The organism is Rhodospirillales bacterium (assembly GCA_028824295.1).
GTDB lineage: Bacteria > Pseudomonadota > Alphaproteobacteria > TMED109 > TMED109 > VXPW01.
In genome coordinates this window covers 1-56,284 of sequence record JAPPED010000019.1, presented here as the reverse complement: position 1 = coordinate 56,284, position 56,284 = coordinate 1, and the positions used below count along the sequence as shown (strand labels likewise).

At 67.2% G+C, this 56,284-nt stretch carries 57 protein-coding genes and 3 tRNA genes (1 of these 60 cut by a window edge); 38 read left to right on the top strand and 22 right to left on the bottom strand.

Going from position 1 to position 56,284, the window contains the following annotated elements; all coding sequences use genetic code 11:
* The 16 genes from OXH60_08690 to OXH60_08615 form a co-directional block, all read left to right on the top strand.
* On the top strand, positions 1-539 hold the 3' portion of the coding sequence (locus OXH60_08690; GenBank protein ID MDE0712197.1) for an ABC transporter ATP-binding protein. Its footprint begins 235 nt before the window's first position; the window shows 539 of its 774 coding nt (coding positions 236-774); the start codon falls outside the window, past its left edge; it ends in the stop codon at positions 537-539.
* Positions 539-1,516: a PQQ-dependent catabolism-associated beta-propeller protein gene (locus OXH60_08685; GenBank protein MDE0712196.1), complete on the top strand. Its 978-nt coding sequence runs from the start codon at positions 539-541 to the stop codon at positions 1,514-1,516. The genes OXH60_08690 and OXH60_08685 overlap by 1 nt, the downstream gene beginning before the upstream one ends.
* A 7-nt stretch (positions 1,517-1,523) precedes the next feature.
* Complete coding sequence (locus tag OXH60_08680) at positions 1,524-2,747, top strand: hypothetical protein (protein ID MDE0712195.1); 1,224 nt, start codon at positions 1,524-1,526, stop codon at positions 2,745-2,747.
* Positions 2,744-3,595, top strand: a complete 852-nt coding sequence (locus tag OXH60_08675; GenBank protein ID MDE0712194.1) for an ABC transporter permease — start codon at positions 2,744-2,746, stop codon at positions 3,593-3,595. Before OXH60_08680 ends, OXH60_08675 begins: the two co-directional genes overlap by 4 nt.
* Positions 3,596-3,600: 5 nt before the next feature.
* Positions 3,601-4,620, top strand: a complete 1,020-nt coding sequence (locus OXH60_08670; protein ID MDE0712193.1) for a cysteine synthase A — start codon at positions 3,601-3,603, stop codon at positions 4,618-4,620.
* 1 nt (position 4,621) lies between these two features.
* Positions 4,622-5,470 (top strand): 3-mercaptopyruvate sulfurtransferase, encoded by an 849-nt coding sequence (sseA, locus tag OXH60_08665; GenBank protein MDE0712192.1) that lies wholly within the window; start codon positions 4,622-4,624, stop codon positions 5,468-5,470.
* Entirely contained in the window at positions 5,451-6,650 is a 1,200-nt protein-coding gene (metC, locus tag OXH60_08660; protein ID MDE0712191.1) for a cystathionine beta-lyase, read from the top strand. The genes sseA and metC overlap by 20 nt, the downstream gene beginning before the upstream one ends.
* On the top strand, positions 6,647-7,129 hold the full coding sequence (locus tag OXH60_08655; protein ID MDE0712190.1) for a DUF192 domain-containing protein: 483 nt from the start codon (positions 6,647-6,649) through the stop codon (positions 7,127-7,129). The genes metC and OXH60_08655 overlap by 4 nt, the downstream gene beginning before the upstream one ends.
* A complete protein-coding gene (locus OXH60_08650; protein ID MDE0712189.1) occupies positions 7,126-7,506 on the top strand; it encodes a LysR family transcriptional regulator in 381 nt (126 codons plus the stop codon). Before OXH60_08655 ends, OXH60_08650 begins: the two co-directional genes overlap by 4 nt.
* A 247-nt stretch (positions 7,507-7,753) precedes the next feature.
* On the top strand, positions 7,754-8,644 hold the full coding sequence (modA, locus tag OXH60_08645; protein ID MDE0712188.1) for a molybdate ABC transporter substrate-binding protein: 891 nt from the start codon (positions 7,754-7,756) through the stop codon (positions 8,642-8,644).
* Complete coding sequence (modB, locus tag OXH60_08640; protein MDE0712187.1) at positions 8,628-9,320, top strand: molybdate ABC transporter permease subunit; 693 nt, start codon at positions 8,628-8,630, stop codon at positions 9,318-9,320. Before modA ends, modB begins: the two co-directional genes overlap by 17 nt.
* Positions 9,317-10,420, top strand: a complete 1,104-nt coding sequence (modC, locus tag OXH60_08635; GenBank protein ID MDE0712186.1) for a molybdenum ABC transporter ATP-binding protein — start codon at positions 9,317-9,319, stop codon at positions 10,418-10,420. The genes modB and modC overlap by 4 nt, the downstream gene beginning before the upstream one ends.
* Positions 10,417-12,123 carry a thiamine pyrophosphate-binding protein gene (locus OXH60_08630; protein ID MDE0712185.1) on the top strand — a complete coding sequence of 569 codons (1,707 nt, stop codon included), beginning with the start codon at positions 10,417-10,419 and terminating at the stop codon, positions 12,121-12,123. Before modC ends, OXH60_08630 begins: the two co-directional genes overlap by 4 nt.
* A gap of 210 nt (positions 12,124-12,333) precedes the next feature.
* On the top strand, positions 12,334-13,086 hold the full coding sequence (locus OXH60_08625) for an SDR family oxidoreductase (protein MDE0712184.1): 753 nt from the start codon (positions 12,334-12,336) through the stop codon (positions 13,084-13,086).
* Positions 13,083-13,853, top strand: a complete 771-nt coding sequence (locus OXH60_08620) for an aldolase/citrate lyase family protein (protein ID MDE0712183.1) — start codon at positions 13,083-13,085, stop codon at positions 13,851-13,853. The genes OXH60_08625 and OXH60_08620 overlap by 4 nt, the downstream gene beginning before the upstream one ends.
* On the top strand, positions 13,850-14,944 hold the full coding sequence (locus OXH60_08615) for a mandelate racemase/muconate lactonizing enzyme family protein (GenBank protein ID MDE0712182.1): 1,095 nt from the start codon (positions 13,850-13,852) through the stop codon (positions 14,942-14,944). The genes OXH60_08620 and OXH60_08615 overlap by 4 nt, the downstream gene beginning before the upstream one ends.
* A 55-nt stretch (positions 14,945-14,999) precedes the next feature.
* On the opposite strand, the gene OXH60_08610 is transcribed toward OXH60_08615, so the two are convergent.
* Positions 15,000-17,150: a primosomal protein N' gene (locus OXH60_08610; protein ID MDE0712181.1), complete on the bottom strand. Its 2,151-nt coding sequence runs from the start codon at positions 17,148-17,150 to the stop codon at positions 15,000-15,002.
* Between the two features lie 137 nt (positions 17,151-17,287).
* On the opposite strand from OXH60_08610, the gene fsa reads away from it, so the two are divergent.
* Positions 17,288-17,962, top strand: coding sequence for a fructose-6-phosphate aldolase (gene fsa / locus OXH60_08605; GenBank protein MDE0712180.1), 675 nt, complete (start codon positions 17,288-17,290; stop codon positions 17,960-17,962).
* Between the two features lie 207 nt (positions 17,963-18,169).
* The gene (locus OXH60_08600; protein ID MDE0712179.1) at positions 18,170-19,099 is read left to right on the top strand and encodes a tyrosine recombinase XerC; all 930 of its coding nucleotides are present in this window, start codon (positions 18,170-18,172) and stop codon (positions 19,097-19,099) included.
* 209 nt (positions 19,100-19,308) lie between these two features.
* Here the strand turns inward: OXH60_08600 and OXH60_08595 are convergent, their stop codons facing one another.
* The 7 genes from OXH60_08595 to mdh all read right to left on the bottom strand — a co-directional run bounded on the left by OXH60_08595 (position 19,309) and on the right by mdh (position 29,215).
* Positions 19,309-20,067: an SDR family oxidoreductase gene (locus tag OXH60_08595; GenBank protein MDE0712178.1), complete on the bottom strand. Its 759-nt coding sequence runs from the start codon at positions 20,065-20,067 to the stop codon at positions 19,309-19,311.
* 310 nt (positions 20,068-20,377) lie between these two features.
* Entirely contained in the window at positions 20,378-21,775 is a 1,398-nt protein-coding gene (gene lpdA, locus OXH60_08590; protein MDE0712177.1) for a dihydrolipoyl dehydrogenase, read from the bottom strand.
* Between the two features lies 1 nt (position 21,776).
* Entirely contained in the window at positions 21,777-23,354 is a 1,578-nt protein-coding gene (gene odhB / locus OXH60_08585) for a 2-oxoglutarate dehydrogenase complex dihydrolipoyllysine-residue succinyltransferase (GenBank protein MDE0712176.1), read from the bottom strand.
* A gap of 11 nt (positions 23,355-23,365) precedes the next feature.
* Positions 23,366-26,173: a 2-oxoglutarate dehydrogenase E1 component gene (locus OXH60_08580; GenBank protein MDE0712175.1), complete on the bottom strand. Its 2,808-nt coding sequence runs from the start codon at positions 26,171-26,173 to the stop codon at positions 23,366-23,368.
* Between the two features lie 41 nt (positions 26,174-26,214).
* On the bottom strand, positions 26,215-27,090 hold the full coding sequence (gene sucD, locus OXH60_08575; GenBank protein MDE0712174.1) for a succinate--CoA ligase subunit alpha: 876 nt from the start codon (positions 27,088-27,090) through the stop codon (positions 26,215-26,217).
* On the bottom strand, positions 27,090-28,259 hold the full coding sequence (gene sucC / locus OXH60_08570) for an ADP-forming succinate--CoA ligase subunit beta (protein ID MDE0712173.1): 1,170 nt from the start codon (positions 28,257-28,259) through the stop codon (positions 27,090-27,092). The genes sucD and sucC overlap by 1 nt, the downstream gene beginning before the upstream one ends.
* Complete coding sequence (gene mdh, locus OXH60_08565; protein MDE0712172.1) at positions 28,256-29,215, bottom strand: malate dehydrogenase; 960 nt, start codon at positions 29,213-29,215, stop codon at positions 28,256-28,258. The genes sucC and mdh overlap by 4 nt, the downstream gene beginning before the upstream one ends.
* A gap of 451 nt (positions 29,216-29,666) precedes the next feature.
* On the opposite strand from mdh, the gene OXH60_08560 reads away from it, so the two are divergent.
* From OXH60_08560 to OXH60_08535, 6 genes are all read left to right on the top strand, one after another.
* The gene (locus tag OXH60_08560) at positions 29,667-30,446 is read left to right on the top strand and encodes a class II glutamine amidotransferase (GenBank protein ID MDE0712171.1); all 780 of its coding nucleotides are present in this window, start codon (positions 29,667-29,669) and stop codon (positions 30,444-30,446) included.
* Positions 30,443-31,573: an SUMF1/EgtB/PvdO family nonheme iron enzyme gene (locus OXH60_08555; GenBank protein MDE0712170.1), complete on the top strand. Its 1,131-nt coding sequence runs from the start codon at positions 30,443-30,445 to the stop codon at positions 31,571-31,573. The genes OXH60_08560 and OXH60_08555 overlap by 4 nt, the downstream gene beginning before the upstream one ends.
* A 27-nt stretch (positions 31,574-31,600) precedes the next feature.
* Positions 31,601-31,677, top strand: a tRNA-Pro gene (locus OXH60_08550).
* A gap of 13 nt (positions 31,678-31,690) precedes the next feature.
* Positions 31,691-31,987 carry an ETC complex I subunit gene (locus OXH60_08545; GenBank protein MDE0712169.1) on the top strand — a complete coding sequence of 99 codons (297 nt, stop codon included), beginning with the start codon at positions 31,691-31,693 and terminating at the stop codon, positions 31,985-31,987.
* Positions 31,988-32,128: 141 nt separating this feature from the next.
* Positions 32,129-32,719, top strand: a complete 591-nt coding sequence (locus OXH60_08540) for a carboxymuconolactone decarboxylase family protein (GenBank protein ID MDE0712168.1) — start codon at positions 32,129-32,131, stop codon at positions 32,717-32,719.
* 172 nt (positions 32,720-32,891) lie between these two features.
* A tRNA-Arg gene (locus OXH60_08535) sits at positions 32,892-32,968 on the top strand.
* A gap of 5 nt (positions 32,969-32,973) precedes the next feature.
* On the opposite strand, the gene OXH60_08530 is transcribed toward OXH60_08535, so the two are convergent.
* Positions 32,974-33,618 carry a 3-oxoacid CoA-transferase subunit B gene (locus OXH60_08530; GenBank protein MDE0712167.1) on the bottom strand — a complete coding sequence of 215 codons (645 nt, stop codon included), beginning with the start codon at positions 33,616-33,618 and terminating at the stop codon, positions 32,974-32,976.
* Positions 33,619-33,638: 20 nt separating this feature from the next.
* Positions 33,639-34,340 (bottom strand): CoA transferase subunit A, encoded by a 702-nt coding sequence (locus OXH60_08525; GenBank protein MDE0712166.1) that lies wholly within the window; start codon positions 34,338-34,340, stop codon positions 33,639-33,641.
* A gap of 215 nt (positions 34,341-34,555) precedes the next feature.
* Between OXH60_08525 and OXH60_08520 the strand changes: the two genes are divergently transcribed.
* The 4 genes from OXH60_08520 to OXH60_08505 are packed head-to-tail and all read left to right on the top strand — an operon-like array spanning position 34,556 to position 38,737.
* Positions 34,556-36,355 (top strand): lytic transglycosylase domain-containing protein, encoded by a 1,800-nt coding sequence (locus tag OXH60_08520; GenBank protein ID MDE0712165.1) that lies wholly within the window; start codon positions 34,556-34,558, stop codon positions 36,353-36,355.
* Positions 36,342-36,878, top strand: a complete 537-nt coding sequence (gene moaB / locus OXH60_08515; GenBank protein MDE0712164.1) for a molybdenum cofactor biosynthesis protein B — start codon at positions 36,342-36,344, stop codon at positions 36,876-36,878. Before OXH60_08520 ends, moaB begins: the two co-directional genes overlap by 14 nt.
* Positions 36,879-36,935: 57 nt before the next feature.
* On the top strand, positions 36,936-37,835 hold the full coding sequence (locus OXH60_08510; protein MDE0712163.1) for a DMT family transporter: 900 nt from the start codon (positions 36,936-36,938) through the stop codon (positions 37,833-37,835).
* Positions 37,835-38,737: a DMT family transporter gene (locus OXH60_08505; protein MDE0712162.1), complete on the top strand. Its 903-nt coding sequence runs from the start codon at positions 37,835-37,837 to the stop codon at positions 38,735-38,737. The genes OXH60_08510 and OXH60_08505 overlap by 1 nt, the downstream gene beginning before the upstream one ends.
* Here the strand turns inward: OXH60_08505 and OXH60_08500 are convergent.
* On the bottom strand, positions 38,721-39,203 hold the full coding sequence (locus tag OXH60_08500) for a DUF3429 family protein (GenBank protein MDE0712161.1): 483 nt from the start codon (positions 39,201-39,203) through the stop codon (positions 38,721-38,723). The two genes, OXH60_08505 and OXH60_08500, sit on opposite strands and share 17 nt — an antisense overlap.
* Entirely contained in the window at positions 39,182-39,484 is a 303-nt protein-coding gene (locus OXH60_08495; GenBank protein MDE0712160.1) for a 4a-hydroxytetrahydrobiopterin dehydratase, read from the bottom strand. Before OXH60_08495 ends, OXH60_08500 begins: the two co-directional genes overlap by 22 nt.
* Positions 39,485-39,547: 63 nt before the next feature.
* Here OXH60_08495 and OXH60_08490 point away from each other — a divergent pair, with 63 nt between their 5' ends.
* Complete coding sequence (locus OXH60_08490; GenBank protein MDE0712159.1) at positions 39,548-39,973, top strand: metallopeptidase family protein; 426 nt, start codon at positions 39,548-39,550, stop codon at positions 39,971-39,973.
* An 8-nt stretch (positions 39,974-39,981) separates the two neighbouring features.
* Here OXH60_08490 and OXH60_08485 read toward each other — a convergent pair whose 3' ends face one another.
* From OXH60_08485 to OXH60_08475, 3 genes are all read right to left on the bottom strand, one after another.
* The gene (locus OXH60_08485) at positions 39,982-40,317 is read right to left on the bottom strand and encodes a hypothetical protein (protein ID MDE0712158.1); all 336 of its coding nucleotides are present in this window, start codon (positions 40,315-40,317) and stop codon (positions 39,982-39,984) included.
* A gap of 162 nt (positions 40,318-40,479) precedes the next feature.
* Complete coding sequence (locus OXH60_08480) at positions 40,480-41,166, bottom strand: aquaporin family protein (protein MDE0712157.1); 687 nt, start codon at positions 41,164-41,166, stop codon at positions 40,480-40,482.
* A gap of 8 nt (positions 41,167-41,174) precedes the next feature.
* Positions 41,175-41,507 (bottom strand): metalloregulator ArsR/SmtB family transcription factor, encoded by a 333-nt coding sequence (locus OXH60_08475; protein ID MDE0712156.1) that lies wholly within the window; start codon positions 41,505-41,507, stop codon positions 41,175-41,177.
* A 237-nt stretch (positions 41,508-41,744) separates the two neighbouring features.
* Between OXH60_08475 and OXH60_08470 the strand changes: the two genes are divergently transcribed.
* Positions 41,745-42,293, top strand: coding sequence for a mismatch-specific DNA-glycosylase (locus OXH60_08470; protein ID MDE0712155.1), 549 nt, complete (start codon positions 41,745-41,747; stop codon positions 42,291-42,293).
* Between the two features lie 124 nt (positions 42,294-42,417).
* A complete protein-coding gene (egtD, locus tag OXH60_08465; protein MDE0712154.1) occupies positions 42,418-43,425 on the top strand; it encodes an L-histidine N(alpha)-methyltransferase in 1,008 nt (335 codons plus the stop codon).
* 158 nt (positions 43,426-43,583) lie between these two features.
* Here the strand turns inward: egtD and OXH60_08460 are convergent.
* A tRNA-Gly gene (locus OXH60_08460) sits at positions 43,584-43,658 on the bottom strand.
* 83 nt (positions 43,659-43,741) lie between these two features.
* Here OXH60_08460 and OXH60_08455 point away from each other — a divergent pair.
* From OXH60_08455 to OXH60_08435, 5 genes are read left to right on the top strand one after another with little or no spacing between them, the layout of a single operon-like run.
* Positions 43,742-44,662 carry a co-chaperone YbbN gene (locus OXH60_08455; GenBank protein ID MDE0712153.1) on the top strand — a complete coding sequence of 307 codons (921 nt, stop codon included), beginning with the start codon at positions 43,742-43,744 and terminating at the stop codon, positions 44,660-44,662.
* 8 nt (positions 44,663-44,670) lie between these two features.
* A complete protein-coding gene (locus OXH60_08450) occupies positions 44,671-45,339 on the top strand; it encodes an LON peptidase substrate-binding domain-containing protein (protein MDE0712152.1) in 669 nt (222 codons plus the stop codon).
* Entirely contained in the window at positions 45,336-45,539 is a 204-nt protein-coding gene (locus OXH60_08445) for a Trm112 family protein (protein ID MDE0712151.1), read from the top strand. Before OXH60_08450 ends, OXH60_08445 begins: the two co-directional genes overlap by 4 nt.
* Positions 45,539-45,901, top strand: a complete 363-nt coding sequence (locus OXH60_08440) for a DUF971 domain-containing protein (protein ID MDE0712150.1) — start codon at positions 45,539-45,541, stop codon at positions 45,899-45,901. The genes OXH60_08445 and OXH60_08440 overlap by 1 nt, the downstream gene beginning before the upstream one ends.
* Positions 45,898-46,509 carry a hypothetical protein gene (locus tag OXH60_08435; GenBank protein ID MDE0712149.1) on the top strand — a complete coding sequence of 204 codons (612 nt, stop codon included), beginning with the start codon at positions 45,898-45,900 and terminating at the stop codon, positions 46,507-46,509. Before OXH60_08440 ends, OXH60_08435 begins: the two co-directional genes overlap by 4 nt.
* Positions 46,510-46,824: 315 nt before the next feature.
* Here the strand turns inward: OXH60_08435 and OXH60_08430 are convergent, their stop codons facing one another.
* Positions 46,825-48,039 carry a UbiH/UbiF/VisC/COQ6 family ubiquinone biosynthesis hydroxylase gene (locus OXH60_08430; GenBank protein MDE0712148.1) on the bottom strand — a complete coding sequence of 405 codons (1,215 nt, stop codon included), beginning with the start codon at positions 48,037-48,039 and terminating at the stop codon, positions 46,825-46,827.
* Between the two features lie 114 nt (positions 48,040-48,153).
* Here OXH60_08430 and OXH60_08425 point away from each other — a divergent pair, with 114 nt between their 5' ends.
* Positions 48,154-49,506, top strand: coding sequence for an amidase family protein (locus OXH60_08425; protein MDE0712147.1), 1,353 nt, complete (start codon positions 48,154-48,156; stop codon positions 49,504-49,506).
* 9 nt (positions 49,507-49,515) lie between these two features.
* On the opposite strand, the gene purH is transcribed toward OXH60_08425, so the two are convergent.
* Together purH and OXH60_08415 are read right to left on the bottom strand one after the other, a co-directional pair.
* Entirely contained in the window at positions 49,516-51,108 is a 1,593-nt protein-coding gene (gene purH / locus OXH60_08420; protein MDE0712146.1) for a bifunctional phosphoribosylaminoimidazolecarboxamide formyltransferase/IMP cyclohydrolase, read from the bottom strand.
* A 5-nt stretch (positions 51,109-51,113) separates the two neighbouring features.
* The gene (locus OXH60_08415; GenBank protein MDE0712145.1) at positions 51,114-51,932 is read right to left on the bottom strand and encodes a 3'(2'),5'-bisphosphate nucleotidase CysQ; all 819 of its coding nucleotides are present in this window, start codon (positions 51,930-51,932) and stop codon (positions 51,114-51,116) included.
* Between the two features lie 92 nt (positions 51,933-52,024).
* On the opposite strand from OXH60_08415, the gene OXH60_08410 reads away from it, so the two are divergent.
* The gene (locus OXH60_08410; protein MDE0712144.1) at positions 52,025-52,972 is read left to right on the top strand and encodes a ketoacyl-ACP synthase III; all 948 of its coding nucleotides are present in this window, start codon (positions 52,025-52,027) and stop codon (positions 52,970-52,972) included.
* 18 nt (positions 52,973-52,990) lie between these two features.
* Here OXH60_08410 and OXH60_08405 read toward each other — a convergent pair whose 3' ends face one another.
* From OXH60_08405 to OXH60_08395, 3 genes are all read right to left on the bottom strand, one after another.
* Positions 52,991-54,598, bottom strand: a complete 1,608-nt coding sequence (locus tag OXH60_08405; GenBank protein MDE0712143.1) for a heparinase II/III family protein — start codon at positions 54,596-54,598, stop codon at positions 52,991-52,993.
* On the bottom strand, positions 54,595-55,269 hold the full coding sequence (rpe, locus tag OXH60_08400; GenBank protein ID MDE0712142.1) for a ribulose-phosphate 3-epimerase: 675 nt from the start codon (positions 55,267-55,269) through the stop codon (positions 54,595-54,597). The genes OXH60_08405 and rpe overlap by 4 nt, the downstream gene beginning before the upstream one ends.
* Before the next feature lie 705 nt (positions 55,270-55,974).
* Positions 55,975-56,284: hypothetical protein (locus OXH60_08395; GenBank protein ID MDE0712141.1), on the bottom strand; the 310-nt coding region annotated here is incomplete at its 5' end.

The following is a 56,284-nucleotide window of genomic DNA, read 5'->3' as shown; positions in this document are numbered from 1 at the left end:
GAGAGGCCGTCAAGGCCCTCTCGTCGATCGGCTTCGTTTTCCAGCAGGCCACGCTCGACCTTGATCTGACGGTGCGCGAGAACCTCGCGTTCCACGGGCGCTTGCATGGTCTCAGCAGGTCCGAGATTCGCCAGCGCACCGAGCATGAACTCCGTCAGGTCGACCTTGAAGACCGCATCGACGACCGCGCCCGCAGCCTCTCGGGCGGCCAGCGCCGCCGCGTCGAACTCGCGCGCTCCCTCCTGCACGAGCCCAGCATTCTGCTGATGGACGAGCCGACCGTCGGCCTGGACCCGCCCAGCCGCAGTGACCTCCTGGAATATGTCCTCCAACTCAAGCGCGAGCGGTCGATGGCGGTGCTGTGGGCGACACACCTGGTCGACGAGGCGGAGGTCGCCGACCACGTGATCATGCTGCACCGGGGCACGATCCGGCAGGCGGGCGAACCGGCGGAACTGGTAAGTCGAGCCGGTCTTTCCAACCTTCACGACACGCTGGTACATTTCACGACGAACAGTCAGACGAAGGAGACACCCTGATGCCCAGGTGGTTCGTGACGGGACCGGCGACGCTGACATTTGCGCTGGGAGTTGCGCTCTCCGCGCATTGCGGCGAAATCTACGTGAGCAATGAGGGCAACGACACGGTGGTGGTGCTCGATTCCGACTCGCTCGAGATTCAGCACGTGATCGAAACCGGCGGTCGCCCCCGCGACATGCGCTTCAGTCCGGACGGCAGCGAACTGCTGATCGCCGCAAGCGAAGCCGACCGCATCGAGGTGCTCGATCTCGAAACGAAGACCATCACCGGCTACATCGACACCGGCGACGACCCCGAACTGTTTGATATCGACCCCAGCGGCGAAATCCTCGTCGTTTCCAACGAGGACGACGCCGAAGCGACGGTCATCGACGTTGCCAGCGGTACCATTCGAACCGTCATCGAGGACGTCGGAATCGAACCGGAAGGGGTGCGGTTCACTCCGGACGGCAAACGCGTGTTTGTCACTGCGGAAGCCACCAACACGATTGCCGTCATCGACCCATGGGAAGGAGTCATCCTGGCTGACGTTCTGGTGGGCAACCGGCCACGGCGAGGCACCTTCACCCCAGACGGACGCGAGTACTGGGTCACCAACGAGCTCGGGGGAACCGTCAGCGTGATCGACACGGAATCCCTGCAGGTCACCGATACGATCAGCTTCGAGAAGAAAGGGCTACGCGAAGCCGACATCACACCCGTTGATCTGGTCATGACCAGGGATGGAACAACCGCCTTCGTCACGCTCGGCCGTGCCTGGCATGTTGCGCGCGTCGATGTCGCCACGCGCACCGTCGAGGCCTATATCCTTGCCGGAAGTCGCGTCTGGGGCGCGGCCCTGACGGCGGATGATTCCATCTTGGTGGTGACCAACGGGGCCAGCGACGACATCTCCGTGATCGACACCGAGGCAAACCGTGCCATCCGTTCGGTTGCAGTGGGGCGCACGCCGCACACCGTTCGAATTCGGGACTGACGCCATCGTGACATCACCAATGCGCGGGGCCGCCTGCCTGTTGGCGGCACTACTGCTCAGCTCGGCAGCAGCAGCCGAGGAACGGCCCGTCTTCGCGTTCGGCTATCTCGATCTCGCCGAAGACATTCGCTACTCGCAGTGGGGTGTCCATCCGGTGGATATCCGCTCGGAAACCAATCGGATCGATCGCCGTCCGCTGGCCGGGGCCGAAATGGGCGTGAGCGATATCCGGTCCTTCGGACGTCGCGCCGGTGTGCAGTTCGCGTTGCGGGCCGAACGGGTCGCCGACGCGAATGAACTCCCGGCCGCCCTTGACGCCATCCGGGCCGAAACCGGGGCCTTCGTTTTTCTCGTCGACGCACCTGCGGCGGCGCTTCGTGAACTGGCGGCAGCGACGATCGGCCGGGACGTCATTCTGATCAACGTATCTGCCGTGGATGACCGTTTGCGCGGGGAAGCCTGCGAGGCGCACCTCCTTCACACCACGCCCAGTCGGCAAATGCTCACGGATGCAGCAGCCCAGTACCTGATTGCCCGGGACTGGAACGAAGTCCTGGTGCTGCAGGGGCCGCTGGAGGAAGACGCGCGGATGGTTGAGGCCTTCCGACACTCGGCCAGCACCTACGGCCTCAAGATCGACGAGGAACGGACCTTCGTGCTGTCCAACGACCCGCGGATGCGGGATCGCAATGATCTCGACCTGCTGACGGGCCGCGCCGACTACGAGGCAGTCTTCGTCGCCGACGTCGACCGCGAGTTTGCCCGTTCCGTCCCCTACTCAACCCAGGACCCGGCCGCCGTCACCGGCGCGGCGGGACTGCGTCCAACGCCATGGCACTGGAGCTATCTCCGGCACGGAGCGCCGCAGGTCCACGGCCGCTTCGAACGCCAGACCGGCCGTCGCATGGAGAGCGGTGACTGGGCGGCCTGGGTAGCGATCCGCGCCATCGGCGAGGCCATCGTGCGGAGCGGCTCCACCGAGCGCGGCGATGTTCACGCCTACCTGCTCGGACCCGAATTTCGCCTCGACGGCTCAAAGGGACCGGCGCTGTCATTCCGTCCCTGGAACGGACAACTTCGCCAACCGATTATGCTGGCGACGGAGGACTGGGTAACCGCAGTCGCTCCGCTCGCCGGTTTCGTGCATCAAATCAATGATCTCGACACGCTGGGCCGGGACGAGCGAACCAGCGATTGCAGCAAGTTTGCAACGCCAGAGCAGCCGACATGACAGCCAGTCACGCGCTACGTGCCCTCGTCGGGCTTACCGCCCGCGAGGTCGTGAAATTCTTCCAGCAGCGCGGGCGCCTGTTGTCGGCCTTTGTCCGCCCGGCGCTCTGGCTGTTCGTGTTCGCCGCCGGCATCGGCTCCACGAAGGGGATCGACCCCGGGATGGTGAGCCCCTATCCGGTGCAGAGCGTGAACTACTTCGAGTACATCGTTCCCGGTCTCGTCGGCATGGTGCTGCTGTTCAGCGGGATGCAGTCGTCCCTGTCGATGGTGTACGACCGTGAAATGGGCGTCATGCGGCTGCTCCTTACGGCACCGCTGCCCCGCTGGTACCTGCTGACCGCCAAACTGTTCGCGGGCACCATGCTCTCGATTCTTCAGGTGTACGTGTTCCTGATCGTGTGCCTGCCGCTGATTGGCATGCAGATCAGCCTGAACACCCCCCTGCTCGGCTGGGTCTGGATGTTCCCTGCCGCGGTGCTGTTCGGATTGCTGCTGGGAGCCGCGGGCCTGGCGTTGTCCGTCCACATTCGCCAACTCGAGAACTTCGCCGGCACCATGAACTTCGTAATCTTCCCGATGTTCTTCATCTCCAGCGCGCTGTACCCGCTGTGGCGCCTGCTGGAAAACGGTGCCGAAATCGTATGGTGGCTGGCCCAGTTCAATCCGTTCACGTACGGGGTTGAGCTCGTGCGCTGGGCCAGCCAGGGCCAGATTCACTGGCACAGCTTGATCGTCACGGTGGCCTGCACGATCGTGTTCCTCGCCGCAGCCGTCCTTGGTTACGACCCACAGCGCGGAATGCTCCGCCGTCGGCCGGGCGGCGGCGGTCCGCCGGCTGGAGGATGAAGCCCGTGCCCGCTGGTTCACCCGCGTCGAGTGTCGTAGACCTCGTCGGCAACACGCCGCTCATCCGCCTGAGGCGGCTGTCGGACGAGACAGGTTGCGAAATCCTGGGCAAGGCCGAGTTCCTCAATCCTGGCCAATCCATCAAGGACCGGGCGGCGCTCTGGATTATCCGCGACGCCGAGAAGCGCGGCCTGCTGCGGCCGGGCGGCACCATCGTCGAGGGAACTGCCGGGAATACCGGGATCGGTCTGACCGTGATCGGGAGCGCCTTGGGCTACCGTACGGTCATCGTGATGCCGGAGACGCAGAGCGAGGAGAAGATAAGTGCCCTCCGGACAATCGGCGCCAGCCTCCGCCTGGTGCCGGCCGTCCCGTACTCGAACCCGGGCAACTACATCCGCTACTCCGGCCAACTCGCCGCGGAACTCGCCGACACCCTGCCCAACGGGGCCGTCTGGGCCAACCAGTTCGACAACCCGGTGAACCGCCAGGCGCACCGGGTATCCACGGCACCGGAGATCTGGGACCAGACCGGCGGGAAAGTCGCGGCGTTCGTGAGTGCCATCGGCACCGGCGGAACGATTGCCGGCGTCTCGGACGGGCTGAAGGACCGGAATCCGGACGTGAAGGTGGTGCTCGCTGACCCCACGGGCTCGGGGATGCACGCTTGGGTGCAAACGGGCACCCCGAAGGCGGAAGGCACCTCGGTCACCGAGGGAATCGGGCAGGGGCGGGTAACCGGCAACCTCGAGGGTGCGCGCATCGATGACTCATTGCGGGTGACGGACGAAGAGGCACTTCGGGTCATCTATGCATTGGCGGTCGAAGAGGGGCTCCTGCTCGGAGGATCCACGGGAATCAATATTGCGGGTGCCGAACGCGTGGCCCGGGACCTCGGGCGCGGGCACGTGGTGGTCACCATGCTGTGCGACCATGGCACCCGGTACGCCTCAAAGATCTTCAACCCGGCCTTCCTGACCGAGCGCGGCCTCCCGGTCCCGCCGTGGCTGGAAGGAGGAACGTGACGTGCCCGACCGCACGTCTGCGTCCCCGCTGGTAAGCGCAGAGTGGCTGCGCGACGCGTACGAGCGACCCGACGTGGTGGTGCTGGACGCCTCCTGGCATATGCCGGCGACCCGACGAGACGGCGCGAGCGAATTCGAGCTCGGCCACATCCCCGGCTCCGCGTTTTTCTCGATCGACGGGATCGCTGACCCGGATTCAACGCTGCCCCACATGGTGCCGACCGCCGAAGCGTTCGCTGCGGCCGTCGGGGGCCTTGGCGCCAGTGCCGGCGATCATGTCGTCTGTTATGCGACGGATGGCATCGGCACCGCCCCGCGCGCATGGTGGATGTTCCGGCTGTTCGGCCACGAACGCGTTTCGGTACTCGACGGAGGACTGCCGGCGTGGACCGCCGTCGGCGGCACCTTGGTCAAGGGCCCGGCCCGACCGTGGCCCCGCGCCTTCCAGGCCAAGCTCAACCCGGCGCGGATCCGGGACCTGGCAGCCGTTCGCGCCAACCTGCAGGCGGCGACCGAACTGGTGGTGGACGCGCGGAGCGCCGGCCGGTTCGCCGGCACCGAGGCGGAGCCGCGGTCCGGACTTCGAGGCGGACATATCCCCGGAAGCGTAAACCTTCCCTACCAGACCCTGCTGAACGGCCCTCGCATGCTACCCCTCGAGGCGCTGCGTGCGCGCCTGGACGCGGCTGGCGTTGCCGACGATCGGCCGCCGGTGTTCACCTGCGGGTCCGGAGTCAGCGCCTGCACTCTTGCCCTTGGCCTCACGCTGACCGGTCGCGATGACTGGGCGGTCTACGACGGCTCGTGGTCGGAGTGGGGAGGGCGCGAGGATGTCCCGGTCACGCCCTGACAAGCGCAAGCGCCGTCCGGCAACGGTTCTGGGCCGCGCCGGCCGAAATCCCCACGAGAACCGGGGCGCTGTCAATCCGCCCGTGTACCATGCCTCGACCATCCTGTTCAGGGACACCGCGGACCTGCGCACCCGTGGCCCCAACCGATTGGACGACGTCGTCTACGGCCGCTTTGGCACCCCGACGACCTTTGCCTTCGAAGAAGCGATGGCCGCCACGGAAGGCGGCGCACGCAGCGTTGCCGTGGGTTCCGGCAAGACCGCCGTCGCGGTCGCGCTGAGCAGCTTCCTCGCCGCCGGGGACCACCTCTTGATGGTCGATTCGGCGTACGGACCCACGCGCAGCATGGCCAACGGCTGGCTGGCGCGGTTCGGGGTCGAGACCACCTTTTATGACCCCTGCATCGGGGCCGGGATCGCGGCGCAGATCCGCGACAACACGCGGGTGGTGTTTCTCGAATCGCCCGGCTCGCACACGTTCGAGGTGCAGGACGTGCCCGGTATCGCGGCGGCCGCACACGCGCGCGATTGCACGGTGATCCTCGACAACACGTGGGCGAGCCCGCTGTTCTTCCGACCGTTCGAGCACGGTGTCGACGTGTCGATACAGGCGGCGACGAAGTACGTGTCGGGACATTCCGACGTCATGCTGGGGGCGGTCACGACGACCGAGGAAACCCACGTCGTCGTGCGCAAGACCGCCCAAGCTCTGGGCGCCACCGTCGGACCAGACGACCTGTACCTGGGGCTGCGCGGACTGCGCACACTGGACGTCCGTCTCCGGCGCCATATGGAATCCGGGCTTGCGCTGGCCCGTTGGCTGTCTGACCGGCCCGAGGTGGAGCGCGTACTGCATCCCGGCCTCGAGGGAGACCCCGGACACGCGCTCTGGCGGCGCGACTTCCTGGGGGCATCCGGACTCTTCGGCATGATCCTCCGACCGGCCCCGCCGGCAGCCTACGATGCCTTTCTGGACGGGCTCGAGTTGTTCGGCATGGGTTACAGCTGGGGCGGCTTCGAGAGTCTCATCGTCCCGTCGATGCTCCGGGGCGCGCGCGACGTCGCGCCGTGGCCCGCGCCCGAGCGGACCTTCCGCGTCCATGCCGGATTGGAAGACGTGGCCGACCTTCAGGACGATCTGGAAGCGGGGTTTGCGCACCTGGGGAGCCGGACGGGATGAAGGGAGGCGGCAGACGGCCGGCAGCGCGGCTGTTGATGCTGGCGCTGCTGCTCGCGCCAACGACGGCAGCGGCCGAGACGTTCCAGGTCGGCACCGTCGAGATTCAATCGGGAGCAGAACGGCATCAGTTTCAGGTGGAGCTGGCCGTGACGCAGGCGCAGCAGCGGCAAGGCCTGATGCACCGCCTCACGCTCGGCGAGAACGAGGGCATGCTGTTCCTGTATGCGCCGCCGCAGCGCATCCGGATGTGGATGAAGGACACCTACATCCCGCTGGACATGCTGTTCATTCGGCCTGACGGCACCATCGCCGCGATCGCGGAAGACACCATCCCGCTGTCGCTCACGCCGATCGGCCCTGACGTCTACGTGAACGGTGTCCTGGAAGTCCTGGCGGGAACCTCGGAACGGCTTGGCCTGCGCCCCGGCGACCGTGTGCGTCATCCTCACTTTGACGCCGAACGCGGCCCCGGCCAGTGAATACCGAAGCGCGAATCCGAATCCGGGTCCAGTTGGGAGACCTGCCGCTGTTCGGGCCCGGCAAGGCTGCCCTGCTCACGGCGATCGACGAGGTGGGCTCGATCGCCGGCGCTGCCCGAGCCCTCGGTATGTCGTACCGGCGGGCCTGGCTGCTGGTCGATTCGATGAACCGGAACTTCACGGGCCCACTCGTGGCCGCGAGTCCCGGTGGCCGCGGCGTTGGCGGCTCACGCGTCACCGACCTCGGGCGACGCGTGCTCGCTGCCTACCATGCGGTGGAGGTCGATGCCGCCCGCGCCGCCGGCAAACCGCTGGCAGACCTCCAGTCCATGGTCGCCGCCGAACCCGGTCCGTCGGTTGCGGGCGAGCCGGAATAGGAACCTGCCGGGGCCTGCAGTGCGATCCGCCCAGCTGGATATAACCTGCGCTTGATGCTGCCAGCGCGTGGACACGATGCGACCCTGCGGGCCGCCCTGTATCCGGTGAGGCGCCTGACAGGTGCATCACGGTCACCGCAGCAGCCGACCTGCGACGCAAGGTCTATCGTCCGGAAAACGATGCGCCTTCCAGATCCGAGGCCCTTGGTTGGCGGTGGTTCGGAGTAGAGGTCAGGCAGAGCTTGCAATGCAATATATTCTGTCGTATATAATAAGCGCGTGGCGCCAGCGGCCCGAGGCCCATCGGAATTCCGCCGAGTGGATCCCCCGATGGCCGGTCGCCTGCCTCACCCTCCTCGGATTGGTTTCGGTCCCGGCCCCCTTTACGCAAGGGGGGCCGGCGGCCGGACCGGTTGCCGGCCAGGAAATCCTGGTGTTCGCTGCCGCTTCGACCGGCACTGCCCTCGAAGAAGTTGCCAACGCTTATGCCGCTGTCGGTGGTGGACGCGTGCGCTTCTCTCTGGCCGCGACCAGTGCCTTGGCTCGCCAGATCGAATCGGGCGCGCCGGCCGACCTATTCCTGTCGGCCAATACCGCTTGGATGGACCGGGTCGATGACGCCGGGCTCCTGTCTGCCGGAAGCCGCACCCTCCTCTTCCGCAACCGCCTCGCGCTGGTGGCACCTTCGGATACGGATTTCGAACCGGTGGACATGGATATCTCGCTGGACGTCGAAGCCATGCTGGACGGCGGTCGACTCGCCGTCGCCGATCCCGTTTCAGTCCCGGCCGGGATCTATGCGCGGCAGGCCCTGGAATCGCTTGGAATGTGGGACCGGCTCCAGGCGCGGGTCGCGCCAGCCAGCGATGTGCGCCATGCCACGCTTCTGGTGCGGCGGCACGAAGCGCCTCTGGGAATCGTCTATTGGACGGACGCGCGCAACACAGCAGAGATACGGGTCCTCGGGGTCTTTTCCCCTGAACTGCACGATCCCATAGCCTATTGGGTCGCCCAGCTGGCCGACGCGCCGGCCCCGGCCGCTGCCTCGGCGTTTCTTGCGTTCCTGCAATCGGACGCCGCTCAGACCATCTTTTCCAGCCACGGATTCGTACCTCCACTCGATGCCGACACCCGCTGAAACCGAAGCGCTGCTGCTGTCCCTGCGGGTCGCCGTATGGAGCGTTCTGGGCAGCCTGCCCCCGGCCATCGCCATCGCCTGGTTGCTGGCACGCACGCGCTTCCCCGGCCATGCGTTGCTGAACGGCATCCTGCACATCCCATTGGTCGTGCCGCCGGTCGTGATCGGCTATCTCCTGCTGGTGTTCCTCGGGCGGCGCGGCCCGGGCGGCGTGTTTCTGGAGAACGTCTTCGGGATCACCCTCGGCTTCACCTGGCAGGGCGCGGCCATCGCCAGCGCGATCGTGGCGTTTCCGCTCATGCTGCGTGCGATCCGGCAATCGATTGAAGGCGTGGACCGGCGACTGGAGCAGGCCGCGCGGACGCTCGGCGCGAGCCCGGCCAACGCGTTCTGCACCGTGACCCTGCCCCTCATTGCTCCGGGCGTGTTCGCGGGCATGGTGCTCAGCTTCGCGCGCTCGCTCGGCGAATTCGGTGCCACCATCACGTTCGTGTCCAGCATTCCCGGCGAGACCCGAACCCTGCCGTTGGCGCTGTACGCGGCCGCCCAGGTTCCCGGCGGCGAGGCCCAGGCCACGCGGCTGGTGGTCATCTCCATCACGCTGGCGATGATCGCGCTCATCGGCTCTGAATGGCTCGCGCGCCGCACGCGGCACTATTCGAGCGGCGGACCATGATCGACGTCGCCTTCTCGCACCGGCAGGGCAGCTTTTCGCTGGACGTGAGCATGCAAGTGCCGGACAGTGGCGTAACCGGCCTGTTCGGCACATCCGGCGCCGGCAAGTCGACCGTCGCCGACGCGATCGCCGGCCTGATCCGACCGGACGCCGGTCGAATCGCGATCGGCGAGACCGTCCTGTTCGACAGTGCGCGCGGCGTGGCGGTGGCTCCGGAACGTCGACGGATCGGCTACGTCTTCCAGGAGGCGCGTCTCTTTCCGCACATGAACGTCCGGGCCAATCTGCACTTCGGTGGCCGCCGGCGTGGCGCGGCCAGCCCGGACGCCTTCGAACAGGTGGTCGGCCTGCTGGGGCTGGAGCCGCTGCTGGACCGGCGCACGCGGCACCTTTCCGGCGGCGAGGCGCAACGGGTCGCCATCGGCCGCGCCCTGCTCAGCGGCCCCGATCTCCTGATCATGGACGAACCCCTGTCGTCGCTGGACCAACAGCGGCGTGATGACGTCCTGCCCCACCTCGAGCGGCTCGCGGCCGACACCGGCGTCCCGACCGTGTACATCACCCATTCGATCGAGGAGATCATTCGCTTGGCCGATCATCTCGCCGTGATGGCGAACGGCACCGTCCTCGCCTGCGGCCCCATCCAGGACGTCATGGCGCGCCCGGACTTGCCCGTGCTCAATGACCGGCGTGACGCCGGCACCATTCTGCTGACCACGGTGGCGGGTCACTTCGACGACGATTACCTGAGCGCACTCCGCTTCGGCGAACACACGCTGCTGGTCCCCCGCACCGACCGTGCCGAGGGCGCGCCGCTGGCGCTCCGAATCCTGGCCCGCGACGTCTCGCTCGCGCTCGAACCGCCGCAACGCTCCAGCGTGATGAACGTGCTGCCTGGCACGGTCACAGGGATCCATCCGAGAGGCGATGGGCATGTCGACGTGAGCATCGACTCGGGGCAGACGATCCATGCACGGATCACTCGCCGGTCGGCCGACGATCTGTCGCTCAAGGTCGGCCTGGAGCTGTATGCCCTCGTCAAGTCCGTGGCATTCGCCGAGCGCGATGCGTTCCGCCGGCACGGGGCAGGTGAAGGATGAGCGCTGGCCACCGCTCGGGCGGCGAAATCCTCGCCGACCAGCTGCTGATCCACGGCGTGGACACGGTCTTCGCCGTTCCCGGCGAAAGCTACCTACCGGTCCTCGACGCGCTCTTCGACCGGCGCGACGCCCTCCGTCTCATCACGTGCCGCCACGAAGCGGGCGCGGCCAACATGGCCGAAGCGGCAGGCAAGCTCACAGGACGGCCGGGCGTCTGTCTCGTCACCCGCGGTCCCGGCGCGTGCCATGCGAGCGTTGGGGTCCACACGGCGCACCAGGATTCCACGCCGATGCTCCTGCTCGTCGGACAGGTGGCGCGCCATACCCGCGGCCGGGAAGCCTTTCAGGAAATCGACGTTCGCGACATGTTCCAGGCCCCCATGGCAAAGTGGGCCGTCGAAATCGAGGACACCGGTCGGCTCCCCGAGCTCCTGCACACGGCTTTCCGAACCGCGACCAGCGGCCGGCCCGGACCGGTCGTGGTCGGGTTGCCGGAAGACATGCTCCAGGAGACCGCGCAGGTCGGAGATGCCGGAACCTGGACCCCGGCCCGGGCGCATCCGGCCCCGGCTGACGTCGAACGTGCGCACCGCCTGCTGGCGGCAGCCGAGCGGCCCCTGCTGATCGCCGGAGGCAGCAACTGGACCCCGGCCGGGCGCGAGGCTCTCGCGACTTTGGCAGAAGTGGCGGATGCGCCAGTGGCCGTGTCCTTCCGGCGGCAGGACCTGGTGGACAACGAACACCCGCACTATGCCGGCGATCTCTCGACCAGTGTGGACCCGCGCCTGGTCGAACGGGTCCGGGACGCGACGCTCCTGTTGGTGCTGGGAGCCCGGCTCGGTGAAATGACCACCGGCGGATACGCGACGCTGCGGCCGGGCCGCCAGACGGTACCGCTGGTCCACGTGCATCCGGACCCCTTCGAGCTGGGCCGCGTCTTCATCCCGGACGTGGCGGTGGCGGCCGATCCCGGGGCCTTCGCCGCGGCCCTGGCCGACCGTGACTTCGCGGCCGGTCCGGCACGGCAGGCGTGGCGGGAGGCTGCCCACGACGACTACCTGCGTGCCTCGACCCCCGAGCCGTACGCCGCCGACCTCGACATGGGACAGGTCATGCTGCATTTGCGCGCGACCATGCCGTCGGACACGGTGATCACGGTGGACGCGGGCAACTTCAGCGGGTGGGCACAGCGGTTCTGGCGGTTTCGGCATCCGCGCTCTCAACTCGGCCCGACCAGCGGTGCCATGGGGTACAGCGTCCCTGCCGGCGTGGCCGCCAGCATCCTGACGCCGAAACGCGAGGTCGTCAGTTTCGTGGGCGACGGGGGTTTCCTGATGTCGGGCCAGGAACTCGCCACGGCGGCCCAGCACGGTGCGCGCCCCCTCGTGCTGGTCGTCAACAACAGCATGTACGGGACCATCCGGATGCACCAGGAGCGGTCGTACCCCGGCCGCACGATCGGAACCGACCTCAAGAATCCCGACTTCGCCGTGCTGGCGAAGGTCTACGGGGCGCACGGCGAACGCGTCACCCGGACGGACCAGTTTCACGATGCGCTGGCGCGGGCCCGCGCCAGCGGAACGGCGGCGGTGATCGAGCTAGTGGTCGATCCCGACCAGATCACCACCCGGACGACCCTAGCACAGTTGCACGGAGCCGGAACCGGCGATAGCCGGCCGAACTCCCGGGAACCGGGGACATGAGCACGTGCGCGTGGTGCCGCCCGCTCCGCTCGGTGCGGGATCGACCGGGGGCCGCCTCCCCGACGTGACCGCTCCCGTGTAGACTTCCCGCCCGTCTGTCCGCGTCGCGGGCGGAGCCTGCGACCGTTGTTTCCTCGGTGAAGGCGAAGTTCCTGACGGCGGTCGAGGGCCAAACTCCAGAATCGCGAACCCGCAACGGGATGCTTCCCCATGGCTGACGCCCACTATCGAACTGCGCTGGTTACGGGCGCCTCAAGCGGCATCGGTGCCGCCACGGCGCGCGCGCTCCGACGCCAAGGCCTGGAGGTGATCGCGTGTGCGCGGCGCGGTGATTACCTGAAGGCCCTTGCCGACGAAATCGATGCCCGCTTCATCGTCTGCGACCTGCGCGACAAGCAGGCCGTGTACGACGCCTTCGGGGAACTCGAAATCGATGTGCTGGTGAACAATGCGGGGGTGGGGCGTGGCTTCACCAGCATCATCAAGGCCCAGCCCGAGGACATCGAGACGACCGTCGGCCTGAACGTCACGGGCGTGCTCCATGCCACCCGCGCGGTCGTGCCGGGTATGGTCGACCGCGCCCGCGGGCACGTCGTCAACATCGGCTCGGTCGCGGGCCTGCACGGTTGCGCCCCCGTCATTTACGGCGCCAGCAAAGGCGCCGTGCATCTCCTGAGCCAGGACCTCCGCATGGACCTTTCCGGAACCGGGGTACGGGTCACCGAAATCTGTCCGGGCCGCGTGATGACGGGCTTCTTCGACGTCGCGTTCGATGACGAGGAAGAGAAGAAGAAGTTCACCAGCGGCTTCACCCTGCTCGAAGCCGAAGACGTGGCCGAGTGCGTGGTCCACGCGATCAACGCCCCGTGGCACGTCAACATCGCCACGATCGAGGTCATCCCCACGGAGCAGGCGATCGGCGGCGTCCGGATCCAGGCTGCCCGTACGGGCACCGATTCATGACCCGTACGAACGCGTTCAAGGCCGGCCTTCAGACCGGCAGGCCCCAGGTCGGCATGTGGGCCAGCCTCGCGAGCCCGCTCGCGACCGAAGTGCTGGCCGGTGCCGGCCTCGATTTCATCGTGATCGATTCCGAACACGCCCCCAACGACGCCGCCGAAATCGTCGCCCAGCTCCAGGCGTGTGCGGCCGGCGGCACGACCCCGGCCGCGGTGCGCGCCTGGTGGAATGACCGCGTCGCCATCAAGCGCATCCTGGACTGCGGTGCCGAAACGATCGTGGTGCCGTACGTCCAGACTCCTGACGAAGCCCGGGAAGCCGTGGCATCGGTACGGTACCCGCCGGCCGGCGCCCGCGGAGCGGCCGGCGCCACCCGAGCCAATGCCTTCGGGCGCGAGCCCGGCTACTGGGGAGAAGCGGACGACCGCATCTGCCTGGTCGTGCAGGTAGAGACAGCGGCCGCCATCGAGGCAGCGAGCGACATCGCGGCGGTGGACGGCGTCGACGTGGTATTCGTCGGTCCCGGTGATCTGGCGGCCGATCTCGGGGTCATTCACGACCGCCAGCACGACTCCGTGCGTCGGGCTCTCGAACGAGCGCTGGCCAAGATCACGGCGGCGGGAAAACCCGCCGGTGTGATGGCCGGCAGCATCCAGGATGCCCGCGGCCTTCTGGACATGGGCTTTTCCATGGTCTCGGTCGCCACCGAGCTCGTCCACCTTCGGGTCATCGTGGACAAGGTGGTCAGCGAACTTAAGGAAACAGCATGAAGATCACGTCGATCGAAGCCATCACGGTAGACGTCCCCTTTACCCAGGCGGGGCCGCCCAGCGGCTTCGGCGGAGAGACCTGGAACACCCTGGCCTGCCTGCTGGTCAAGGTCGAAACCGACGAAGGGATCGTCGGCTGGGGGGAAACCTTCGGGTACAACTGCATTCCTGCCGCCCGAACCGCCCTGGAGACGATGGTGGCGCCGCACGCGGTGGGGCTGCCGGCGGACGACATCGCGGGCACGATGGACCGGCTCCAGGTGATCTTCCATCTCTTCGGGCGCTACGGCGTCACGCTGTTCGCGCTCTCCGGACTGGAAATCGCGCTGTGGGACATCGCTGGCAAGCAGGCCGGCAAACCGCTCCACGCGCTGCTCGGTGGCACGGACGTCGACTCGCTTCCGAGTTATGCCAGCCTGTTCAAGTACATCGATCCCCAGGTGACCGCGAGCGTGTCCGCCGCGGCGCGCGAAAGCGGTTACGAGCGGATTAAACTGCACGAGGACACCATGGCACCGATCCTTTCCGCGCGGGATGCGATCGGACCCGACACCCCGCTGATGGTCGATGTCAACTGCAGCTGGCGGGAGAACGATCTCCCTGACCTGATCGGTCCCCTGAAGGCAGCCGACCTGCTCTGGCTCGAAGAACCGATCTGGCCGCCGGAAAATTTTCCCTTGCTGGCGGACACCCGGGACGAGAGACTGCCGCTGGCCTCGGGCGAGAACCTGTGCACCGTCTGGCAGTTCCGGCACATGCTGGACGCGCAGGCCGTGGACTACACGCAGCCCAGCGTGACCAAGGTCGGCGGCGTGGCGGAATTCGCGGCCGTGTGCGACGCCACCCATGCCGCCGACACCGCCGTGGCTCCGCATTCCCCCTACTTTGGGCCCGGGTTCCTGGCGAGCCTCCATCTGATCGCCACCAAGGCTCCCGAAGCCTACGTGGAGCGGCTGTTCGTCAATCTCGAGGCGGACCTGTTTGGCGGGCTTACTGTTCCGGACGGCAACGGTCGGCTCAAGCTCCCCCAGGGACCGGGCCTCGGTTGCGATCCGGACCCCGAGCTGGTCGCCCGCTACCGGGTGGACTGACCCCGCCCGGCGGGCGCCGGCACGCGCCGGCCAACCGGCGCCGCTCAGCGAGGCTCTACAAGAAGCTGTAGGGATCGACGTCGACCTTGATCCGAAGCCCCGCCGGTGCCCGGACGGAGCCCAGCCAGGTCCGCACGTACGTCTGCAGCAGCTGACTTCGCCCGCCGCGAACGAGGAACCGGACCCGGTACTGGTTGCGAATCCTGCTGAGCGGGGCAGGCGCCGGTCCGAACACGTCGACCCCGTCGTGCTGCGGGGCCACGCGAGCCAGCGCACGGCAGAAGCGCTCCAGGACCGGTTGATCGCGCGACGCCAGGATCAGCGCCACAAGCCGCCCGAACGGCGGCATCTTCGCCTCGGCCCGGGCGGCCGCCTCCATCCGCCGGAAGGCATCCCCGTCCCCGCGCAGGAACGCCTGCATGACGGGATGCTCCGGCTCCCACGTCTGCATCAGCACGCGCCCGCGCCGACCCTCCCGGCCCGCCCGACCGGCAACCTGCGTCAGCAGCTGGTAGGTCCGCTCGCCGGCACGGAGATCGGCACCCCCCAGCCCCAGGTCCGCGTCCACCACCCCGACCATGGTCAGGTTCGGGAAGTGGTGTCCCTTCGCCGCCATCTGGGTGCCAATGAGAATTCGGGTCTCGCCGGATTCCATGCCCTGGACCAGTCGCGCCAGGTCCGCCGGAGCGCGCATGGTGTCGCTGGTCATGACGACCGGCTCCACGCCCGGGAACACGCGGCGCACCTCTTCCTCGATGCGTTCGACCCCCGGTCCGCAGGCCGCCAGGGAATCCTCGACACCGCAGGAGGGACACACCGCGGGCACCGGCATCCGGTGGCCGCAGTGGTGGCAGGTCAGCAGCCCGTCGCGCCGGTGCTCCACCAGCCAGGTCGAGCATGCGGTGCAGCCGATCCGTCCGCCGCAAGTCCGGCAGACGGTGAGGGGGGCGTAGCCCCGACGGTTGAGAAACAGGAGCACCTGCTCGTCGCGCGCGAGGGCCGCCGCCGCGGCATCCACGACCGGTTTGGCGAGCCACGAGCCCGCTTCCGGGCGACTCACGCGTAGATCCACTGCTTCGACGTCAGGGAGCTCCGCGTCCCCGTACCGGCGCGGCAGCGTCAGTGCGTGGTATCGACCTTCTTGCGCATTGACGTGCGTCTCGAGCGCCGGCGTGGCCGACGCCAGGACGATCGCGGCACGTTCCTTGGCGGCACGGACCACCGCCATGTCGCGCGCGTTGTAAATCACGCCGTCCTCCTGCTTGTACGAGGCGTCGTGCTCCTCGTCGACCACGATCAGCCCGAGCGCCGGAAACGGCAGAAACAGGGCTGACCGCGCCCCCACCACCACCGGCGTCGATCCGGCTGCCACCTCTCTCCAGGTGCTGCGGCGCTCGCCGGCAGGTACTGCCGAATGCCACCTTGCCGGGGCGGTTCCGAAGCGAGCCTGGAAGCGCGCAAACCACTGCGGGCCGAGCGCAATTTCCGGGAGCAGGACCAGCACCTGGCGCCCGCTGGCCAGGCACGCGGCCACGGCTTCGAAATAGACTTCCGTCTTGCCGGACCCCGTCACGCCGCCGAGAAGCACCGGCCGAGGGTCCCGGGCTCGCACCCTCTGGACGATCTCCGTGGCCGCCCGGCGCTGCGTCGCGGTCAATTCGGGCCGCACCCCTTCGCGATCCGGTGGGGGCGCGGTCACCTCCGTCAACGGTTCCGCGTCAAGCAGTCCCGTCCGGTGCATGCGGCGCACGGTCGCCGCGCTCACGCGGGCCTCCCGCTGAATCACCGGTCCCGAAAGAACGCTCCCCGCGCCGGTCAGGACATCGACTACCCGCTGTCGCGCCGGGGTGAGCTTCGTCCCCTTCGGTCTGGGCTCGGCCAGGCGAAAACCGGCCGCGGTGCGAGGGGGCGCGAGTGCACCGGAAACCGGAATCGCCATCTTGAGAACGCTGCCCAGCGGCGCCATGGAGTAAGAAGCCACCCATGCGATCAGCTCCCGCATGCGCGGCTTCATCGGCGGGAGATCGGAGACCCTGCCGACGTCCCGCAGCTGACTCTCCGGCACCTCAGCAGCCGGCGGGCCCCACACCACGCCTGTCTCGACGCGGCTCCCGAACGGCACCGAAACGTAGGAGCCCGTGGGCACCGGATGGTCCACTCGGTAATCGAACGTCCGGGACAGGGGACGGGCCAGCATGACCGCCACTCTGGTGGGATGACCATCCGTCTCGGGGAGCCGGTTAGGGGCGCCCCTGGGCGAGCGATTCGATCCCGCTGAACGGTTAGACTTGGGCAAGGCCGCCGGCCGTCGGCGCCGATCCGCTCTGGGACGGGAGTGCCCGCATGCAACTGTTTGTCGACACCGCTGATACAGGCCAGATTGCTGAATTGGCCGCCACCGGGCTGGTGGACGGGGTGACTACGAACCCCTCCCTGGTGGCGCGAACCGGACGTGACTTCCGGGACGTCATCACGGAGATTACCCAGCTGGTGCCGGGTCCGGTATCCGCGGAAGTTACGGAAACCTCCTGCGAAGGGATGGTGACGCAGGGTCGCGAACTGGCCGGCATCGCCGGCAACGTGGTGGTGAAGGTCCCGCTGACGTGGGAGGGGCTCCAGGCTTGCCACGTGCTGGCCGGCCAGGACGACCCGATTGACGTCAACGTCACGCTGTGCTTCTCGGCCACGCAGGCATTGCTGGCAGCGAAGGCTGGCGCCCGTTTCGTCTCCCCCTTCATCGGACGCCTCGACGACATCGGCCAGAATGGCATGGCGCTGATCCGGGACGTCGTCGACATCTACCGATCCTACCCGCGGACGCTCAAAACCGAAGTCCTGGTGGCGTCGGTCCGTGGGCCCGGCCACGTGCTGGAAGCGGCCAAGCTCGGGGCCGATGCCGCCACGGTGCCGCCGGGTGTGCTGCGGCAGCTGGTCGCACATCCATTGACCGACAAAGGCTTGGCGGCATTCCTGGCGGACTGGGAAAAGGCCCGGGCATCGGCGGGGTCCAGAAGCTGATGCGTCCCGCCGTCGGCAGCTAGGCATGCCCAACGGGCTGGCGCGGACCGTATCCGGGCGGGCGACGCCGGGCGTCCGGCACGATGACGTGAATATCCGGCCGGATGCAGCGGCGGCGGGGGGATCCCCGATGCCAGGTGACCTGGCCCCGGCGCACGGCTGTTAACCCGACCGAACCGTCGGCAGACCGAGGAACGCTCGCCATCGATGGAAGACATCGCCCCTGAGATCGCCGATGGCCTGACCGGATACCTGACTCACCTGCATCAGGAGCGCAGGCTGTCCGAGCACACGGTCAGCGCGTATCGGCACGACATCACGCGATTTCTCCGATTCGTGGGGGAGCACACGGGTGCCACTGTCAACCTGGACTTGCTCGACTCGTTGACAACCGCTGACTATCGCGCCTGGCTCGCCCACCTGATGCGGCCGCCGCGGCCGCTGGCACCGGCAAGTGTTGCCCGCGCGCGCTCCAGCGTTCAGGGCTTCCTCGTCCACCTCGCGCGGCGCCAGGGGCTCCGTCGGATCAGCCTCCGCTCGCTCCGTCCGGCGCGCGTACCGAAGCGTGCTCCCCGGCCGCTCGGCGTCGATCAAGTCCAGGCCGTCATCGACGAGTCGCGACCGGCCAGCGCCGGCTGGCAGGACTTGCGGGACCAGGCGGTCTTCCTGCTCCTGTATGGAGCCGGGCTGCGGATCAATGAAGCGCTCTCGCTCAATCGATCCGACGTCACCGGGAACCGTGACGTCCTGCGCATTGTCGGGAAGGGTGAGAAGGAACGCCTGGTGCCACTGCTGGTGCCGGTACGCGAAGGCATCGAACGCTACCTCGCCGCCGCGCCGGACGGATCCCCCGACGATCCGCTGTTCCTCGGCGCTCGTGGTCGGCGTCTGGGCGCGCGGGCGGTGCAACAGCGCATGCAGGAGATCCGCGCTCGGCTGGGGCTCCCCGCCTCGGCTACGCCGCACGCGCTGCGGCACAGCTTCGCCACGCACCTGCTCGAGGGAGGAAGCGACCTTCGGGTGCTGCAGGAGCTCCTGGGGCACGCGCGACTCGCGACCACCCAGCGCTACACGGAAGTTGCCGACCCGCAGTTGCGCGATACCTTCGAGCGCACGCATCCACGGGCCAAGCGCTGACACGTTCAGCGGTCAGGTCAAACCGTTGCAGCACCTACCCTGGCGACTCGTGCAGGGAATGGCCCTGCGATCGGCGCGACACCCGGCAGCGCCGCCGGTCAAGGGCGACCTGAACGCCGACCCGACCCGGCCCGCGGGGCACGGGGGGACTCCCGCCAGCTGCGAGCGTGCCGCGGCACGGCCATGCGGCCACGCCCCGCCATGGAACTTCACCTGGCGCTATAGCCCCCATCGATCAGCAGGTCCGCACCCGTCATGAACGACGATTCGTCACTGGCCAAGAACACCGCGCCTCGTGCGATCTCGTCGGGCCGGGCCAGCCGGCCGACCGGATGGGCTTGGCCCCACGCCGCCTCGGCCCGCTCCAGCGTCCCGAACCGTCTTGCAAGGCGTTCTGTTGCCGTGCCCCCGGGGGACAGCGCGTTGACTCGAATGCCCTCGTCGGCGTGGTCGATCGCCATGACCTTCGCCAGCTGAACCAGAGCGCCCTTGGTCCCGCAGTACGCGGCCTGGCCCCGGTCGGCGACCCGTCCCATTTGTGACGCCAGCAGGATGATCGAACCGGACTTCTGCGACCGCAGGTGTGGCAACGCGTGCTTGCACAGCAGGAACGCGCCGGTGAGATTGACGTCGAGGGCCTGGCGCCAGTCCTCTACCGACAGCGCGTCGACGGTGACCCGCGGCGTGTCCGTTGCCGCATTGGCCACCACGACGTCGAGCCTGCCGAACGCCTCAATGGCCGCCGTCACGCAGTCGTGCACCGATTCCGAGTTGCGGACATCGCATTCCCGCGCCAGGGCGCGACCACCGGCATCGTGGAGTTCCGCCGCAACCGCCTGGGCAGCCGCAACGTCGATGTCGAGGCACTGCACGGCGGCGCCCTCGGCTGCGAATGCGCGGGCGATCGCGGCACCAATTCCCCCGCCCGCTCCGGTAATCACCGCAACCTTGCTCTTCAGACGTTGCATGGCGTTGCCTCTTCCGCCCGGTCGCCCCGCTCCGGGTTCCGTTCACATCGTCGGGTCCGGGCAAACCCTATTGGCAGCCCGCTGGCAGCCGTGCGTCGGAACCTGGCGGGCACAGAGTACCGGGAACAGCCGGGGCCGGCGTCTCGCGCACTACGGCGTCCAGGGTGCTCGTGAAGCCGACCGGTGCCGGATCATGCCACGGAAGAGGGCGCCGGAAACCGGGAAACGCCCGGTCCTGTCATCCCGTCGCGAACCCGCCACCGGTGATGCCGGGTCGACGTCACGGTGCACGGTTGACAGCGGGATTCGTCTAGGCGTGCAGCGCCCTGCCAAAAGCGGCCGCGGCGGCGGCTTCGCGAACGGATTCGGAAAGCGTCGGGTGCGCGTGACACGTCAGCGCCAGGTCCTCTGCTGACGCCCCCAGTTCGATGGCCACCGTAGCTTCCCCGATCAGCTCCCCGGCCGACGCCCCCATCACGTGCACACCCAGGATCCGGTCCGTACCAGCGTGGGAGAGAATCTTCACCATCCCCTCGGTCTGCCCGGTGGTGCGGCCGCGCGCGTTGGCAGTGAACGGAAAGCGCCCCTTCTTGTAGGCCGTTCCCTGCTCCTTGAGTTGCTCTTCCGTGGCGCCGACCCAAGCGACCTCGGGATCCGTGTACACGACCGACGGGATGGCGCCGTAGTTGACGCATGCCGTATGGCCAGCCAGCAACTCGGCCAGCGCGTGCCCTTCCTGGCTCGCCTTGTGGGCAAGCATCGGTCCGGTGGTGACGTCCCCGATTGCGTAGATCCCGGCCGCGGACGTGCGAAACTGTTCATCCACCTGAATCCGCCCGAGCGAGTCCACCTCCACGCCAGCTGACGCGAGCCCCAGGCCCTCGGTCCGCGGGCTTCGCCCGGTTGCGACCAGAACCCGGTCGGCCCGCAGCGTCCGGGCCTCACCGCCGGCAGCCGGCTCCACCTGCAGGGCGACCTCGTCACCCAACGCCTGCGCGGCCGTAATTTTCGATCCCAGCTGGAACGTTATCCCCTGCCCGGCCAGCGCCCGATGAAACCGGCGGGCAACTTCCTGATCCATGGCAGGAACAATCCGGTCAAGGAACTCCACCACGGTCACCTTGGATCCCAGCCGCCGCCAGACCGATCCCAACTCCAAGCCGATGTACCCCGCCCCCACGACGACCAGCGTGTCCGGTACTTCCGCAAACGAGAGCGCGCCGGTCGAGGACACGATCCGGTTCTCGTCGACGTCCACGCCGGCCAGTGGGCTCGGGACCGAGCCGGTCGCGATCACGACATGGCTGGCGGCGAGCTCGCCGGAGTCCTTCCCTTCCACGACCACGCGGCCGGCCCCGGCCAGTTGCCCCCTGCCTTCGTAGCGCCCCACCCCGTACTTTCGGAACAGCTGGTTGATGCCCGCGGTGAGTGCGTCCACTGCACCGTCCTTGTCCGCCATCATCGCGGCCAGGTCGAGCTCCGGCGGGCCGGTCCGGATGCCGCGGGCGCCAAGCTCGCCCGCTTCCGCGAAGAGATGCGAATTGTGGAGCAGGGTCTTGGACGGGATGCACCCGACGTTCAGGCAAGTCCCGCCGAGCGCCGCCCGCTCATCCACGCAAGCCGAGTTGAGCCCCAGTTGGGCAGCCCGGATGGCGGCGACGTAACCGCCGGGACCGCCGCCGATCACGAGAACGTCGTGCTGGGTCACGTCAGGTATCGAGCGCGAGCACGGCGGGCTGCTGCAGCAGGTCGCGGAGATGTACAAGGAACGTCACCGCGCCCTTGCCGTCCACGATCCGGTGATCGTAGGACAACGCCAGGTACATCATCGGCCGGACGACCACCTTTCCGTCGTGTGCGATCGGCCGCTCCTGAATGCGATGCAGGCCAAGAATGCCCGACTGTGGCGGATTCAGGATCGGCGCGGACATGAGCGAACCGTAAACGCCCCCATTCGATACCGTGAACGTGCCGCCTTCCAATTCATCCGCCGCCAGCCCCCCGGCGTTGGCGCGTTCAGCGAAGCCTCGAATGTCGCGCTCGATACCGGCAAATCCCTTGCGGTCGGCATCGCGCACCACCGGCACGACCAGGCCGCGCTCGGAATGCACCGCTACGCCGATGTCGTAAAAGTCCTTGTAGACGATATCGGTACCATCGATTTCGGCATTCACCTCGGGCACCGCCCGCAACGCTGACACGCTGGCCTTCACGAAGAACGACATCAGTCCCAGGCGCACGCCGTGCCGCTGCTCGAACGACTGGCCGCTGGCCCTTCGGAGCTCCATGACCGCGCTCATATCGACCTCGTTGTACGTGGTCAGCATGGCAGCGGTGTTCTGCGCTTCCTTGAGCCGCTCCGCCAGCCGGCGGCGCAACCTAGACATGGGCACTCTCCGCGTGCGCGGCGGCAGCGCATCTCCCGGTGTCTCCGAAGTCGCGTCAGCATGCGCCGCGGACCGGCCGCCGGCATCGCCGGGAGAATCCGGCGTCGCAGGCCGGGGCGCCGACTTGCCGCCGGCAGGACCGTCTGGAGCCGCTTGGGCTGCCAGTTCATCCACAGGGGCCGGGACGGGCGCAGCGCGAGGCGAGGCCGGCGCCTTGGCAGCGGCCGCCAGGACGTCCTCCTTCAGGACGCGCCCGCCGGGGCCCGTCGGTGTGACTGACGCAAGGTCGATCTCATGCTCACGTGCCGCCCGGCGCGCCGCTGGAGCCAACGGCGGTTCCTGCGCGCCCAGGAATTCCCTGAGATCATCGGCGGTGATGCGGTCGCCACGGCCACTGCGGCGAACCTGCGTCGGGTCAGGAAGCTCCGGCGGGCCCGCGGATGGTCCTACGGATGGCACGCCTGCCGATGCGGGAGATCGACTCTCGACCGACTCGGCTGCCACGGCGGCCTCCTTCGAGGACGCGTCCGCTTGCATTGGAACGCTGACCGGAGCCTCGTCGAACGGCTCTGTGTCGGCGGCGGCGGCCGGAGCGGAACCGGGAGCCGACGGCGCAGAATCGGCGGGGCCCGGGGTCGTCGTTGCCTCGACCGACGATGCTTCTGCCGCACCAATCCGGGCAATGACTGCGCCCACCGCGACGTCGTCGCCATCGCCAGCCGAGATTTCCAGGAGGATGCCGTTTTCCGGCGCCTCCACTTCCACCGTTACTTTGTCGGTTTCAAGCTCGACCAGGATTTCGCTCTGGGTGACCGGATCGCCGGGGCTCTTGCGCCAGTTGAGCACCGTGGCTTCAGTGATCGATTCACCGAGTGCAGGGACAACGACGTCGATGGCCATGGTGGTTTCCGTCAGTCGGCAGTGGAGGGAAGCGTCAGGGCGCGGTTGACGAGATCGCGTTGCTCGGACATGTGCGACGCATACAGGCCGGTGGCCGGTGACGCGGCCGGGGCCCGCCCGACGAAGGCAGGTCGGCCGACCATTTGTGCCCGTTCCATCGCATCGTGGAGAAGCGGATAGATGTACGACCACGCTCCCATGTTGGCGGGCTCCTCTTGGCACCAGACTACTTCAGCCCGTGGCGACTCCCACAGCACTTCCATGACCGACTCCAGCGGGAACGGGTAGCACTGCTCGATGCGCACGAGCTGAATCCCGTCCCGGGTCTGGCCGTCGCGCTGCTCCCAAGCGGCCAGCAAATCGAAGTAAACCTTCCCGGAACAGAACACGGTGCGCCTGACGTCAGCCGGATCGGGCCCGTTCTCCTGGCCCAGCACCCGGTGAAAACTGGAATCCGGACCGAAGGCGGCGAGATTCGATACGGCCCGCTTGTGCCGAAGCAGCGATTTTGGCGTGAAGATGATCAGCGACCGACGGAATTTTCGCCGCATTTGTCGCCGCAACACGTGGAACAGGTTGGCTGGCGTCGTGCAGTTGACCACCTGCATGTTGTCATCGGCCGCCAGTTGCAGGAACCGTTCGACCCTGGCCGAGGAATGCTCGGGGCCCTGCCCCTCGTAGCCATGCGGCAACATCATCGTGAGACCCGACATGCGTAGCCACTTGGACTGCCCCGAGGATATGAACTGGTCGATGATGACCTGTGCCCCGTTCGCAAAGTCGCCGAACTGGGCTTCCCAGATCACCAGCGTCTTGGGCGCGGCAAGCGAATAACCGTATTCGAAGCCCAGGACGCTGGCTTCGGCGAGCGGACTGTCAACGATCTCGAAGTCGGCCTGGCTCTCGGCTACGTTGTTGAGGGGCACCACACGCGTTTCGTTGCGCTGGTCGACCAGTACCGCATGCCGCTGCGAGAACGTGCCGCGGCCGCAGTCCTGCCCAGACATCCGCACCGGTACTCCCTCCATGAGGAGCGATCCGATCGCGAGCATCTCGCCGGTCGCCCAGTCGATATCTTCACCCTTCTCGAGGTTTGCGATGCGGCGTTGCAACTGCCTCGCGATCTTGCTGTGCACCTCGAAGCCTTCAGGGGGCGTCGAAGCGCGACGGCCGATGTCCCGCAGGCGGCCGAGATCGACGCCGGTCTTGCCGCGCCGCGAGCCCGGTCCGGCCTCGCCGACAAAGCCCTCCCAGGCGCCTTCCAGCCAGTCGGCCTTGTTGGGAACGTACGTCTCGCTGGCCGAGTAGGCCTGCTCGAGGCGTTCCTGGCAGGCGGTCACCATCCCGTCAGCCTCGGCCGTGGTGACCACGCCCTCCTCGACCATCTTGCGCGCGTAGATCTCCCGGGTCGTGGGGTGCTCGTCGATGCGCTGGTACATGAGCGGCTGGGTGAACGCGGGCTCGTCGCCCTCGTTGTGCCCGAACCGCCGATAGCAGATCATGTCAACGACCACATCGGACTGGAATTGCTGCCGATACTCCGTTGCCACCCGGGCGGCGTAAACGACCGCCTCGGGATCGTCGCCGTTCACGTGGAAGATCGGCGTCTGCACCATCAGGGCCACGTCCGAGCACCAGGGACCCGGCCGGTAGTGCACCGGGTTGGTGGTGAAGCCGATCTGATTGTTGATGATGAAGTGGATCGTGCCGCCGCTGTTGTAGCCCTCGAGCTGGGATAGCCCCAGGGTTTCGGACACCAGCCCCTGGCCGGCGAACGCGGCGTCGCCGTGCAGCGTCACGCCGGCCACCTGCCGGCGCGCTGCCTGCTTCGGCAGCATGGACTGCTTGGCGCGGACCTTCCCCACCACCACCGGGTTCACCGCCTCCAAGTGGGACGGATTTGCTGTCAGCGAGAGGTGCATGGTGACGTCACCCATGGTGCGGTCGGCCGACGTGCCCAGGTGGTACTTGACGTCTCCCGAGGCGTCGATCCCCGGCGGGAGCGCCGGTGCGCCACGGAACTCGGCGAAGATGGCTTCCAGGGGCTTGTTGAGAACATTGGCGAGCATGTTCAGCCGGCCGCGGTGGGCCATGGCCAACAGGATCTCCTTGAGACCGAGCGCGCCGCCGCGCTTGATGATCTGCTCGATGGCCGGGACCATGGATTCGCCGCCTTCCAAACCGAAGCGCTTGGTACCGGTAAAGCGGCGGGCCAGGTATCGCTCGAATGTTTCGGCGTCCGTCAGACGTTCGAGAATCGTGCGTTTTCCCAGATCTGTGAAATCGGGGCCCGCGTCCTTGTACTCGATCCGGCGCTGAATCCAGGCCTTCCGGTCGGGATCCTGGATGTGCATGAACTGCACGCCGATCGTCCCGGCATAGGTCTCCTCCAGGATCCGCATGATCTCGCGCAGGGTGGCCCACTCGAGGCCCAGTACGTAATCGATGAAGATCGGCCGGTCGTAATCCGCCGGTGTGAACCCATACGTCATCGGGTCCAGTTCCGGATGTGGCGTCACCGGCGCGAGCCCGAGCGGATCCAGATTTGCCTGTAGGTTGCCGCGAACGCGGAACGCGCGGATCAGCATCAGGGCGCGAATCGAATCCCGCGTGCCTTCCAGCATCGACGCAGGCGGGCTGCCCACGGACGATGGGTCGGGAGATGGATACGCGTCTTCCAGCCAGTCCACCGCCGAGGGGGCCAAGGCGTGGAAGAAACTGCGCCAGGCCGGATCAACCGTTTCGGGGGCGGCGGAAAAGGCTGCATAGAGACGCCGGAGTTCTTCCTGGCGTGCACCAGAACCTTCAACGATTGTCACGCTGACCCTCCTCTCGGGCGAACGCGGATAGCACGGAGCCGCTAGCCGGAAGCGACACGCGCCATGGTTGAACCGATTTCAGCAGGCGAATCCACGACCGTGACCCCGGCCTCGCGAAGCGCTTCGATTTTCGCGTCCGCGCCGCCCGTCCCGCCGGCGATGATGGCGCCGGCGTGTCCCATCCGGCGGCCGGGCGGTGCGGCCCGCCCAGCGATGAACGCAACGACCGGCTTGTCGCTCCCGGCGCCCCGCAGGAACTCGGCGGCTTCCTCTTCCGCGACGCCACCAATCTCCCCGATCAGCACGATCGACCGGGTCGCGTCGTCGGCGACAAACTCCCTGAGGACGTCGACAAACGTGGTACCCGGAACCGGGTCGCCGCCAATGCCGACACAGGTCGATTGCCCAAGTCGCGCAGCGGTCGTCTGCGCCACCGCCTCATACGTCAGGGTGCCGGACCGCGACACGATACCAACGCTCCCGGCAAGGTGGATATGGCCCGGCATGATGCCGATCTTGCACGCTCCCGGCGTGATCACGCCCGGGCAATTCGGGCCTACCAGACGGGTACGCGAACCCTCCAGCACCCGCCGCACCCGCACCATGTCAAGGACGGGAATCCCTTCCGTAATGCACACGGCCAGCCGAACCCCGGCATCCGCCGCTTCCAGGATGGCATCCGCCGCGAATGGGGGTGGCACGTAGATCACGGTCGCGTCGGCGCCGGTCTCGGCGACAGCCTCGCGGACCGTATCGAACACGGGCAGGCCGAGGTGAGTAGTGCCCCCCTTACCCGGCGTCACGCCGCCCACCATCCGCGTGCCATAGGCAATCGCCTGTTCCGAATGGAACGTACCCTGGGCCCCGGTAAATCCCTGGCAGATGACCCGGGTCTTGCCGTTCACGAGAATCGCCATCAGCGATGATCACCGATGGCCGCGACGATCTTGCGGGCGGCGTCTCCCAAATCACCGGCCGTGGTGATCGCCAACCCCGACTCCGCCAGGATCCGCGTGCCGATGTCGACGTTGGTGCCCTCGAGCCGCACGACCAGCGGCACGTGCAGGCTCACCTCCCGCACCGCCCCGACGATACCTTCGGCGATCGTGTCGCAGCGCATGATGCCGCCGAAGATATTGACCAGCACGGCCTCTACGTCCGGATCGGACAGGATGATCTTGAACGCCTGCGACACCCGTTCCTCGGTCGCGCCGCCGCCGACATCGAGAAAATTGGCAGGCTGACCTCCCTCGAAGGTGATCAGGTCGAGGGTCGCCATGGCGAGGCCGGCGCCATTCACCATGCACCCGATGTTCCCGTCGAGCTTGATATAGCTCAGACCATAGTTGGTCGCTTCGATCTCCCGGGGGTCCTCCTCGGTCTCGTCACGCAGCTCGCTGATGTCCGGATGCCGAAAGAGCGCGTTGTCGTCGAAGTTCATCTTGGCGTCGAGCGCCAGCACCATGCCCTCTCCGACTGCCGCCAGGGGATTGATCTCCACGAGACTGGCATCCGTCGCGACGAAGGCCTCCGACATGGCCAGAATCGTTCGCTCGGCCGACCGGCGGGCGTCGGGATCAAGGTCCAGCGCGAACGCGAGCTCGCGCGCCTGATACGGCCGCATTCCCACCGCAGGGTCGACAACGACCGTCCGGATTCGCTCGGGCGTCGACGCGGCGACCTCCTCGATCTCCACCCCGCCCTCGGTCGACACCATGGCGACATAGCGGCCTCGCTTGCGGTCGAGAGTCATCCCCACATATCGCTCAGCGGCGATCGACACTCCTTCCTCGACGTACACACGGCCAACCTCCGTGCCGTCCGCGCCGGTCTGCGGTGTGACCAGGCGCTTGCCGATCAGTTCGTCGGCCGCGGCCGCCACTTCGTCCAGGGACCTCGCCACCTTGATACCGCCCGCCTTGCCGCGGCCGCCTGCGTGCACCTGCGCCTTGACGACCCACACCTCGCCACCAAGCGACTGGGCGGCGGCCCGCGCCTCGGTCGCCGTATAGGCAATGCGACCACGCAGAACAGGCACGCCAAATCCGGCCAGAATCTCCTTGGCCTGGTACTCGTGAACGTTCACTTCGCGCGCGTCGCCTTCCGCAGTGCCGCCAACAATCCCTTGACCGCTTCCACAGACTTGCCGAACTGCGCACGTTCCTTGGCGTCAAGCTCGACTTCAACGACCCGTTCCACGCCCCTTGCCCCGATCACCGCCGGCACACCCACGTACATGCCGCGGACGCCGTACTCGCCGCGCAACCATGCCGCGCACGGAAGCACACGGCGAGAATCGTGGAGGTAGGCCTCTGCCATGTCGAGCGCGGAATGGGCCGGCGCGTAGAAGGCCGAACCGGTCTTGAGCAGGTTCACGATTTCCGCGCCGCCGTCGCGGGTCCGCTGGACAATCGCGTCGAGACGCTCCTGCGTCGTCCACTTCATGCGCACGAGTTCAGGGACCGGAATACCGGCCACCGTCGAATACCGAACCAGCGGCACCATGGTGTCGCCGTGGCCACCCAGGACAAACGCCGACACGTCGCGGGCCGAGACATTCATCTCTTCGGCAAGAAAATGGCGAAATCGGGCACTGTCCAGCACCCCGGCCATGCCGACCACCTTCCGATGCGGCAGCCCGCTCGCACGGCGCAGCTCGAAGACCATCGCGTCAAGCGGATTCGTGACGCAAATGACAAAGGCGTGTGGACAGTGAGTCTTGATCCCCGCCCCCACGTCCCGCATCACGCGGGCGTTGATCCCGAGGAGATCGTCCCGGCTCATGCCGGGTTTCCGCGGGACTCCCGCCGTCACGATCACCACATCTGCGCCCCGGAGCAGCGTGTAGGAACCGCCCCCGCGGACGGAGCCATCGCTCCCGGAAACAGGCGTCGCCTGCGCAAGGTCGAGCGCCTTGCCGGCGGCCACCCCCTTCTGAATATCGAACAGCGCAACATCACCAAGGTTGCGCAGGTTGGCGAGGTGCGCGAGCGTCCCGCCGATCTGGCCGCCGCCTATCAAGGCAATCTTCGCTAGGGCCATGCGGCGCGCTCCCTTTAACAGGCCCCGTGTCTGGCGCGCCGGGAAGACTCGCGCTGCCGGCTGTCGGTTTCAGCCTACCAGATCGACCAAGGATGCGAAATACTGGGAAGACACGCGCCGGCCACCCAAATCCACCCAGAAACCCAACTGCAAACAATGGTTAGTGCCAGAATCAAAGGGCGAATACGGCGGCAAACCGATACCCCTGCCGCGCGCGGGAGCACGCCCTGGTTCAAGCCCGGTCCGAACCGACTGTCCGGGTTCGGGGCAGGCTTCCGCGACGCCGACCGACGGCGATGATGCGCAGCACAGAACGGACCTGAAGACGGGCTTTCCAGAGGCTCCTATAGTCGTCTGCCATCGTGACCACCGGCACTTGCTGCCCACGATTCGGCCGACTTCGTTCCAGGACAGTCGGCGAACGCCTCCCCTTACCGCTTCGAGCAGCCATATGTGCCGCCACGCCGCCTACATGGGCCCTCCGTGCCGCCTAGACGCCTTTCTCACCGCACCCGCGCATTCGCTGGTCGTTCAGAGCCATGCTGCCCGCGAGTTTGAACGGACGCTTGTGTGCGCCGACGGGTACGGCTTTGGCTGGTTCAATGACGACCGCCGCGGCGGACACTACCGAAGCACGCTTCCCATCTGGCAGGATCCGAACCTGGCGCCGCTGACCAACGCCCTGACCCGACGAGTCTGGGTCGCCAATGTCCGAAGCGCAACGCCGCCGCTGCCGGTGAGCCACGAGAACACGCACCCGTTTCAGGCGGACGGCCTGCTGTTCTCGCACAACGGTTACATCGAGCGGTTCCTTTGCACGGTGCGTCCGCGCGTCCGCCAACTCCTGCCTCCCGATCTCGACGCAACGGTTACCGGGTCCAGCGATTCCGAACTCCTGTTTGCGCTGGTTCGTCGGCAATGGAGAATCTCCGACCGTGACCTGCCCGGGGCGGTCCGCCAGGCGTTCAAGGTCCTGTCCCATCTTCTTCCGGCTGACGCGGACGCCCTGCTCAACGTGATTGCGGCGACGCCCGATCAGATCGTGGCCACCCGGTACGCCATCGGCGGTCGGCCCAGTCCCAGCCTGTACACGGCGGCAGACCACGGCACCTTCGCCGAGGGTCGGCTCGTCGCCTCGGAACCGTTTGATCGAGACCCGTCGTGGGAGCCTGTGCCGGCAGGCCGTCTGGTCGTACTCACGAAGGCCGGCATCGAGAATCAGCCGCTGTGACTTCGACGGCCGATCCGCTGGCCCGGTGGCGAAACCTGCAGCGGGAACTCGTCGGTGTCGCGGCAAGCCAGACCGAGGATTGCTTTCGGACCCAGGCGCACGCCGACCTGAGCCCGATCGGGTGGCATCTTGAACACTGCGTGTTCGTTGAATGCGTGTGGATCCGGTCGGAGCTGCTCGACGATCACGGAATTCGCGACCGGCTCGCGCATCGCTGTCTGCCGGAACTCGCGCCGAAGTTTGGCCGCGGTCGCCGCCTGCCGCCGCGGCCGGAACTGCTCCAGTGGTCCAGCGAAACGATGCAACGCAACGAAGCGCTCCTGCGCCAGGTCCGCGATCCGGACGCCGCGGACCCGCTTCGGAAGGGTGACCGCATTCTGCATTTTCTCGTCTCGCACCATGCGCAACACCTTGAAACCATGCGGACGATCGCCTTTCGGTTTGGCGCCTTCGAAGGTGGGAAGGCACCGGCGCCGGCGGCCGGGGAGGCACGCGGGGCCGACCCGTCCATCCAGCGGGTTGCAGCCGGGATCGCGTGCGTCGGCAGCGCTGACGCGGTGCGCGCACACGACAACGAACTCCCGCGTTCGCGAGTCCGCGTGCAGGAGTTCAGGATCTCGCGGCGACCGGTGACCAACCGCGCATGGGACGAGTTCGTCGTTGCCGGCGGCTACCAGGACCCCCGCTGGTGGACGCCGGACGGCTGGCGCTGGCGGAGACAGGCCGGCGTCGAGGTACCTGATGCCTGGCGACATGCCGCTGCCGCCGAGCCTGACGACTTCGTGTCCGGCGTGAGTCGCCACGAGGCCGGCGCCTACGCCCGGTTTCGAGGTGGACGCCTGCCCCATGAGCACGAGTGGGAAATGGCCAGGACCGCGGGCTTGCTTCGCGATACCGGTCGGGTCTGGGAATGGTGCGCCAACCGCTTCCATCCCTATCCCGGGTTCCGTCCGTTTCCGTATCGCGAGTACTCGCTGCCCTGGTTCGACGGACGACATTACGTGCTCAAGGGCGGCAGCCGTCTCAGTGAACCCGAAGTCCGGCGTGCGGCCTTTCGCAACTACTACACGCCGACCACACGGCACATCCTTTCCGGCGTTCGGGTAGCCTACGACGGCAGCGTATGACGCGAACATCGGGTAGCCTGCACGGCACGGGGCGTAGCGCAGCCTGGTAGCGCACCTGCTTTGGGAGCAGGGGGTCGCGTGTTCGAATCACGCCGCCCCGACCACTGGGAGTCGTGTATGGCGGATGTCCGAATCTACCGTCCTGCGCGCACGGCCATGCAGTCGGGCCTGCGCAAGACCCGTCGCTGGCGCCTCCAGTTTCTCGCGCAGGTGCCCCAGAGCGTGGAATCACTGATGGGTTGGACCGCCTCCAACGACACGGCCGAACAGGTCTTCCTGTCCTTCCCGGACCGGGTGTCGGCCGTGCGTTTCGCGGAGACTCACGGACTGCAGTACGAGATCGCCGATCCCGCCAATCAGCGGCCGGGGCAGCAAAGCTACGCCGACAACTTCCGTCCCCATCGCCCGACGTGAGCTGCGTTGCGCGGACCCCGCGCGAACGGATGTACCGGCCATCCGCCGCTCCAACGCCCGGCACTCGCACCCGCTGCGGGGGCAGACCGGATTCGAGACAACCATCGACCTGCATCACTCACCGGAACCGGAGCACCAAGCATGAGCCGACTCCCCGCCATCACCCTTCGCGAGGCCACCGAGGCGCAGCGCGCCATTTTTGACGCCGTCACCGGAGGTGAGCGGGCGCGGAGGCACACCCCGAACACCTTCATCGATGCGCGCGGCGGCCTCGCCGGGCCGTTCAACGCCTGGGCCCACCGGCCGGATCTGGGCGACAGCGTGCTGCCGCTCGGTGCGCAGCTTCGGTTTCGAGGCGAGCTGCCCGGCGGCGCCCGAGAAATCGCGATTCTCGTAGTGGGGGCCACCTGGAAGGCCGAGTTCGAATGGTGGGCCCACGCCGAGATTGCGCGGCAGGAGGGCGTCCCTGAAGAAACCCTCACCGCGATCCGAAACGGCGAGACCCCTTCCCTCCCCGACCCCGTCGAGCAGGCGGCGTACGACGTGGCGAAGGCGCTTCTGAAGACCGGCAAGGTGGACGACAAGACGTACCAGATCGCCCGCGAGCTGGTTGGCGAAGGCGGACTGGTCGAACTCGTCACGCTCGTCGGCTACTACACGCTGGTCTCGTTTATCCTGAACGCATTCGAGGTGCCGTTGCCCGAGGGCGAAACAGGCGTCTTCGCCGCCTAGCTCACGAATCTCGCATCCGGGTGACAGCATCGTGGCACGCCCCAGTGCACCCGGGTGGGCTGATTTGTCCACCCGACGCAACGTCTTCGGCAGGGGCGCACCCTGCGGCGTAGCTGTTCAGCCAGCCGGCGCGCGGTGCATGCCGCAGACGCAACGGGTAGTGTCCCGTTCAGCGCCCTTAGCTCAGGCGGATAGAGCAGCGGTCTTCTAAACCGCAGGTCGCAGGTTCGAGTCCTGCAGGGCGCGCCAGTCGTTCAGGCCGCGCGGCGGGCCTCGGCCAGCGGCGCGCCGGTCTTCGCCTCGACCTCGCTGAACTGCACGCCCGGCGCCAGTTCCACGACCTGAACCACGCCGTCCTTCGGCACGAAGACGCCGAGATCTGTGATCACGAGATCGACGCACGCCTGTCCGGTCAGCGGCAGGGTGCAGGCCTCGAGAAGTTTCGGGCTGCCGTCGCGGGCGACATGTTCCATCACGACGATGACCCGGCGCACGCCGGCGACCAGATCCATCGCCCCGCCCATTCCCTTCACCATCTTCCCGGGAATGGTCCAGTTGGCGAGGTCACCGTTAGCCGCCACCTGCATGGCACCGAGGATGGAAAGGTCCACATGCCCGCCCCGAATCATGGCGAAGCTCTCGGCGCTTGAGAAATAGCTGGAGTCGGGAAGCTCCGACACCGTCTGTTTGCCGGCATTGATCAGGTCGGCATCGACTTCTTCCTCGTACGGAAACGGCCCCATGCCCAGCAGCCCATTCTCGCTCTGGAGCGTGATGTCGATGCCCTCCGGAACGAAATTCGCCACCTCGGTGGGCATGCCGATCCCAAGATTCACGTAGAACCCGTCCTGGAGTTCCTGCGCGGCACGGGCACAGATTTCAGTTCGATTCCAAGGCATGGTCGCCTCCGTTTGCGCGCTCAAGGCCTGGGCCGGGTGGTCCGGTGCTCGACCACCCGACTGTACTGGGATCCCTGCAGGATCCGGTCGACATAGATCCCGGGAGTATGGATCTGGTCGCCGTCGAGCTCGTCCGGCTCAACGAGGTGCTCGACCTCGGCAACCGTAACCTTGCCGGCGGTGGCCATCACCGGATTGAAGTTCCGGGCGGTTTTGCGGTAGATCAAGTTGCCCTTGGTATCACCTTTCCACGCCTTGACAATGGCAAGGTCCGACACCAGTCCCGTTTCCATGACGTACGCCCGGCTATTGAACGTGCGCGTCTCCTTGCCGTCAGCGACGACCGTGCCGGCTCCCGTCGCCGTGTAAAATGCGGGAATCCCGGCACCGCCGGCTCGAATGCGTTCCGCCAGGGTCCCCTGGGGATTGAATTCGAGTTCCAGGATCCCGTCCAGGTACTGCTGGGCGAAAATCTTGTTCTCGCCCACATAACTGGAAATCATCTTCCGCACCTGCCGGGTCTCCAGCAGGAGGCCCAGACCGGCACCATCGACGCCGGCATTGTTGCTGATGACCGTGAGGTCGCGCGCACCTGTTTCCTTGAGCGCAAGGATCAAGTTCTCCGGAATGCCGCAGAGCCCGAAGCCGCCAGCCATCACCGTCATCCCGTCCACCACCAGCCCATCGAGCGCGACGGCAGCGTCCGCATACACCTTGTTCATGGAGCCATGATCCCGACCATTGGCCACCCCGGCCGGCAAGAGAGTAAGAAAGACTTCGGCAGGCGGCAACGGCACCGCCGGCCGCGCCCGAAGCCGGCGCCGGCCGTGCGCTTGCGGCAGCGTCCGCGGCCACGATCCACATGCGCAGTTGGCGGCACGCCCGCGCTTGGAACCAGCTGCGCTACCCTTACCTTCTAAGGAGCGCGGCGCATCACATGGTTGCAGTCTCACGATTCACCGCTGTCGTGGTTGCCGGCACGATTGTGCTGGGGGGGTCGGCGCATGCCGCAGCGGCGATCGAACAGGGCAAACCCGTGAAACCGCTCGGGCAGGTGACGGAAGAGCTCCGTCGGGCAGGTGTGCCCCTGGTCCTGACATCAGAAGACGCCGAACGGTATCGCCGCATCTTCGCCCTGCAGGACCAGGGCGATTGGGTCACGGCGGAAGCCGAGATCGCCGGACTCCGGAACCACATCCTGCTTGGTCACGTGCGCTATCAGAAACTGATGCATCCGACGGAGTACCGCTCGTCGTTCGCCGACCTCGCCGGGTGGCTGGAGTCCTTTGCGGATCATCCGGGCGCCCGCCTGATCCACCGCCTCGCACTAAGGCGGCAGGGCCCGGACGATGCCTCGCCGCCAAGGCCCGTCAGCACGAAGCGCCTTGGCGGCTACGGCCCCGACTGGCCCAGCCACGCCCTGAAGATCGGCGACACGCGATCGCAACGGAAGTTCGCCCAGGACATCATCCGTCTGGTCACCAGGGGGCAGTACGACCGTGCCCTGTCGCGCCTGCACGGCGGACCCAGCAACCTTTCGCCCGAAGACGTTGCGCAGCTCGAGGGCCGGATCGCCATCGGCTACTACGCAGACGGCGACTACTGGCGAGCGTTCACGCTGGCGGCGGCTGCAAGCACGTCGGTGGAACCTGGATTCTCGTGGATCCATCTGCGGGCAGGCCTGGCGGCCCTGCAGCTGGATCTGACCTATTCCGCACTCGAGCACTTCGGCCAGGCCGCAGTCACGCCCGGCAGCACGTGGGAAACCGCCAGCGGTGCCTATTGGGCAGCCTGGATCTACGCCCGCCTCGGCCACGACGGGGACGCCGAGGGCATGCTGCGCACCGCAGCCGAGTTTCCCCTTACCCTCTACGGGCAACTCGCGCTCGAAGAACTGGGGCTGCCCGACCGCAACAGCTGGATTGACCGGAAGGCGGTCAAGGTCGACGCGGATTCGCCGATGCTTGCGTCGCCTGCCGCCCAACGCGCGGTGGCGCTGGTCCAGGCGGGACGCATGTTCGAGGCCGATGCCGAATTCAGGCGGCTAGCCGGAGAAAACCGCGGAACCGCGGACATCGACCTTCTCGCCTTCGCGATGGCGCTCGACCTGCCTGGCGTTCAGCTCCGGCTCGGCAGCCGCCTCGAACGTTCAGGGACCCTCAATCTGTCAGCGCTCTACCCGGCCTCCGACTGGCTCGGAAACGCCGCAACCGAGATCGACCAAGCCCTCGTGCACGCGATTGTCCACAAGGAATCCGGCTTTCACATCCGGGCCAAGAGCTCGCGTGGGGCCCGCGGACTCATGCAGGTGCTGCCGCGAATCGGGCGGAAGCTCACGGGTGACAAGCGGATCCGCGGTCCCGGCGCCGACTACCTCTACGATCCCGTCTTCAACCTGGGCCTCGGCCAGCGGGTGCTCCGAGACGCCCTGAAGCACCCCGATATCAGGCGTGACCTGATCGGCGCCCTAGTGGCCTACAACGCGGGGGCACGCCACTGGGTCGCCTGGAAGGAGAGGATCGACGCCGACCATCCGCTGCTGTTCATCGAGAGCATTCCATTGCTCGAAACGCGCTGGTTCGTGAAGCGAGTCCTTGCCAGTCTCTGGATGTATCGAGACCGCTTCAGGCAGCACAAACCGGCCCGGACGGCCCTGAGCCACGGCAAGTGGCCGCAGTACGTCCCGCTGGACTCCGAAGCCGGAAAAGACGACACGGTGTTCTATGTCGGGTCTTGACGAATCCAGACCGTTTCTGCCGGTGCAGATCGCCGTCCTGACCGTATCGGACTCGCGGACGCTGGCCGACGACCGTTCGGGCAACCTGCTGGCCGAACGCATCACGGCCACGAGTCACATCCTGCAGGCGCGCGCGCTGGTCCGGGATGAGGCCGGCCTGATCGAGGAGCAGCTGCGGCAATGGATTGCCGATCCTTCGGTGGATGCAATCATTGCAACCGGCGGCACCGGCATCACAGGACGGGACGTCACGCCGGAGGCGTTCGAGCGCGTCGTGGAGAAAGACATCCCCGGCTTCGGAGAGCTCTTCAGGATGCTGAGTTTCTCGAAGATCGGCACCTCCACGATGCAGTCCCGGGCACTCGCCGGGGTCGCCGACGGCACCTATTTGTTTGCGCTGCCGGGCTCGCCGAGCGCCTGCCGCGACGGCTGGGACGACATTCTCGTCCACCAACTCGACAATCGGTTTCGCCCCTGCAACCTTGTCGAACTGATGCCGCGACTCAACGAACATCGCCGCTGATCGCCGAACCGGCGGTCCGACAAGACCTGTAGGACGGCAACTTCCCCGGTCTTGGCAATGAGTCTGCACAGGATCCGAATTCTCTGGGCCACCATCCCCCCTCCTGTGCGCGGCGCCCTGTGGATGATCCTCGCGAACGTCTTCTTCACCCTCATGAACACGCTGGTCCGCGAGCTGTCGTCCCGCTACGGCCTGTTTGAACTCCTGTTCGTCCGCTCGCTGTTCGGGCTCATTTTCGTGCTGCTGCTGGTGTGGCCCGCGGGAATCCGCTCGCTCAAGACCAAGCGGCCGGGCCTGCAGGTCGTTCGCGGCCTCCTCGGGTTCACGGCGATGTACCTTTGGTTCTTCGCCGTCAGCAACATTCCCCTCGCACAGGCCACGGCCATCAACTTCTCGGCGCCAGTCTTCGCAGCAGTGCTGATCGCCGTCTTTCTGGGGGAACGCATGCGGGCACGGCGCTGGACCGCCACCGCGCTTGGGTTCGTGGGGATGCTCATCGTGCTGCGACCCGGGTTTGCGGAATTCTCGTTTGCGGTCGCAGCTGCCCTCTGCGCGTCCATGCTGATGGCGGTCGGAGCGACCGTGGTCAAGGTGGTGGCTCGCACTGATCACCCGAACTCCGTGGTGCTCTATGTGCCGCTGTTCCTGTCCGTGTTCGCCGTGACGCCGGCGCTGCTGGATTGGACACCCCCCACCGGGACGGATCTCGGGCTGATGGCGGTGCTCGGCCTAGTCGGCACGCTGGCGCACCACTGCTGGGTGCGCGCGTTCGCGGTCACTGAGGCCACGGCCGTCTTGCCGTACGATTTCGTCCGCCTGCCGATGATGGCCCTGGCCGGCTATGCCCTCTATTCCGAGGTCCCGGATCTCTGGACCTGGCTCGGCGCGACCGTCATTCTCGGCAGTTCTGTCTACATGGCGCACCGGGAAAGCCGTGCCCACCGGCGGCGCCAGTGATGCGCGGGTTTCAGGCTCCGATGTCGGCGCACACGCGCGCGACGCTCTTCATTCTCTGTGCCGCCGCGACGTTCCCGGTGATGGCAGCGCTGGTCAAGTTCCTTTCCACCGACTTCCATCCCCTGCAACTCGCGTTCTTCCGGTGCCTCTTCGGCGGCGTGGTCCTGATCCCCTTCTTCCTGCGACGTCCCGCGGCAATCGAGACCGCACGGCCGCGCATGCATCTCTTTCGGGGCCTGCTTGGGGTGGTCTCCATGTGGATGGGCTTCACGGCCCTCTCGCTGCTGCCGCTGGCGGAGGCGGTGACCCTGGGCTTCACGCGCATTCTCTTCCTGATTCCGCTTGCGGTCCTGATCATGGGGGATCGCGTCGACCTCCCGCGCTGGATCGCGACCCTGATCGGGTTCGGCGGCATCGTGCTCATGATCAACCCGGCCGGCACGGACCTGCCGGCGGCCGGGGTGGCTTTGTCACTGGCGTCGGCGTTGACCATTGCCAGCGTCAAGCTGACGGTGAAATCGCTGACGGAGACCGAGGCGACGCTCACCATCCAGCTGTGGTTTGCCGGCTTCGCGACGCTGGCGACGTTCATCCCGGCGCTCTTCGTCTGGCGATGGCCGGAACCGTTCGAACTGCTGCTGCTGCTGGCGATCGGCGGCGCCGGAACCCTCGGGCAGATGTTCACCGTGCTCGGGCTGCGGGGCGTGCAGCCGAGCGCGGTGATGCCGATCGACTACACTCGGCTGATCTTCGCGACGTTCTACGGCTTCCTTCTCTTCGGGCAGCTCCCCGGCCCGGCAACCATCGCCGGCGCCGGCGTCATCGTCGCCGCCTCGCTCTACATCGCGCGGCGCGGTGAACGCGTCGCCACGACCGAACTGGGACTCATCCGGCGACGCTGATCGGCGCGTGGACCAAGAACGTGCCGGCCCAGAATAGCACCGCCGCCGTCACCCACTTGCGGACGGTGCGATACCACGCCGGCGCGACGCCTTCGCGCACCGCGCGCAGGTCGGCAGCGTGGGATGTAAGAAACGCAGCCAGAAACAGCATGATGACCCAGAAATAGTCCACGAACCCCGCCAGCGCCGCCAAGCCCGCGGTCGCGGGCAGGAACGGAACCACCCACCAGAACCCGTGCTGGCGAAACCCGCGCCTGGTTGCCGCCAGCGCTAGCCCCAGATGCAGTGCACCGAGGAACCCCAGTGACGCCAGGGCGTAGTTGAGACCGGTCAGGTAGAGATAGTCTCTCCAGGCCCCTTCGAGCAGCCAGAGGCCGCCGGCCGTCGCGACAAACGGCGCAGCGGCACAGCCCGTGGCCAACCAGGCCCCGGGCGGGGTAGGGTCTACGGGCCTCGGTCGCTCCACGCCCGCTCCATGGCCATGGCCAGGTCGACATCAAGCCGGGTGACCGCGCCGGCGTCATGGGTGGCAAGCGTCACCTCGACCCGGTTGTACACGTTGACCCACTCCGGATGATGATTCATGCGCTCAGCGACTTCCGCGATCCGGGTCATCCAGGCAAACGCGGCCCGGAAGTCATCGAACTGGTACGTTTTCCGGATCGCCGAGCGGTTCGGATGCCGCTCCCAGCCGGCAAGACGATCAAGTGCGCCGGCGAGCTCCGGTTCCGTCAGGGGTATGGCCATGGCTTCGCGCTGGGCTCCAATTCCTCGGCCCGGTCTCGGACTTCAGGGACACGGTGCCCAACCGTGACGGAAGCTGCAACCAGAGCGACGCCGCGGACTTTCGGTCTGGCACCCTCGCTCGACGACATCGCCGCAATCGCGACGGTTGAACTGGCCCGGTTGCCGGAACCCTTTCGCTCGCAAGTCGGAGCGATCGCCTTCCGCGTCGAGGAATTCTGCGACGACGACGTGCTGCGCGACCTGCAGCTCGACAGTCCGTTCGAGCTGATGGGGCTGTATCAGGGCGTGGCGATCGGCCACAAGGACTCCGGTTCGGTGGCTGACGGTCCGGACATGGTGTTCCTGTACCGACGCGCGCTCATCGACTACTGGGCGGATTCCGAGGACAGCTTCGAGACCATCGTCCGGCACGTGCTGATCCACGAGATCGGCCATCACTTCGGCCTGAGTGACGAAGACATGGAGCAGATCGAAGCCCAGGCCGACTGACGGCCGGGTCAATTCCGGCAGGCGTCGGCCAGCGGTCGCGTTTCCAGTGCCGGCACGCACACGCTGTCGGCACCAATCGCGATCAGGCAGGCGTGCTCCCGGAGGTCGACGGAAATGTCGCGCTCCTCGCACTGCTGCACATCCCAGTTCTGCAGCGTGGCCAATTCCTCGTCGGTGCGAAAGCACCGCAGGCTCTGGCCGTCCAGCCAGAACATGGCGTTGCCGGACCGGACTCCCAGCGTGTCAGCGCCGTCATTCCGGACGCAGATGAGCTTGGCTGAAGCCGGCAGTGCAGTGACGATTGCGACGGACAGCACCACGCAGGCGGCGACAAATCGAGACACGGCAGAAGGTCCTCCGTTCAGGCGGTTCGGGCTCGCGTTGCAGCGCAACATAGGGCGTTCCGGCAGGACAGGGCGAATCCGGAGGAATCGCCCGGCGCGCATATGCGCCCCCGCCCATCCAGGATTGCGGCGCCACCCGACGCCGACGCCACGCCGTGCCGGTCAGTCCGGCTGGCCGCGCGCCCTGGCAGCGGCCTCCCTGAGCAACCACCCCACGCTGAGCGCGGCGAGCACCGCGCCGATCATCTGCGCGGACAGGAAGCCCGGGACGTCGGCGGGTCGGATACCGGAGAACGTATCTGAAAGACTGCGCGCGATGGTAACCGCCGGGTTGGCAAAGGATGTCGATGCGGTGAACCAGTATGCCGCCGATATGTACAGACCAACGAGCCAGGGGACCGCCGTCGGCCGAAACCGGAGCCCGGCCAGAATCGTCGCGACCAATCCGAACGTCGCCACCACTTCCGCGAACCACTGCGCCGGGCCGCTGCGGGCCGTCTCGGCGAGCTGCAGCGGTGATTGCTCGAACATGAGGTGGGCAACGACGGTACCGATCACGCCGCCAATGATCTGCACCGACGCGAACGTCGCCGCCTTGGCCGGGCGGATGTCTCGACGCACCGCGAAGGCCAGGGTCACGGCCGGGTTGAGATGTGCCCCCGACACCGGCCCGAGCACGGTGATCAGGACCACCAGGATCGCCCCGGTCGCAATCGTATTGCCCAGGAGAGCCATGGCCGAATCGTCGGCAAGGGTCTCCGCCATGATGCCGGAGCCCACGACGGTGGCGACGAGGACGCCGGTGCCGACCGCTTCGGCCACGTGCTGACGGATACGATCGAATTCCACGGCGCGGACTAGTCCGGCATGGTGGTGGCGGCAAGGAGAGACGAGCAGATTTCCGGATTTCCGGCGCAGCAGTCGCGCACGAGGAACGCCATGAGTTCGCGCATCCCGTCATAATTGGCGGAGTACCGGATCGTGCGGCCGTTGCGGGCAGGCACGACCAGCCCGGCCCGCGCCAAGAGCCCGAGGTGGGTCGACAGGGTATTCGGCAACACAGTGAGCTGTTCCGCGATGACGCCAGCCGTCAGTCCCCCCGGACCCGCCGTGACGAGAAGCCGAAACACCGACAGCCGTGTCTCGTGCGACAGGGCGCTCAGCGCCTCCAATGCACGTTTGCTTTCCATACTTCGCGAATTATCGAAGACTCTGCGCATCGTCAAGTGTGAGGACCATTGCCCGCAACCGCCGCCGCGCCCGGTCGCGAAGCGGGAATTGGCCTGGTCGCAGCACCGGACGCGCGCCGGCCAGGCGGTGCTCCGGCGCCAGGCCTGCGGGAGCGCCTGCGACCCCGGAGGCAGATTCCGGCGGCGGGGGCACCACCCCTCCGCTTACAGCTGCTCGCGCCATTGGCATCCGGCCGCATGAACCGCGCCCACGTCCTGCCCGATGTTCTGCAGACGGGTTTGGTCACCGTGTTCTGCGGCTCGGCAGTCGGCTTCACTTCGGCCAGGGTCGGGGCGTATTACGCCCAAGGCGGGAACCGGTTCTGGGCGGTTCTGCACGAGGCCGGTTTCACCGACCGGCAGCTCCGGCCGGACGAGTACCCGCTGGTGTCCGGCTACGGCCTGGGCCTGACCGATCTCGCCAAATACGAGTTCGGCAACGATGCCGACCTGTCCACCGAGGCCTACCAGTCGAGCGCGCTCCGGAAGAAAATCGAACGGTACCGGCCGCGCTTCCTCGCGTTCACGGCCAAGACGCCCGCGCGGGTATTCCTACGCGAGCAGTTCGGCGCAACCCTCGCCGCCGGTCCGGAAGGTTACGGTCTGCAGCCGCACGCCATCGCCGGCACGCGCCTCTGGGTCCTGCCATCGACGTCGGGCCGGGCGAAGACCTTCTGGCGGCCGCAGCCATGGCACGAACTCGCGGAACTCCACCGTGCCGAGCGAGAACGCACGACCGGAACGTGAGCCACCTGCAAGTTGTGCGTGTACTGAAGGTCCTGTACGTTCCGCAGCCCAAGGCTCCGATGGATGCCGGACACCGCGCCGGGTCCGAACAGCGGCCGAACTGCTCCCGAGCCGGACTACCATCATGGACATCACTGGCGGCTTGGGCGAGCTCACTGCGCAGGTCATTCCTCCGTCCCGACCCATCCCGACGCTGGCGGATGACGTGCGCGAACTGCTACTCGATTCGCCGCGTTCGTTACCTCCCAAGTATCTGTACGACGAAGCGGGTTCCGACCTGTTCGACCAGATCTGCCGGACCAAGGAGTACTACGTCACCCGCACCGAGGACGCGCTCCTGACCGAAGTGGTCGGGAATGTCGCCGCGACCGTCAGGCCGGCGACCGTGTTCGAGTTCGGCAGCGGAATGTCGCGAAAGACGCCGCAGATCATCGACGCGTGCTGTCAGGTGGGGCCGCTGGCGACCTATGCGGCGTTCGACATATCGCCGGACGCGCTGCGGGCTGGTGGCGAGGGGCTCCGGCAGAGTCATCCGGAAATGTCCGTGCAGCTGTTTGTCGGCGACTACACGGCCGGCCTCGATGCGCTGCCGGTGCCCGAGGGACCCCGTCTCTTTCTGTTTCTGGGCGGGACCATCGGCAACTTTACCGAGCCGGAAGGCATCCGCTTCCTGCGCGATCTTGCCGCCAAGATGGAGCCCGGCGACTTCCTCCTGATGGGCGCCGACCGGATCAAGGACCGGCAGGTCCTGCACGACGCCTACAACGATTCAGAAGGGTTGACCGCGGCCTTCAACCAGAACGTTCTCCGCGTGTTGAACGCGCGGCTAGGCGCCGACTTCGAGCCCGAGGCCTTTCGCCATGACGCCGTCTACAGCGAGCAGAACGCCCAGATCGAGATGCGCCTGGTGGCGATGCAGCCGCAAACCGTGACCTTTGGCATCCTGGACGAGCAGATCCGCTTCGCCCGCGGCGAGTCGATCCTTACCGAGGTCAGCCGGAAGTTCAGCCGCGATTCGCTGGAACGCCTCGTCCGTAGCGCCGGTTTCAAGCTCCGCCGCCACTACACGACGGACGACGAGTACTTCTCGCTGGTGCTCGCGGAGATCGGGAACTTCGACGAACGGCTGTGAGCGCGGCTTGCCGCCTGGTTTCGGCACTGCGCATCGGCCGGCGCCCCGTCCGGGACTGGAGTGCTTTTCCGGCCGCACCGGGGGTGCGGCGATTGCCCGGGCCCGGCGTCCACCGTCGTTCAGCTGCGGTGGCGCACGATGTCACGCAGAGCCCGGTTTGGAGCGGGCGATGAGATTCGAACTCACGACTTCTACCTTGGCAAGGTAGCGCTCTACCCCTGAGCTACGCCCGCTCGGTCGGGTGCGGCATGATAATGTAAGGTCCCGGCTGCGCAACCTTCAGCACGTGGCAAGCCCTCCCTCCATCGGAAAATCCATGCAAGATTCCGACGTCCTGATCGGCGGCGCTCAGGCCGCTCCCACGGGTCACATCTTCGATACCAACACTGCCCGGTTCGCTGAGGATGTGCTGTCCGCGTCCCGAAGTCGGCCGATCATCGTGGATTTCTGGGCGGACTGGTGCGGCCCTTGCAAGCAGCTCACACCGATGCTGGAAGCGGCGGTGAGTGCTGCCGGCGGCAAAGTGGCGCTCGCACGGGTCAACGTCGACCAGAATCAGACGTTGGCGGCGCAGTTGCGGGTCCAGTCGTTGCCGATGGTGTACGCGTTTGTCGATGGTCAGCCGGTCGACGGCTTCGCGGGAGCGTTGCCTGACTCCGAGGTGCGTGCCTTCGTCGACCGCGTCGCCCAGCAGTCCGTGGGCGCGGTGCAGCAGGAGATCAGCGAGACGCTCGACGCCGCAGACGCCGCGCTCGTCGACGACGCCAAGAAGGCGGCCGATCTCTACACCAGCGTGCTGGAACGCGACGGCGCGAATGCGCGCGCGATCGCCGGGCTCGGGAAGGCGCTGCTCAAGGCTGGCCGCGCCGCCGACGCGCGCGAAATACTGGAGAACATTTCGGAAGATCTCGCCAAGGACCCGGCGATCGAGTCGCTCCGCTCGGCAATCTCGCTCGCCGCTGAAGCAAGCAAGGCCGGTGACGTGTCGGCGTTGAAGGCCAAGGTTGAGGCGGATCCTGACGATCACCAGGCCCGCATCGATCTGGCGAACGCGTTGCTGGCCAACGATGCCCGCGAGGAAGCTGTCGACCAGTTGCTCGAAAGCGTGCGGCGCGACCGGCAATGGAACGATGCCGCCGCCCGGAAGCGCCTGCTGAAGCTGTTCGAGGTCTTCGGAGAGGGTGATCCCCTGACTTCGCAGACGCGTATGCGGCTGTCTGCGATCCTGTTCGCCTGAGCCGTTCTGTGCCTCCGCCCGGCCCAGAGGAGTTACCGACACACCTCCCGCTTTTCCCGCTGCCTGGCGCCATCATGTTTCCTCGTGACCGGATCGTGATCCAGGCATTTGAACCTCGCTACCTCCGCATGGTGAACCATGCGCTCGCCGGATCGCGTCTGTTCGGCGTCATCCAGCCCCGCGACGACGGCACGACATACACGCATCCGATTCCCAACGACTGTCCCCTCTACTCGGTGGGCGGCGCAGCGTACATCCAGGCCTTCCACGAGACCGACGACGAGCGCTACCTGCTGCAACTCACGGGCATCGCGCGATTCCGGATCACGTCCGACGCGCTTGATCAGGGAGGGTACCGGCGCGCCACCGTTGAATGGGACGAGTTCAGGCCCGACTTCGAACCCGCCGATTGCAGCAACCTTGACCACCAGGGCCTGCTGACCGCCCTCCGGCTGCATGCGCAAACGCACGGCCTGAAGGTAAACTGGGACAATCTCGCGGATGACGCGACCGAAATGCTCCTTCATTTCGGGATTCGCATCTGCCAGCTGGACAACCGCGAGAAGCAGGGAATGCTGGAAGCAGAAGGGGTCGTCGAAAGGGCGCGAATGTTGCTGGCGTCACTGGCCATGAAGGAAGCGGAGCGTTCGGGGTCCGGATCCGGGAGCATCAATTGACCGACGCACCGTCGGGGCCAGCGGTGGACCCGCACCTGCTCGAGATCCTGGTCTGTCCGGTGACCAAGACCAACCTCGAGTACGACCGTGAACGCAACGAGCTCATCAGCCGTGCGGCCGGCCTCGCCTTCCCGGTCCGGGACGGCGTCCCCATCATGCTGGTGGATGAAGCCAGGGCGCTGGAAGAAGACGAGCCCTGATGACGTCTCCCGGCACGCGACCCGTGACAGTACGGGTGCGCCGCGCGGAACGCATCGTCGACATCGCCTTTGACGACGGCGCCGCATTCCAGTTGCCGGCCGAGTTCCTCCGGGTGGAAAGCCCGTCCGCCGAGGTCCAAGGGCATGGCGGCCCTAAGCAGCTGGTGCCGGGGAAAGTCGGCATCGGCATTACCGCGGTCGAGCCGGTGGGGCACTACGCCATCCGCATCTGCTTCGACGACGGCCATGACAGCGGCATCTATTCCTGGAGCTATCTCAGGGAACTGGGCGAGCGCCAGGCGGCGCTCTGGAAGGACTACCTGCAGGCTCTGCAAGAGGCCGGCCTAAGCCGCGAGCCGTGAACCGGCCGACCGCGCGCCTGGGCCTGGCCGGGGTGACGCCATGGGGGCGGCGGGCCTACGAATACCTGGCCTTCTTCGGACTTCGCGCAGATCAACTCCAGGGAACGGTCCTCGACTGCGGCGCAGGTCCATCGTCCTTCACCGCGGAAATGACCCGGGCGGGCGTCGACGTCAGGGCGGTGGACCCCGGCTACCGGCTCGAGATACCCGCAATGCGGCGCCTGCTTGCCGACGCGGAGTATCAAATCGGGCAAGCGCTGGCCACCGAGCGCGACCGCTTCGTCTGGGACTTCTACGGCGATATCGACGGCCTGCTGGCGGCGCGCCGCCAGGCCGCCGACCGGTTCTTTTCCGACTACCCGCGGGGACGGGCGACCGGACGATACATCTGCGGAGAGCTGCCCAGGCTCCCCTTCCCCGCCTCCCGTTTCGACCTCGCCCTCTGCTCGCACCTACTGTTCCTGTACGGCCGGGAACTTGACCTGGATTTCCACCTGAGCGCCCTGTCAGAACTCACGCGCGTTGCTGTCGAAGTGCGGGTGTTTCCGATGATCAGCCTGGACGGCACGCCGTCGCCCCATGTGGACGCTTGCCGGCAATTCCTGTAACGAAGGAACGTACGGGTCGCCATCGAACCGGTCCCGTTCGAATTCCAGCGCGGCGCCGATCATGTGTTTCGCGCCTGGCGACGGGCCGAGTCGCGGCCAATCCGACGGGACCGGACGACGTAGACACTTGCCGGCGCCACGGTCGCCTCCGGGCAGCGGGAACGGCTCGCCACGATGCAGCATCTGGACCGCTCCCGCGGCTCCCTGCGTCCCCCTTTTGGGGGCTAGCCTCTGGCCCTTTCGGCACAGTCCGGTTGGAACCCGGCGCGACCGGTGGTTCCCCTCGCGGGCAAGTTCAGCCGAACCGGCTTTCCGTCAAAGCGGTTCGCCCCGAATCAGCCGCGGCAGCGGCGCGCCGATGCCGGAGGCGATGCCCATCGCCTGGCGCATGAGCGCCTGCTTCACCGGGGGAATCGCGTTGACCATCCCGAGGCCGAGGGCACGGACCAAGCCTAGGCCGGGCAGTCCGTTCGAGAACACGCGGTTGACGCCGTCCGTGACCGCAACGAGGCTCGCGGTATCGATGCGCCGTCGGTCGGCAAATTCGGCGAGCACGTTCGGGTCACCGGGTTCGAGTCCCAGCCGCATGTGATCGGCGGCCAGTTCTGCCAAGAGCGCAACCCCGCGCAGGCCGAGGTTGAAGCCCTGGCCAGCGATGGGGTGCAGCGCATGGGCCGCATCTCCAACCAGGACCACGCGCCCGCGCGTGTGCCGCCTGGCGAGCACCAGCGACAACGGGAATGCCGTCGGTGCGCCCTCCACGGTGGGAGTCCCGAACATCCCATCTAACCGCGCCTCAAGTTCCGCCTGGAAGTCCGCGGACGGCAGCCGCATCAGCTGCCGCGCCGCGCCGCGGGGCTCGGTCCAGACGACGGCACTCCGGCGGCCACGCAGGGGGAGCACAGCGAACGGCCCGGAGGGGAAAAATCGCTCCACGGCCGTGTCCTGGTGCGGTTCCGTGTGCCGGATCGTGCACACCATCGCCGTCTGCCCGTAGGCACGGGTGCGCTTGCCGATCCCGGCCAGTTCCCGGACGGGCGAGGCCCGTCCGTCGGCGCCGACCAGGATCCGGCTGTCGATCACCGAGCCGTCGGAAAGTCGGGTGCGCACCCAGCCCGGCAACTCCTCGAACGACTCGACGGCATACGCGTCCGTGGCCACGCCCAAACGCCCGAGCCTGGATCCCAGGGCGCCCGAGAGATCGTCGTTCGAAACGATGTGCCCGACCGGGCCCTCGCCGAGGTCATCGCTTTCGAAATGCAGGTACAAAGGTACATCGCTCTCCGCGACACGAATCCGGCGAATCGGCTGTGCCCGCGCGCGCACCGCCCCCCAAACCCCGATCGCCTCGTAGAGTCGCCGGGACCCGCAGGTGATGGCCGTCGTCCGCACATCGCGCCGCGAACTGCGCGCCGCGGGATCGGCGATCCTGCAGTCGATGCCCGCGGAGGCGAGCGTCGCCGCCAGCGTCATTCCGGTAAGACCGGCGCCCGCGATCAACACTTCCGTCCGGAGCGGTGCCTCCGACATCTGCTCTGATGACTCCTCGGCCGCCACGTCTCGGAGAGCATACGGCAGCCGGCGAGGAACCGAAGACCAAGCGGGCTGCCGCCCGCCTCGCCAATCACTATCCTCGTTCCAGCCATGACCGACGACGCACGCCAGCCGACCGCGCTTGCCCTGGGGCGCGCAATCGAGACGGGAGAACTCAGCCCGGTCGATCTGGCGGAATTGTGCCTTTCCGGGATTGAAGAAGCCGGTCTCGAATCCGCCGGCTTCGTCCGGCTCACGCCGGAGCGTGCGCGCGCCGAGGCGGCCGCCGCCGCGGACCGCGCCGCCGCCGGCCTGCGGCGGAGTCCGCTTGACGGTGTGCCGATCTCGTGGAAGGACCTCTTCGACACCGCCGGCGTGCTCACGGAGGGCGGTTCGCCGCAGCTGGCGGGCCGGACGCCGGCACTGGACGCGGAAGTTGTCCGCCGCGGCCGCGAGGCGGGGCTCGTCTGCATCGGCAAGACGCTGACCGTCGAGTTCGCGCTCGGCGGCATCGGCACGAATCCGCACTTCGGCACGCCGGCCAACGCCGCGATGACCGACGTCCCGCGGGTTCCCGGTGGCTCCTCGGCCGGCGCCGCCGTCTCGGTGGCCGGCGGCCACGTACCCATCGGCATCGGCAGCGACACGGGAGGGTCGGTCAGGATCCCCGCCACCTGGAACCGCCTGGTCGGCTTCAAGACCGGGATCGGCGCCGTGCCGCGGGACGGTGTCCTGCCGCTGTCCTCCACACTCGACACGGTCGGGCCGCTGTGCCGTTCGGTCGCCGACGCCGCGCAGATGTTCGCGATTCTCGCCAACGACAGCCCGGTCGATCTGGCGGGTGCCCGCGCCGACGGCCTGCGCCTGCTGGCAGCCAGCAACCTTGTGCATGACGAGGCGGACGCCGAGGTGGCCGAAGCGATGCCGGCGGTACTCGAGGCCTTGCGGCGATCCGGAGCGACCGTCGTCGAGGCGGAGATTCCGGAATTCACCGAGATTCACGACCTGCTGCAGCGTCACGGCGGCATCGTGACGGCCGAAGGCTACGTGACCTGCCGACATCTGATCGACGGGCGCGAAGCGCAAATCGATCCGGACGTGCTCGCGCGCATGGCCGAAGGCCGGGCCATGTCCGCGGTGGATTTTCTCACCGTGCGCGATGCCTCGGCGAGGTTGACCGGGAAGCTGGCGGGACGCCTTGCCGGCTGGGACGCGCTGGTCCATCCAACGCTGCCGATCCTGCCGCCGCCGATCGCCCAGGTCACCGCCGATCGCGACGCCTACGCCCGCGCGAACGCCCTCGCCCTGCGGAACACTCGACTGGGCAACGTGCTCAACCTCGCCGCCGTGACGCTACCCGTGACCGACTCGCTGCCGGTTGGCTTCATGGTGGCCCGGCCGGCCGATCAGAACCGCGCCCTGCTGCACGTCGCGGCGGCCATCGAGGAGGCGCTTGCCGCCTGACGCCGCGCCTCAGTGCCGGAAGTGCCGCATCCCTGTAAACACCATGGCAACGCCGCGTTCGTTGGCGGCCCGGATCACTTCCTTGTCGCGAACCGATCCGCCGGGCTGGATGACCGCGGTGGCACCCGCCTCGACGGCGGCCAGCAGTCCGTCCGGAAACGGAAAGAACGCGTCCGACGCGACGACTGACCCGGCCGCCAGGGACGCGCCAAGACCCGCCGCCTGAGCCGCCTCTGCCGCCTTGCCGGCTGCTACCCGCGCGGAGTCCACACGGCTCATCTGGCCAGCCCCAACACCGACCGTCGCACCGTGTTTGGCATAGACGATCGCGTTCGACTTCACATGCTTGCAGACCTTGAAGGCAAACAGCAGGTCACGCATCTCCGTTGCCGTCGGTGCCCGCTCCGTCACCACCTCCAGGTCGGCTTCACCGACCTGTCCGCTGTCACGATCCTGCACCAGCAGACCGCCGGCGATCGTGCGCACGTCCGGCGCCGGGCCGGCAGGATCCGGCATCCCGCCGGTCTCGAGCAGACGAAGGCTGGTCCTTCCGGCCTCCTCGAACACGGCGCGGGCCGAGGCCGGAACCTCGGGCGCCACCACCACTTCGACAAACAGCGTCGCAATGGCGCGCGCCGTCTCAGTGTCCAGCCGCCGATTGAGTGCGACAATGCCGCCGAATGCGGACACCGGATCACAACGCAGCGCCAACCGGAAGGCGTCGGCCGTCACAGCCGCCGCGGCCACCCCCGACGGGTTGGCGTGCTTGATGATCGCGACCGCCGGATCGGCGAACTCGGCGACCAGCCGAAAGGCCGCGTCGGCGTCGTTCAGGTTGTTGAAGGACAACTCCTTCCCCTGCAACTGGCGCGCCTGTGCCACGCCGGGCTCCGCCGCTCCCGTCGTGAACAAGGCGCCGTGCTGGTGCGGGTTCTCGCCGTACCGGAGCGTGCTCCGGCGAGGCCCGCCGACGCTGTACCAGGGAAAGGTGCCGACATCGGCGCCCGCGTGCCGGGCCAGCCACTCCGCCACCATCGAATCGTACGCGGCCGTACGGGCGAACGCCTTGGCGGCCAGCCATCGGCGCGCGTCGGCGCCGATGCCCCCGGTCGCGGCGATCTGCGCCGCCACCCCGCGATAGTCCGCGGGATCCACCAGGACCGCGACGGAATCGTGGTTCTTGGCGGCCGATCGAATCATCGCCGGCCCGCCGATATCGATGTTCTCGACGCATTCCGCCGGCGCGGCACCCTCGCGCACCTTGGCTTCAAACGGATACAGGCTGACAACCAGCAGGTCGATCGGACTGATCCGACACGCGGCCATCGCATCCAGGTGGTCCCTCGAATCGCGGCGTCCCAGCAGGCCGCCGTGGATGACCGGGTGCAGCGTCTTGACCCGGCCGTCCAGGATCTCCGGGAATCCCGTGTGGTCGGCAACCTCGGTAACCCGAACCCCGGCGTCACGGAGCGCCGCCGCCGTCCCGCCGGTCGACAGGATCTCGGCACCGGCCGCCACCAGCGCTTCGCCGAATTCAACCAGGCCGGTCTTGTCAGATACCGACAGCAGCGCGCGCCGCACCGGCACGGTGCCGGGGTCCACGACGCTCACGAAGCACCCGCCGAGCGGTCGCGGGGACGGAGAAACCGGCGCCAGTCCGGAGAGCCCTCGACCAGGAACGCAGGATTCTCCCGCGATGGCTTGCCATAGCGGAGCTGGCCGCCGGCCAGCTGCGAGACGGCCCCGCCGGCGGCCACCACGATGGCGTGGCCGGCCGCCGTGTCCCACTCCATGGTGCGACCGGGCCGGGGATACAGGTCGGCGGTCCCCTCGGCCACGCGGCAGAATTTCAACGCACTGCTCATGGATTCACGCCGTCCCCCCTCGATTCGCCCCATGCTGCGCTCGAACGCGGCCTCGTGCCAGCGACTCGTCAGAACCGTGGGCCCGTCGGCCGGGCACGGGCGCACCCGCAGCATGGTGTGGTTTCCGTCCGCGTCGGCGGCGCGCGCCGCCACGTTGACGCCGCCCCAGTAGAACCGGCCGCCGACAGGGTCCAGCATGCTGCCGAACACCGGTTCGCCGCCGATCACCAGCCCGACATTGATCGTGAAATCGTTTCCTCCCGCGAGGAAGCTTCGGGTTCCATCGAGCGGGTCGATCAGCCAGTGACGGGCAGCGGCGTCGAGGCCCGCCGGGCGCTGGCGCTCCTCGCTCACCACCGGGGTGTCCGGGTCGAGAGCCTGCAGCGCATGCACCAGGATGGCGTCGGCCCTGCGATCCGCCTCGGTCACAGGCGATCCGTCGGACTTGAACTCGGGGTCGGCCGCGCCGGCTGCACGGACCGCCACGATCGCCTGGCCGGCGGCGCGCATCGCCCGCTCGATCTCGCCGATGCCTCTGTCGTCCGGCAGGGTCAACGCCATGGCTCCGGGCTTCGCGAACGCGGAGTAGATTTTGACGGAATCGCGAGCCCCCGATAGGTTGGTCGGCGACAGGACTGCCCCCGGACGCGAACTTGCAGATCGCAGATATTGAGTACCGGCTGGGTTCCCGGACCGAGACCCTCGAAGACCTCGGCGCGCTGAACCCTCACTGGCGAATCGAGCGCTTGCACGCCAAGACTGGCGTCAGCACCCGGCGCGTGGCGTCGCCGGAGGAAACCGCGACCGTGCTCGCCGAGGACGCTGCGCGCCAGCTCCTCGAGCGGGTTGATCCCGCGTCTCTGGACGGCCTGATCCATGTTACACAGTCTCCGGAGTCGACCCTGCCGACCACGGCCTGCCTCCTGCAGGAACGGCTCGGACTGCCCAGCACGCTCCTCGCCTTCGATCTCATTCAGGGATGTTCCGGCTTCGTGTACGGACTGTCGGTCGCGGCGTCGCTGATCGCCAATGCTCACCCTGCCCGCATCCTGCTGATCTGTACGGACCACTACAGCCGCTACATCTCGCGCTACGACCGTACGTCGCGGCCGATCTTCGGCGACGGGGCAGCGGCCTGCGTCGTGGAACGAGACGGACCCGGCACGATCGGGCCTTTCGTGTTCACCACCGAGGGATCCGGCGCCCCCTACCTCACGCTCACCCCGAACAACGGGGTAGCCGACGTCGATGGGCCAGTCCTGTTCATGGATGGTCCGAAGGTGCTCGCCTTCACCCTCCGCGTGGTGCCCGATGCCGTTCGGGAGCTGCTCGAGCGCGCGGATCTGATCCAGGACGATATCGACCTGTTCGTCTTTCATCAGGCGAGCGCCGTGGTTCTCGATCGCCTCCGTGAACAGCTGGGCGTGGTCCCGGAGAAATGGTTCCAGAACCTCGACGGCGTCGGTAACACCGTCTCCGCGACGATCCCCATCGCGCTGCGGCAGGCGCAGGAGCAGGGTCGCCTGCAGGCCGGCATGACGGTGCTGGTCATGGGGTTCGGCGTCGGCCTGTCGCTCGCCGGCTGCGTCATCCGTACCTGACACGTTCACGCCACCAGCTCACTTGCTGTCCGAGCGGAGCAACTGCCACGTGACCGCGGTGACTGGGCTGCAGTAGCGACCGGAGAGCACCACCTGCCAGGTGTCCGCGACCTCCCCGCCGTTGTCCACGTAGACCGACGGCTCGATCGACAACGCGGCTTCACCCTCGAACCGGAACTCCCACTCGCGCCCGCTCCGGCTGAGCAGAATCGAATGTGAATCCCCGCCGCCGATCGGGTGCACCTTCGGATGCAAGTGAAACCGGATCGCGAACGGATGCTCGCGGCGCCCCGTCAACGTATCCGTGCCGGTCAACGTCCGGCCGTCGCGGGTGAGTACCAGCCTTCGCACGTGAACGATCCCGTAGCGCGCTTCGTACCCCCGGTGCATGCCGGTCACCTCTTCGCCGTCGTCCCGCGGGCGCCGTTCCGCCGTCACCATCGGGTTGCGCCGGTCGGACCGCAGTCGCGCATCGCTGCCGTTGACCGACAGCGTGGAATGCGCGGCATTGTCCGCCAGCTTGGTGCCCGTCACGGCGGCAAGCATCCGGACCGGACCGCAATTGACGATCATGCGCAGGTCGGCGTCGCTCATTTCGAAGGCGAGCGGCGCGCTACTCCCGCCCGTCGGGGGAAGCCCGAAGTCTGCGAGGACCGTGGTGCTGCCGACGGACATCCGCCGGTAACCGGTCGCGTCGGCCGAACCAGGTCCGGCATCCCTACCGACGTTCACCAGGCGGCGAATCTGCCCGGCTTCGCCGACCACGCCGCCATGGAACCGCCCAAGCTGGTGGTCTCCCAACAGGCAGGTGCTGAGACAGGCCGTCGTTTCGCGGAGCGCCGGAGCGAGAGTCGCCGCCGTAGGCTCGTCGCCGCATTTGATCAGGACCCCGCGTAGCGTGATCAGCTGCTCGAGCAATCCCACGCACTCGGACGGTACGGGAGAGACCGATGGATCGTGGCCCGGCGCCGTCTTGAGCGCCTGCTGCAAGAGGGATTGCGCCTGCCGCAGGCGCTTGGCGCCGCCACTCAGCAGCCGGGCCGACAGCAGGAGCCCGCGCGCGGCGGCTATGGGTCGGAACGGGAGACGCGAGGGGCGGGCACCATGCACCAGGTGGCGAACCTGCGCCGTCAGAGCCGCTTCGAAGCGTCGGCGAAAGTCATCGTCCGCCCGCCGCAGCAAGAAATCCGCATGCAGCGTCCAGGCCGACACGCGGTTGCTCAGGATGTCGATGCGCCAGAAGCTTGGATGCCATTCCGCGTAGGCCTCGAGCCACGACTCGATCAGCTTTCGCGCGTGCAGGGCCGCGAGCTCGTCCCCGGCGGCGCGCAATTCGCGAATCCAGAGGAAGCCGTGCAGGTCTTCCAGCCAAGCGGCACTGTGCCCTTCCGGTTCCCAGACGGGCTGGCTCCGGGAGATGAGCGTTTCACCCTGGAACGAGTAGCTTCCGGTGAACAAAGCGTCGCCCAGCTTGGCGTCCCCGGGTACCGCATCCGCCACGTGACGGACGACCGTCTCGGCGCCGCCCCGGCGCAGCCACAGTCTCCAAAGCGCCGACCCGTACAGTGCACCGCGCCACGGAGGTTCGGAGCCATACGGGTCGCGGGCGGCTCCGCTTCCGATCACGACGCGCGTCCGCCGGATCTCAGCCTGTCCAGGTTCCCGCGATATTCGTCAGCACCGCCCTGAAACGCAGCCGCCCCGGCCACCAGGATGTCGGCTCCCGCCTCGATCGCCAACGGCGCGGTCTCCGGATTGACGCCCCCGTCCACGCTGACATCCACGGGGAGCGAGCGCGCATCGATGCGTTCGCGAAGCGTTCGGATCTTGCGGAGCTGATCGGTGAGGAACGTCTGGCCGCCGTAGCCGGGGTTCACGGTCATCACCAGGACCAGGTCGCAGATCCCGAGCGCCGGCTCAAGCAGGCTCTCGGAGGTACCGGGATTGAGCGCCACGCCGGCCTTTTTCCCCAGTTCCCGTATCCGGCGCAACGTGCGGTCGAGGTGCGGGCAGGCTTCGATGTGAACGGTAATGAGATCGGCGCCGGCCGCGGCGAACGCCTCCACGGCGGGCTCCGCCGGCTCCACCATCAGATGGACGTCGAGCGGCAGGCTCGTGTGCGGGCGGAGCGCCTTGACGATCGCGGGGCCGAAGGTCAGCACCGGGACGAAATGCCCGTCCATCACGTCGACGTGAATGAGGTCCGCGCCCGCGGCTTCCATGGCCCGCGTCTCGCTTCCCAGCGAGGCGAAGTCTGCCGCTAGCAACGACGGGGCAAGACGCGGTCGTCCAGACACGCTTCCACCTTACTGAACAGACGCCAAAGCCGACAGACCGAGACCCACCGGCCAAGCGATCGGGAACGAGAACACGAGACGAAGCCTTGCGGGGACGAGGCCAGCGCCATGTCTGTCGGTATTACCATTTATTGACCACCCATAAAACCATTATGTGGCCGCGCGTTGCCCTGTTTGGGCCACATTGAGGCGTGGATCGTCTAGCTACCGGCGGACGTTGGGACGATAATTTGGCCAATACCAAGAGTCGCGACCCGCAAGTTGGCCGTTGCAGCAACCGAATCATCCGACGGCTGCCCGATGGTCGGTTGCAGGACTGACCAACCCCCATTGTCTGGTTCAACTCCAATGCGAGAGGTGGGGGCATGCTGAGTACCCGCGCAGCACGAACACTGCGACCGGACCAATCGATTGGGGCTGACTATGTTTCCAATGTTCCTCCGCTGGGAGGGACAGTCGACGATTTCCATGATGCGCTTCTTGAGACTCTGAAGAAGCACGTCGCACTCGATTGAAGCATCAATTCGAAAACGCTCGTGCTCGACGACCCGATCCGTGTGCGAGTCGAGAGCAGCCAACCGCTCCGTGAAATTGATGCCACGAGCGTGCCGGCGATCATGCTCCAGCACTCTGCCCCTACGTCCATTGGACTGAGTCTGGCAAGACAAAGTACACCCGTCCCCGAACCGCCTCCTCCGTTCGGGGTTACTCAGGCGCGTGCCTCTCGTGCTGACGCCTGGCACCAAAGGACCCGAGAACGGACCCGTTGTCGAACGCGTGGAGCAACTCGCCGGACAGGTACTCGGGCGGCAACTCATGCGAGGAGCGGCCGTCCGCGACCTGCGGCAGGTGGAATTGATAGACGATCGAGTCTTCGTCGCTGAAACCGGTCCCGCTGTCGAAGTCGAGATCATCTGAAGACAAATCGATTGACCAGCCAGGATCAATGACGGCACCGGAGCCGTCCCTGAAGCCGGTAATCGTCCCGGTCAAAGTGTCGGCATCGAAATCGACC

Excerpts from the sequence above, each read along its gene's own strand:
- OXH60_08685 (MDE0712196.1), top strand. The coding sequence starts at position 539 with ATGCCCAGGTGGTTCGTGACGGGACCGGCGACGCTGACATTTGCGCTG.
- OXH60_08675 (MDE0712194.1), top strand. The coding sequence starts at position 2,744 with ATGACAGCCAGTCACGCGCTACGTGCCCTCGTCGGGCTTACCGCCCGC.
- metC (MDE0712191.1), top strand. The coding sequence starts at position 5,451 with ATGTCCCGGTCACGCCCTGACAAGCGCAAGCGCCGTCCGGCAACGGTT.
- OXH60_08655 (MDE0712190.1), top strand. The coding sequence starts at position 6,647 with ATGAAGGGAGGCGGCAGACGGCCGGCAGCGCGGCTGTTGATGCTGGCG.
- modA (MDE0712188.1), top strand. The coding sequence starts at position 7,754 with ATGCAATATATTCTGTCGTATATAATAAGCGCGTGGCGCCAGCGGCCC.
- modB (MDE0712187.1), top strand. The coding sequence starts at position 8,628 with ATGCCGACACCCGCTGAAACCGAAGCGCTGCTGCTGTCCCTGCGGGTC.
- modC (MDE0712186.1), top strand. The coding sequence starts at position 9,317 with ATGATCGACGTCGCCTTCTCGCACCGGCAGGGCAGCTTTTCGCTGGAC.
- OXH60_08630 (MDE0712185.1), top strand. The coding sequence starts at position 10,417 with ATGAGCGCTGGCCACCGCTCGGGCGGCGAAATCCTCGCCGACCAGCTG.
- OXH60_08625 (MDE0712184.1), top strand. The coding sequence starts at position 12,334 with ATGGCTGACGCCCACTATCGAACTGCGCTGGTTACGGGCGCCTCAAGC.
- OXH60_08620 (MDE0712183.1), top strand. The coding sequence starts at position 13,083 with ATGACCCGTACGAACGCGTTCAAGGCCGGCCTTCAGACCGGCAGGCCC.
- OXH60_08615 (MDE0712182.1), top strand. The coding sequence starts at position 13,850 with ATGAAGATCACGTCGATCGAAGCCATCACGGTAGACGTCCCCTTTACC.
- fsa (MDE0712180.1), top strand. The coding sequence starts at position 17,288 with ATGCAACTGTTTGTCGACACCGCTGATACAGGCCAGATTGCTGAATTG.
- OXH60_08600 (MDE0712179.1), top strand. The coding sequence starts at position 18,170 with ATGGAAGACATCGCCCCTGAGATCGCCGATGGCCTGACCGGATACCTG.
- OXH60_08595 (MDE0712178.1), bottom strand. The coding sequence starts at position 20,067 with ATGCAACGTCTGAAGAGCAAGGTTGCGGTGATTACCGGAGCGGGCGGG.
- odhB (MDE0712176.1), bottom strand. The coding sequence starts at position 23,354 with ATGGCCATCGACGTCGTTGTCCCTGCACTCGGTGAATCGATCACTGAA.
- sucD (MDE0712174.1), bottom strand. The coding sequence starts at position 27,090 with ATGGCGATTCTCGTGAACGGCAAGACCCGGGTCATCTGCCAGGGATTT.
- mdh (MDE0712172.1), bottom strand. The coding sequence starts at position 29,215 with ATGGCCCTAGCGAAGATTGCCTTGATAGGCGGCGGCCAGATCGGCGGG.
- OXH60_08560 (MDE0712171.1), top strand. The coding sequence starts at position 29,667 with ATGTGCCGCCACGCCGCCTACATGGGCCCTCCGTGCCGCCTAGACGCC.
- OXH60_08545 (MDE0712169.1), top strand. The coding sequence starts at position 31,691 with ATGGCGGATGTCCGAATCTACCGTCCTGCGCGCACGGCCATGCAGTCG.
- OXH60_08540 (MDE0712168.1), top strand. The coding sequence starts at position 32,129 with ATGAGCCGACTCCCCGCCATCACCCTTCGCGAGGCCACCGAGGCGCAG.
- OXH60_08530 (MDE0712167.1), bottom strand. The coding sequence starts at position 33,618 with ATGCCTTGGAATCGAACTGAAATCTGTGCCCGTGCCGCGCAGGAACTC.
- OXH60_08525 (MDE0712166.1), bottom strand. The coding sequence starts at position 34,340 with ATGAACAAGGTGTATGCGGACGCTGCCGTCGCGCTCGATGGGCTGGTG.
- OXH60_08520 (MDE0712165.1), top strand. The coding sequence starts at position 34,556 with ATGGTTGCAGTCTCACGATTCACCGCTGTCGTGGTTGCCGGCACGATT.
- moaB (MDE0712164.1), top strand. The coding sequence starts at position 36,342 with ATGTCGGGTCTTGACGAATCCAGACCGTTTCTGCCGGTGCAGATCGCC.
- OXH60_08510 (MDE0712163.1), top strand. The coding sequence starts at position 36,936 with ATGAGTCTGCACAGGATCCGAATTCTCTGGGCCACCATCCCCCCTCCT.
- OXH60_08505 (MDE0712162.1), top strand. The coding sequence starts at position 37,835 with ATGCGCGGGTTTCAGGCTCCGATGTCGGCGCACACGCGCGCGACGCTC.
- OXH60_08495 (MDE0712160.1), bottom strand. The coding sequence starts at position 39,484 with ATGGCCATACCCCTGACGGAACCGGAGCTCGCCGGCGCACTTGATCGT.
- OXH60_08475 (MDE0712156.1), bottom strand. The coding sequence starts at position 41,507 with ATGGAAAGCAAACGTGCATTGGAGGCGCTGAGCGCCCTGTCGCACGAG.
- OXH60_08470 (MDE0712155.1), top strand. The coding sequence starts at position 41,745 with ATGAACCGCGCCCACGTCCTGCCCGATGTTCTGCAGACGGGTTTGGTC.
- egtD (MDE0712154.1), top strand. The coding sequence starts at position 42,418 with ATGGACATCACTGGCGGCTTGGGCGAGCTCACTGCGCAGGTCATTCCT.
- OXH60_08455 (MDE0712153.1), top strand. The coding sequence starts at position 43,742 with ATGCAAGATTCCGACGTCCTGATCGGCGGCGCTCAGGCCGCTCCCACG.
- OXH60_08440 (MDE0712150.1), top strand. The coding sequence starts at position 45,539 with ATGACGTCTCCCGGCACGCGACCCGTGACAGTACGGGTGCGCCGCGCG.
- OXH60_08430 (MDE0712148.1), bottom strand. The coding sequence starts at position 48,039 with ATGTCGGAGGCACCGCTCCGGACGGAAGTGTTGATCGCGGGCGCCGGT.
- OXH60_08425 (MDE0712147.1), top strand. The coding sequence starts at position 48,154 with ATGACCGACGACGCACGCCAGCCGACCGCGCTTGCCCTGGGGCGCGCA.
- OXH60_08415 (MDE0712145.1), bottom strand. The coding sequence starts at position 51,932 with ATGGCGTTGACCCTGCCGGACGACAGAGGCATCGGCGAGATCGAGCGG.